Raw genomic sequence first — 56175 nt, 5'->3', positions numbered from 1 at the left:
GCACAGAGACTGCTCTCGTCTGTAAGCTCCGAGCGCTCGAAAAGGCCCTGAGAAACCTGCAATCACCGCAGCGATTTCTCATCCTTCGAGCCTTCGACCGACCGAATGTCGATACCTCCACCGATCCGACGGCCCGATAGGATCCAGCAGCAATGTCCGTCGTTCAGCTCATCTATGCCTCACGCCCGTTTGGCTTCGATCAAGCGACGCTCAATGGCATCCTGTCGCAATCGCGCCGATGCAACGCCCGCGATGGGATCACCGGCGCCCTCATCTGCAGGGCAGATGTCTACATGCAGTTGTTGGAGGGCTCGGCGGGCGCGCTAGATGCAACCTATGCCCGGATCTTGAGGGACGACCGGCATTTGGAGATCAGGCGGTTGTCTTATTGCACCGTGGCGGACCGATTGTTCCCCCGCTGGGCCATGCGTGACGATCCGGCCCGATCTTGGATGTGGTCGCAAGCCGAAGTCGCAAAAGGGGCGATCGATCAAGCGACTTCTCTGCAAGCGCTCAGGATATTCGAGCGGCTCGCGGCTGAACCTGAATGCGACGACGCATCGTGCGCCTCATGAACAGCTAGGGGATCGGACAAGGATGAATGGCTGGTCGGCGGATCGGACCGATACCGCTCGGTGGATTCGGACGCCGGCTCTGTTCAAGTCGCATCCTGGTCTGCCCGGAATAGATGAAGCGAGATCACCCATGTTCGACGAATACGGCATCCCGCGCGGCGTCAATTTTGACGAAGATGCGCTCGTTCCACTCTATCATTTCGTCTACTGTAGCCGTGCCGCCGAAGGCGTTGACGATGCCGAAGTCTCCCGCATCGTCGAGGCGGCCCAGCGCAACAACCTTGCACACGGAATCACCGGCGTGCTGGTTTTCGGCAGCGGCGTCTTCTTCCAGTGGATCGAAGGACCAGCCGGCCAGATACAGAAACTGATCGCGATCCTGCATCGTGACAAGCGGCATTATGACATCGTTTCGCTGAGCCAGAGCGAGGAAGAGCGAGAACGTCTTTATCCGAACTGGGACATGGAGAAGGTCGAAGCCGAAGATATCCGCCTGGTGCTACGGGATGCGCTCGAAAGCGCAGACGATCAAAACAATCGCGTGGCGCTGACGTGTATTCTCGAACACCTGGATTCGGGCGCGCTCGACCCGCTTGGTCGGGGCTGACCGGGACCCACGTCCGCTTTCCAGCAGACCCGAGGCCAATTCGTACGACCAAGTCGGGTCGACATCCGCCGGTCCGCTCTTCGCCTGGGTGGCGTGGGGTATGGCCGAGCTGCGTTCGGACGGCCGTGCGGAGAAGCGGGCGTTTCCCGGGCATCCAGCCGTCGGACCCGCCGGTGGGGACGCCCTCCTCCTCGCCTGAGCGCGGGACCCCGACGGATCGCACCGACGGAGGGGACGGCGCTCCTGCGCCGAGCCGCCCTCGCGGTGCCCCCGTCCCACCGGACGGTGGGACGGGCTGTCTACCGGCCGTTCGTCGGTCAGGCGGCCTTCACTCAGGCGGCCCTCCCTCAGGCAGCCATGAGCCCGTAACGCCGGTGGCCCTTCACGTCGTACCGGTCGAGCATCATCACCTTGTCCCAGACCGCCACGAAATCCGCCACGAACCGGCTCTGGCCGTCGCTGCCCGCATAGGCATCGGCGATGTTGCGCAGCTGCGCGTTCGATCCGAACACAAGATCGTTGCGCGTGGCCTCGAACTTCGCCTGGCGGGTTTCGCGGTCCTTGAGCGTGAAGGCCGTCCCGGCCGCGTCCGTCTTCTCCCAGACCAGGTTCGTGTCGGTCAGGGTCCGGAAGAAGTCCGTCGTCAGCACGCCGACCCGGTCCGTGAAGATGCCCCGGTTCGACCCGTCGTGATTGGCGTTGAGAGCACGCAGGCCGCCCGTCAGCACCACCCATTCGGGGGCGGTCAGCGTCAGCAGGTTGGCCTTGTCGAGGAACATCTCCTCCGGCGCCAAACGCTGCGCCATCGCGTCGAACCCGTCGTCGACGTAGTTGCGGAAGCCGTCCACGACGGGCTTCAGCCACGTGAACATCTCGATGTCGGTCAGCGCCTGCGTGGTGTCGACCCGGCCGGGCGTGAACGGCACCCGCGTCGCGACCCCGGCCTCCCCGGCCGCCTTCTCCACGGCGACGCAGCCGGCGAGCACGATGAGGTCGGCGAGCGAAACCTGCTTGCCGTCGCTGCGGCCGCCGTTGAACGTGGTCATGACGCCGCGGAGCGCCTCGACCACCGGCGCGGCCCGGCGGTTCACCGCCCAATCCTTCTGGGGGCTCAGGGCGAGGCGGCCACCGTTGGCGCCCCCGCGCTTGTCGCTGTCGCGGTAGGTCGAGGCCGCCGAGAAGGCCGTGAAGGCGAGGTCCGAGACCGAGAGGTTCGTGGTCAGGATCGCCTGCTTCAGGGCGGCGATCTCGGGCTCGCCGATGGGGCTGTAGGCGGCCTCCGGAATCGGGTCCTGCCACAGCAGGCCGTCCTCGAGGGTCGCCTCCGGGCCGAGGTAGCGGTGCCTGGGCCCCATGTCGCGGTGGGTGAGTTTGTACCACGCCTTGGAGAAGGCCTGCGTGAAGGCGTCGAAGTCGCCCAGGAACTTCTCGCAGACCTTGCGGTACGCCGGGTCGACCTTCAGGGCGATGTCGGAGGTCATCATCATCAGGGAATGCATCTGTCCGGCGACATGGGCGTCGGGGGTCTTCGGCGCGTTCGGATCCTTCGGGGTCCATTGCAGGGCGCCGGCCGGGCTCTTGGTCTGCTCCCAGTCGAACTTGAAGAGGTTCTCCAGGTAGGCGTTGTCCCACCGGGTCGGATCGGGGGTCCAGCTGCCCTCGATGCCGTTGGTCATGGTGTCCTTGCCCGAGCCGGTGCCCTTCGGGTTGTTCCAGCCCAGCCCCATCGCCTCCATGGGCGCCATCTCCGGCGGCGGCCCGATCTCCTTGGCGGGGGTCATGCCGTGGCTCTTGCCGAAGGCATGGCCGCCGGCGATGAGCGCCACGGTCTCCTCGTCGTTCATGGCCATGCGGGTGAACGTCGTCCGGATGTCGTTGGCGGAGCCCTGCGGGTCGCCGTTCGCGTAGGGCCCTTCCGGGTTCACGTAGATCAGCGCCTGGTGGGAGGCGGCGAGGGGGTTCTCCAGGTCGTAATCGGCGTCGCCGTTCCGGCCCCGCCAGCGCTGGTCGCGGTTGACCATCTCGTCGAAGCTCGAGACCGTACCCATCTCGACGACCTCCGGCCCCCAGTAGGTGGCGTTGTCCGCCTCCCAGGCGTCGAGGCGCCCGCCGGCGAACCCGTAGGTCGGCAGGCCCATGATCTCCAGGGCGCAATTGCCGGTGAGCACCATCAGGTCGGCCCAGGACAGCGCGTTGCCGTACTTGTGCTTGATCGGCTGCAGCAGGCGACGCGACTTGTCGGTGTTGCCGTTGTCCCACCAGCTCGAGATCGGCGCGAACCGCTGCATCCCGGTGCCGGCACCGCCGCGCCCGTCCGCGATGCGGTAGGTGCCGGCCGAGTGCCAGGCCATGCGGACCATCTGCGGGCCGTAATTGCCGTAATCGGACGGCCACCACGCCACCGACGAGGTCAGGAACTGCTTGATGTCGCCCTTGAGGGCGTCGAGGTCGATGCTCCCGAAGGCGGCGGCATAATCGAAATCCGGCCCGAGCGGATCGGCCGCGAGCCCGTTCTGATGCAGGAGTTCGACCCTCAGGCGGTGCGGATACCAGTTCTCCAGGGCCGGACGGGTGCCGAGCGCCCCGCCGATGCGGTCACCTCCGAACGGGCACTTGCCCTCCATCGGGTACGAGTCGGTGTTGGTCTTGTCCGTCGTCATCTCGTTCATCAACGTTTCCCTCGGCGCAGGGCCGGCGCCACCGGACGGATCGGGCCGTCGCCGGCGCCGTGAGGCGTGCGATCCCCCATGCGAAAGCAACTCTTGCGCGACCCGACACTGCCAGCGAAATCAGGCGTCTTTAACAAAAATCAAGGCGTCTCCGGTTCCCATCCGTGTCGGACGTCCGCCGAACGCCTCCGACCAAGCCGCACGTTCGCGTGAGCCAGAGGTGCTCATGCGCGACGCTGATCGGGGGCGATCGGCACGGCGATGTCCGGGCGGACTTCGCCATCGACCTGGTCGGCGTCCGGAACCGCCCCGCCATCGACTTCGTGTTCTGAGGGCCCGCCCGGGGTTCCTCGGCGGCCATACCCGGAGCCGACCTCGTTGGCCGGCTTCAGGGAACGGACGCAGCGGCCTCCGCCTCCACCCGCGCGGCGATCCACAGCACGTGGCGGCGGCCGCCCGGATGGGCGGGGAAGCGGATCTCTTCCACGCAAAAGCCGCAGCGCTTCAGCCGCGCCTTGAAGCGGCGGTCCGGGCTGCCCGACCACACCGCCAGGAGGCCGCCGGGCCGCAGGGCATAATGCGCCCGCCTCAACCCCCAGACATCGTAGAGCCGGTCGTTGGAGCGCCGGGTCATGCCCTTCGGGCCGTTGTCGACGTCGAGGAGGATCGCGTCGTACCGGGCCGGGCCCGACTGGATCAGGCGGTTCACGTCCGCTTCGACGAGTCTGACCCGGGGGTCGTCGAGGCTGGCCCCGTGCAGGTGCGCGAGGACGCCCCGCGCCCAGGCGACGACGCCGGGCACGAGTTCGGCGACCACCACTTCGGCCCGGGGGCCCAGCACGTCGAGGGCGGCCCGCAGGGTGAAACCCATGCCGAGGCCGCCGATGAGGATGCGTGGGGCCGGCCTCTCCGCCAGCCGCCCGCACGGGAGGGTGGCGAGCGCCTGCTCCGATCCGCGATCCTGGTCGGTCATCAGTTCGGCCGTGCCGACCTGGATCGAGTAGGCCTCGCCCCAGCGGCGCAGGTGCAGGGTCTCCCGCCCACCGGGAATCGGGGTGCTGTCGAGATCGACCCAGGCCGTCGCGGTCGTGTCTCCGCCAAAGCCCCTAAGCCGGTTTTGCACGCATGGTCTCCGGTTCTGCGTCGATACTGTGCGTCATCGACGAGGCCTGGATCAGTTCGCGTCGGCGTGCAAGCGCGAACGAATTCAGGATCAGAACCCAACCTGGCCGATTGTCCCAAGGGCTGCTCGCGACCCAAATCGGTCTTGCAGATGACTATCGCAGCTATTCGAAAGCAGACATGCCCTCGGGAATTATAGATTGTTCCTTAAGTATTTGCTTATCAAAACAAAATGGTAAATCTGAGCCAATAACGCAAAGCCCGTCGCCAGAGCTATGCCTCTTAATACTTCGTCGGCTTCGCTCGATTGATGTTTGGCAAGGATGATAAATATTACTGCGGCTACTGAAATTAACGGAATAGAGCTAACTCCAATCCAGGTCGGCGCAGTCCAACTTGGATTGCCGCTTGCGTCCCATTGCATCGGCAGACGAGGAACATCGCGAAATTTAAAATACACAAACAATGATACTGCGCATTGCACTGCGATCACACTGAAGCCGATAGCGCAGGCGAACCACATGGCAAAAACTCGAAATCTGTTTGCGGGCATCCTAGCGTGATTGCACTACAACAGGTAGCGTAAAACCGCGTAGCAAATCGCTTCTCAGACGGCTGCTTGATATCTTCTGCATCCGATAGCAGACAGCCCGCTTTCCACCCGACTCAGCTGTTCCATACGGTGAAGCTGGTCGGGTTTCGACCCTACACGACCGCCCCGAATGCCTCGCAGCGAAAGGCCCCGTAATCGCGGCGGGCGAGGCGCTCGGCGAGCGCCGGCAGGAACAGCATCGCCTCCTCGGCGAGGGTCCAGGGCGGGTTGATCACGATGAGGCCGTTCCCGTTGAGTCGCGTCGGGTCGGGCTCGCTGACCAGCAGGTCGAGGCGCAGGGCCGGGCGGTTCAGGGCGCCGTGGAGGTCGGCCACCATGGCGTCCACCAGGGCCACGTCCTTGATCGGGTACCAGCCGAGGTAGGTGCCCGTCGGCCACTTCGCCACGGCCCTGGTCAGGGCCGCCCCAAGGCGGTCGATCTCGCCGAGTTCCTCGTAGGGCGGGTCGATGAGCACGACGCCGCGCCGCTCGGGCGGCGGGATCAGAGAGCCCAAAGCCGTCCAGCCGTCGAGATGCATCACCTTGGTGCGCGAATCCTGGTTGTAGCGGTCACGCAGGATTTCGGCGTCGGCGGGGTGCAGCTCGACGAACACCCCCTTGTCGGTGGGGCGCAGGAACTCGCGGATGAGGGCGGGCGAGCCCGGATAGGTGGTGGCGCCGTGGCGGGCCTGAACCGCCGCCACCGCTGCCCGGTAGGGGCCGAGCAGGCTCTCGACGGCCTCCGGGAACGGCGTGTCGAGGCGGCCCCAGCCCTCGGCCGCCTCGCCCGTGCGCCCGGCCTCGTCGCCCGTCAGGTCGTAGAAGCCGAGGCCCGCATGGGTGTCGATGGCCCGGAACGGCGTCGCCTTGGCCTGGAGATGCGTCAGCACCCGCGTCAGGACGAGGTGCTTGAGGACGTCGGCGAAGTTCCCGGCGTGGAAGGCGTGGCGGTAGTTCACGGGAGCACCTTCAGCGCGCGGCGTCGATGGCGACCTCGCCGGCCCGGCAATTCTGGCGCGCCACCTCGGGGCAGGGGGTGAAGCCGCGCAGATCCTTGGAGAAGCAGATCCGCACCTCCTGCAGCCGGCCGCGCACGCAAGCCACCGACATCATGTCGGGGCGCAGACCCCGGTTGGCCATCACGAACTGCCGGGCGATCTCGATGGGCGCGGCGCGGGTGTCGGCGCCGGGCTTCTGGAACGCGTCGGGGATCGTCACCGCCTCGCGGGCCGTGCGGGCCGCGCGAAAATAGGCCGCCGGATCGAGGCCCGAGCAGGTGCCGTGGCGGCGCCACTCGTGGCGGGCGAGGCCCTCGCTCGGATAGACCTCGCCGGCCGCCTCCATGGCCTGCCGGGTCGGGGACCGCTCGACGCTGGAGCAGTTCGAGGGGTAGCCCCTTGTGTATTGCGGCCACAGGCCGTGGACGACGAAGCCGAGGCCCCGGCCCGGACGGCACTGCCCGTCGGCCTCGCGCCGCGCGCCGTCCCCGTCGCAATAGGTCGGCGACCACGACAGGGCGAGGACGTAGAAGTCGAACGCCCCCGGCGTGCCGCGCTGGTCGTAGCCCTGGGCCTGGGCCGCCGTGGCGCTGCCCGCGAGCAGGGCCAGGGCCAGAACGGCCTTGCGAAAGAAGGTCACGGGCGGGCTTCGCGGCAGGCCGTGGCGTAGGCGTAGGCGAGGTTGCGGTCGAGGCCGTGGACGCAGAACTCGATGCCCCAGTCGGCGCCGATGATCCCGAGCCCGTCGCGGACGGAATAGTCGACCTTGCGCCGGACACCGTCCGAGGTGGTGGCCACCGCGCTGCAGTAGCGCCGGGGTACGAAGTCGAGGCCCCAGGGGCGCCAGGCCGTGCGCTCGATGCGCTCGTAGCTCACGATGGTGAGCGACGAGTTCCAGAACTTCGCCTCCTTCTCGGCGAAGTTCGTCGAGAGCCGCTCCAGCACCTCGGAGGCCTGGCAGCCGGGGATGTTGGCGTCGTAGTTGAACTCGCGCTCCTCGGCGGGGGTGATCTCCTCGCGGCCCGAGCGGGCCAACGCCGGCTGCAGGGTCGCGGCCAAGACGAGGCCGAGGGCGAAGGTCGTGAAGGATCGATTCGGGCGCATGCCGGCAATCTTTTGCTGGAGTCCGTACGGTTGCGCGGAACGATGGCCGCTGCCCCGTCGGAGTCAAGCTTGCCCGCCGCGCCGGCCGTCGGTTTCACGCCCCCTGGGGTACGGGGGGCACAGTCGCGGACCCGCCGGGTCGGGCTTCGGAGTGCCTCATGAAACTCCCGGTCACCCTCGGTTCTCGCTTTGAGTACGGCGGTGCAGCGGGCGTTTCGTGAGAGGCACTCAGTAGATCGGGCCGGACAGGCCGGGGGCCTGCAGCGACAGGGGCTCGCGCGCAAATCCCGGGGCCGGCTCGTCCAGGGGGCGCGTGGTGGCGAGGCGGGGCCGGGGGGCCGGCGCGGCGACGTAGGCGGACGGCGCGGACCGGGCGTGTGACGGGGCCTCCACCGGCGCACGGGCCAGATGTGACGGCGCGGGGCGCGGCGCATTCCGGTTCTGCGGCGTGGCCTGGGACAGGGGGGTGACGCCGTAGGGATCGTCCTCTTCCACGTCCACCGGAGCCTGGGGCGGCGCCGGCAGGCGCTCGACGGGACGCGGCCGCGCGACCGGCCGGGCCGTGGATTCGCCGCCGAGCTGGGGGGTGAACTTGATCAGCGGCTGGCAGATCCGGCGCAGGCCGCGCGGGTCGTGGCGCGCGAGATCGACGTGGATATGGTCGTAGTGGAACACGTTGGAGCCGGGCGCCAGAACCGTCGAGAACCGCGCGCAGGCGCCCAAAAACACTTCGCGCAGAAAGCCTTGCTCGGCTTCCGTGCCGCGCCAGCCACCCTTGACGGTGATGACGTAGCCGTCGGCGAGCTTGAACGACATGATGTCGAGGGCATTGCCGAAGGAGTGTTCGGATAGCTTGGCGCCGACCTGGTTGTTGCGGCCGCGGCAGGCATAGGTGCCGGCGTTGATCTCGGCCACGGGCTGGCCGAAATACAGGGCGGCCGCCGGCTGGATCGTGTCGGCGAGCCAGGCTTCGGCCTCCGCCAGCGCCGGGCAGGCCAGGGTCATGCGCTGCTTGAGGGCGACGCTGCCCCCGCCCATCCGGGTGACCCGGTAGGGCTGCAGCATGCCGCAGACGCCCGGCCCCTCGATGGCCTTCACCTGGGTGATGAACTCGCCGGTCTCGACCAAGCGCTTGGCGTTGCAGGCCTGTTCGGTCTGGTCGCGCCAGGGCTCGCGCTGCTCAAACTTGTTGAGCGCACAGCCGGTGAGCCCCGCGCCGAACAGCGCAAGGGCGGAGAACGCGAGAACGCTACGCCACATGATGAGGACGATGCGCGACTTTGCGTAAACGCTCCGTCAACGCTGCGGATCGGAAGATCGGGATGTGGATACGTGTTGACAGATCGCGCGGCGGATCGGACTCCAGGGGCATGCAGTCCCTCGTCGACCTTCGCACCCGGCTCGGTGCCGGCACCCTCGATCCGCACGGCGCCATCGCCCGCGCGCGTGAAGCCATCGCGGCGCGCGAGCCGGGCCTCGGCGCCCTCGCGCACATCGCCGCCGATCCGGCGATCGTTCGGGATGGCCCCCTCGCGGGCATCGCGGTCGGCCTGAAGGACATCATCGATACCGCCGACATGCCGACGGAAATGGGCTCGGCCATCTATGCCGGCTGGCGGCCCAAGGCCGACGCCGCCATCGTCTCCCGCCTGCGGGCCCTCGGCGCCGTGCCGCTCGCCAAGACCGTGACCTGCCCCTTCGCCAGCCGCGACCCGTCCGCCACGGTGAACCCGCACGCGTCCGGCCACACCCCGGGCGGCTCCTCGTCGGGGTCGGCGGCGGCGGTGGCCGCCGGTCTCGTCCCCCTGGCATTGGGCACCCAGACGGCGGGGTCGGTGATCCGCCCCGCCGCCTTCTGCGGGGTCGCGGCCATCAAGCCGTCGTTCCGCCTGCTGCCCACGGTGGGCGTGAAGACCTTCTCGTGGGCCCTCGACACCCTCGGGCTGTTCGGCGCCGGCATCCGCGATGTCGCCCACGCCCTCGCGCTCCTGGCCGATCGCCCTGGCATCGATCTGGCGGAGGGCAGCCTCGCGGCACCCCGCATCGGCCTCGTGCGCCAGGATTTCGCCGGGCCCGCCGACCCGGACGCCGTGGCGGCCCTGGATCGTGCGGCCCGCGCGGCGGAGGCCGCCGGGGCTACCGTCACCGATCTCGTCCTGCCAGGAGCCCTCGCCGAAGCCTGGGCGGTCCAGGCGATCATCCAGGCCTTCGAGGCACGCCAGGCCCTCGCCTGGGAATACGCCCATCACCGCGACGCCCTCGGGCCCGGGCTGCGGGCCGAACTCGACGGCGCCCAGGCCCTCACGGCCGACGCTTACGACGGGGCCCGCCGCACGGCGCACCGCGCCCGGCGCGTCCTCAAGGACGTGTTCTCGGAGTTCGACGCGCTGCTGACGTTCTCGGCCCCGGGTCGCGCTCCGGCTGGCCTCGCCAGCACCGGCGACCCGCGCTTCAACCGCCTCTGGACCCTCATGGGCGTGCCCTGCGTCAACCTGCCGGTCCCGGGCGACGGGCTGCCCCTGAGCGTGCAGATCATCGCCCGCTTCGGTGACGATGGACGGGCGCTCGCCGTGGCGCGGATGATCGAGGGTGCGCTGGACGAGTGAGGCCTGGGAAGGCGGCCCGCTGTCGGCGCGTCGCTTGAGCCGGAACCGCCCGACGGCTATCGCCACGACTCACCCGATCCTGGAGTTCAGCCCTCGGCCCCGATGCGTTCCTGGAAGCAGGCTGTGGCCCGGGCCTTCGACGGGGCCGAGGGCTATGATGCCGCCGCCGGCATTCAGGCGCGGGTGGCCGAGGGCTTGGCCGCGCGCATCGCGGCCCTGCCCCTGGCGCCCGCGCCGCGGGTGCTGGAGGTCGGCTGCGGCACGGGTCTCCTCACGGCGGCCCTGCACCGCCGGATCGTGCCGGGCCCGTACCTCGCCACCGACATCGCGCCCGCCATGGCCCTGCGCTGCCGCGCCCGGCTCGGGCCGGGGCCCGGCTTCGTGGTCATGGACGGGGAACGGCCCTGCCTCACGCCCGGCTTCGACCTCGTCTGCTCGAGTCTGGCGGCGCAGTGGTTCGAGGACCTGTCCGGCTCCCTGGCGCGGCTCGCCGGACTGCTCGCGCCCGGAGGGCACCTCGCCGTGGCGACCCTGGCCTCGGGCACCTTCGCCGAGTGGCGCCGGGCGCACGCCGACCTCGACTTCGAGGCCGCAACGCCGGCCTATCCCACCGTGGCGGCCCTCGCCGCCCTGCGCATCCCGGGCTGCACCGTGGCGGTCTCGGACGAGCCCGTGGTCGAGGCCCATGCGGACGGGCGCGCCTTCCTCGCGGCCCTGCGCGCCATCGGCGCCGGCACGCCGGAGGGACGGCCGCCGCTCACACCCGGGGGGTTGCGGCGGGTGCTGCGCCGGTTCGATGCCGGCGGAGCCCGGGTGACCTACGCCGTCGCGACCCTGACGATCCGGCGCATCTGATCCATCATCCGATCCACCATCCCTTGCATCATCCCTTGCCGACGCCCGAGGGCGGCTTCCAGGGCCGCGCGGGTCGGTGCCCGCAGGGGCGCCTCGTCGAGATGGTGGTCGCGCCCCCCTGCGCCGGCGATGAAGCGCGGCGCCACCGTCCCGTCGGGACCGAGCAGGGCATCGAACAGCGCGACGAAGCCGAAGCCCTCGCGCGCGCACAGGGCGGACAGGCGGTCGTTGAAGGCACGGTGCAGGCGGGTGCGCTCGGCGAGGGACGGGACCTCCAGGGCCGCCACGGCCGCAGCCGTGGCGGTGCGGTCGCCCGCCGCGCCTTCCAGGGCGAGGACGTGGGCGTTGCAGTATCCGTCCGCCCAGGATTCGTCCGACAGGGCCGGCGGGAACACCGACAGGACATGGACCGGGCCGAGTTCCGAGAACCAGCGGACGAGGAAGGCGCCGTAAGCCGCCGCCGTGCGGTCGCAGAAGGTTTCGAACCCCGTCTCGTCGAAAGCATGCTCTCCGTTCGCGATGCGCCGGAAGGCCGCGACGAACTCGATGTCGACCTGCCCGAACTGGAACAGGATCGGCAGGCCGCGGGCGGCCGGCACGCGGGCGAGGGCATCGGCCAGGCGTGCGAGGCGCGCGCCGTAGCCCGAGCGCGAGGCCGGGTTGTCCAGTCCCGCCGCCGAGCCCGCCGTGCACAGGACGTGGATCGGCAGGATCGGCCCGGACCGTTGCAGCCCCACCCGCCGGTAGAGCCGCGAGTGACTGTCTCCGACGAGAAGGTACGGCCGGCCGACGCGGGCGAGGGCCGGCAGGATTTCGGCCCAGAAATCCGGGTCCGCGACGACGTCGGGCCGTTGGGCGAGGTGGGCGTTCACGAGGCTCGCCGCGAGGCGGGCCCGCCCGCGCCAATGCCACAGGCGGCTGCGCGTCAGGGTGTCGAACCCGGTCGGATCGAGGCGCAGCGGGTAGGTGACCTGCTCGTCGCCGCAGAAGCTCAGGAGGTGGAGTACGGCCGTGCGCGCATCCGGCACTGCGGCACCGAGGGCCGGCGATTGCGCGCGATACGCGTCGGGCGAGAACCCCGCCCCGGTCACCAGGGCGCAGAGGGCCTCGACCTGCCTCGGGTCGAGGTCGGGCGGCAGGAAGCGCAGGGCGGACGGGGTCAAGGCCGCCAGGGCGGCGGCCCGGCCCCCGAACCACCGCCTCACGGGCATGGCGTGGGGGTCACGAGACCCGCGGGCGGGAGAACCATCGGCCGACCCGCTGCACGGCGTCGCTGCGCAGGGGCGCGGTGATCCGCCAGGACAGGGAGGCGCGCAGGCGCTCCACCCGGTCCTTGTGGTAGGCGAGTTCCGCCTGGGCCTCGGCGAGTTGCGAGCGGTGGGCCTCATGGCCGCCGGCCACGCGCTTGGCCCGGTCCGTCGCCTCGGAAACGAAGTCCGGATCGATCGGGGCTCCGCCGACGACGTTGCGCATGGGCTCCCGCGTGCGGATGTCGATGGGTTCACGGAACAGGATGTTGCCGTGGAACGGGTCCGAGAAGAACGGCGTGTAGTAGGCGCACCCGTCGAAGAAGTAGTGCGTCACCTGTGACCACCGGGTCCGGTCCGGATTGGTCTGGCGCGCGCCGCCGTGGAGGATGTTGGCGACCCAGATGAGCGCCTGCCCCTTTCGGGCGAGGAAGGTCTTGGGCTCGCGCTTGTGGGCGGCAAGGAGGGCGTTCCAGGTCGCATCGTAGGCGTTGCCGGGCTTCCAGGCGTTGCCGTTCTGGAAGTGCAGGGCCGTGACGCCGAGGTGCTCGTTGTTGATCACCGGCCACTTGTGCGTGCCGGGATAGTAGATCAGCGGCCCGGCATCGGCCTCGATGTCCTCCAGGGCGACCCAGACGCCGCACATGAACTTCTCCGGCACCGAGCTGAAATGCGAGGCGTCCGAATGGGTCTGCTGCTGGGTGCCGACGGGGAAGTTGAGGGTCTGGAACGGCTTGGCCTCGCGCCCGAACACCGCCGTCAGGAGATCGAGGACCGCGGGGTTGGCCGCGAGCGCCATCACGTCGGGCTGGGTCTTCCAGGCGTCCTGAACCCGCAGGCCCTCGTTGGCGGCAAAGCCCGTGGCGCGCCACCGCGCCCAGTCGAAGCCTCCGTCCAGGGCGGCGCGGATCGCGGCGGCGCGGGCGTCGAAATCGGCGTCGGGAAAGTCGATGACCGCATAACCCTGCTCGCGCAGCTGGCGCGCGACGGACAGGTGCTCCGGGCTCATCGCCGGGACGAAGCCGTCGCAATCCAGGAACGGCGACTCGAAGGTGGGAATTCCGGGCAGGAGGGTGGCGGCCCCCGCCGACGTCAAGGCCGCGTCGTATCCCATGGCTCTCCTCCTTGAATCGGGCCGCGCGGACGCGGGGCCACGGCTTTCACGGTTGCGGGGGCGTCTCGCCGGCGTCCAGGCTCAGCAGGAACACGCCTTGTGCGCCGATGAGGTTCCACACCCACCACGGCATGGAAAAACGCATGGGCCGGCCGCGCGCGTCGAGGGCCGTGGCCTTCTCGATCCGCGCGCCCACCGTCCGGCACAGGCCGACGAAGTCCCGGATGGTGCAGTGGTGGATGTTCTGGGTCTCGTACCACTCTTCCGGCATCAGGGCGGTGACAGGCATGCGGCCACGAAAGGCCAACTCCGCACGCACCCGCCAATGTCCGAAATTCGGGAAGGAGATCACCACCTGCCGGCCGATGCGCAAGAGGTGCTCGAGGACGATGCGCGGGTTGCGCGTCGCCTGGATGGTCTGGGACAGGACCACCACGTCGAAGGCGTCGTCGGGGTAGTTCGCCAGATCGGTGTCGGCGTCGCCCTGGATCACCGGCAGCCCGCGCGCCAGGCAGGCGTTGACGCCCTCGCGCGAGAGTTCGATGCCGCGCCCGTCGATGCCGCGCCGGTCGCGCAGGAGCGCCAGCAGGGTGCCGTCGCCGCAACCGATGTCGAGGACCCGGGCACCCGGGGCCACGAGGCTGAGCACCACGAGGTGATCGACCCGCGCGCTTCCGAGGTCGCCGCGCGGCAGGGAGGCTGCGGCATCCCACGGGGCCGGGGCGACGACGCGGTGGGACTTCACAGCGAGGTTCTCATAGACCGCGCGCCCGGGCGGCGGCGTCGATGAAGCCGCGCGCCGCGCCGAACATCACCGGCTCGTCGAGGAGGAATGCGTCGTGCCCCTTGTCGCTCTCGACCTCCACGAAGGCCACCGCCGCCGAAGCCGCGTTGAGGGCATGCACGATGGCGCGGGAATCGGCCGTGGGAAACAGCCAGTCGGAGGTGAAGGACATGACGCAGAAACGGGTCTTCGTACCCCGGAAGGCGTTGGCGAGCACGCCGCCATGGTCGGCGGCGAGATCGAAATAGTCCATGGCGCGCGTGAGATACAGGTACGCATTGGCGTCGAAACGCTCGACGAAGCTCAGGCCCTGGTGGCGCAGATAGCTCTCGATCTGGAAATCGGCGTTGAACGAGAAGGTGGGCGCCGACCCGCCCTGGAAGCGCCGTCCGAACTTCCGGTGCAGGGCCGGTTCCGACAGGTAGGTGATGTGCGCGCCCATGCGGGCGACGCCGAGGCCCTTGGCGGGACGGGTGCCGGCCTCGAGGTAGCGCCCCTCGGCCCAGGCCGGATCGGCCATGATCGCCTGCCGGCCGACCTCGTGGAAGGCGATGTTCTGGGCCGAGTGCCGTGCCCCCGTGGCGATGGGCATCGCGGCGAACACCCGCTCGGGGTAGAGGGCCGCCCATTGCAGCACCTGCATACCGCCCATGGAGCCGCCGATACACAGGAACAGGTTCTCGATGCCGAGGCGGTCGAGGAGCATCGCCTGCGCGCGGACCATGTCGCGGATGGTCACCAGGGGAAAATCGAGGCCGTAGGCCCGGCCCGTCGTCGGTTCGATGGAGGCCGGGCCCGTCGAGCCCATGCACGAGCCGACGACGTTGGAACAGACGACGAAGTACCGATCCGTGTCGACGGGCTTGCCCGGCCCGACGAGGGTCTCCCACCAGCCGCGCTTGCCCGTCACCGGATGGGTGTGGGCGAAATGCTGGTCGCCCGTCAGCGCGTGGCAGATGAGCACGGCGTTGGAGCGGTCGGCGTTGAGGGTACCCGCAGTCTGGTAGGCGATCTGGAACGGTGCGAGGGCCACGCCGGCATCCGTCGCCAGGGGCTCGTCCAGGCCGAATTGCGCCAGATGCCCCTGGGTGGCCTGCGCCTTGGCCTCGATCACCGGGGGGCCGTCCGTATCGGTCGCCTCGGCTCGGGTCTGGGTGGGAGGATCGAGCGACATGGTCATGAGGGGGAGATCTGACGGGGGAGGTCGCGGGACGAAGTGGGCGGTCGCCATGCGGAGGAGGGGAGGCGACATCCCGGCGGCGTGCGGAGCCGTCGCGTCGCAGATGGAGGTAGTGTGCGCCTCGCCGAGCGTCAACGAAACCATGCGTCATCGGGGCGTGCGTCATCGGGGGATGGACGCGCGTCGAACCCGCATACCGCGTCGAAACGGTGTAGACGTGAATCGACATCCTGCCAGGTCGAGGGGGTGTCGTCGTTGCGAAGAGATGTCTCGGCGTCGTCCACCCGACGAAGCGGTGAAGCGTTTTACGGCGGACGTCTTCGCCTCCGCTGCAACGCGCCGCCCTGTCCAAGGAATTCAAACCGTTGCCCGAGCCCGTGAACGCCCTGCCCGACGCTCTGATCGCCCTGGGCTGGTCCCCGTTCTTCGCCGATCAGATCGCCGACAGGCCGGGTATGCCGGCCCGCATCGGCATGGTCCATCGCTCGCGCATGAGCGCCATCGGGCCGGAGGGCTCCGTCAAGCTCGCCCTGGACCACAACACCAACACCGGCGCCTACGCCGTGGGCGACTGGGTGCTCATCGATCCCGCCGCCCGCACCCTCCTGAGCCGACTGGAGCGGCGAACGTTGCTGGCGCGCCGCGTCGAAGGCTCGAAGGTCCCGCAGCTCGCAGCGGCCAACGTCGACACCCTGTTCATCGTCACCTCGTGCAACGCCGACTTCAATCCGGCCCGGCTGGAGCGCTACCTGGCGCTGGCCAACCAGGCCGGGACCGAACCGGTGATCCTCCTGACGAAGGCCGACACGGCCGCCGACGCCGAGACCTACCGCCGCGCGGCCGAGGCCCTCCAGCGCGACCTGCCCGTGGTGATGATCAACCCCCGCGAGCCGGACGCCATCGCGGCCCTGGCGCCGTGGTGCGGGCCCGGCCGGACCGTGGCGCTCGTCGGCTCCTCCGGGGTAGGCAAGTCGACCCTGGTCAACACCCTGGCGGGCGACGGCGTGGAGGAGCCCCAGCTCACCGGGGGCATCCGCGAGCACGACGCCAAAGGCCGCCACACCACCACGGCGCGCTCGCTCCACGCCATCGCGGCCGGCGGCTGGGTCATCGATACGCCGGGAATGCGCACCCTCCACGTCAGCGACGCGGCGGACGGGATCGAGACCCTGTTCGCGGAGATCGTCGAACTGGCGCCACTGTGCCGGTTTCGCGACTGCACCCACGCGCACGAGCCCGGCTGCGCCGTCCAGGCGGCGGTGACCGAAGGCCGTCTCGATCCCGAGCGCCTGTCGCGCTGGCGCAAGCTCCTGGACGAGAACCGGGTGAACACGCCCGTTCTGACCGGCCCGCGCGGCAACAAGAAGCGCTGAGCCGCCCGTGAGCGCGTGGCCTCCCCTCGACCGGGACCGGTTCGCCAAGTGCCGGGCACTGATGGAGCGCGGTGCGACGCCGGGCGAGCGTGCGGCCGGCCGGGCCGCCGCCGCCCGCATCGCCGCCGCCGCCGGTCTGACCCTGGCGCAGGCGGAGGCGTTCGACGCACCGAGGACGCGGCCGGCGCCCTCCTATGCCTGGCGCGCATCCAAGACCGCCTCCACGACTGCGCCTGAGCCGAAGGCTCCGCCCGCCCCGATCACCGTGGAGGAGTTGCAGGCCCAGAAGCGTGCCGCCGAGGCGCGTCGGCGCAAGCTGGCGGCGCGGGAGGCCCGGCGCCTGCGGGCGCTTCATGCCGAGCAGGAACGGCAGAGCGCCGCAATCCGGACCGCGCAGGGCGAGCGCGACCGGGCCTGGGCGGAGGCACGAGCCGGCGGACCGACAAACGAACCCCATCCTGTAACCGGATCGCATCTTGGCTAGCCGCTACGGCCTCGAGATCCGTGCCGCGAGCGCCGCCGATGCGCCCGGCCTCGCCGTGCTGCTCGCCGAGATCGGGCTTGCGATGCCGGCCGAAGCCCTGGCCGAGCGCCTGGAAGCGATACGGACCGGGCCGAGTGTCGCGCTCGTCGCACAGGAATGGGGGCCGCCGAGCGGCCTCGTGGTGCTGCACTGGTACCGGAGCGTCGCCGAGGCCCGTCCCGTCGCCCAGATCACCACCCTGTTCGTGGGAGCCGAGCAGCGCCGGCGCGGCATCGGACGGCTCCTGCTCAAGGCCGCTTCGCAGGCAGCCCGCATGGCCGAGTGCGACACCCTTCAGGTCGTAGCGTCGGCCGACTCCGCCGACCTTGCCGATTTCTGCCGCGCCACGGGCTTCACCCCGGGCGGCCCCGGCTTCGTCCGACCCCTGCGCAAGGGCCGCTGAACCGCGGCCTCGCCTCGTCAAGCCCGGCAAGCTTTGTTAGACGGTGCCCCTCGCGATCACCCCGGCCCGTTCCATGTCCTCCGCCCTGTCCCCCGAGACCCCCATCTCCACCCGCCCGGTGCCCCGCCCGGGCGTCCTCGCCATCGAGGCCTATGTGCCTGGCAAGAGCGGCGTGCCGGGGGCGCACAAGATCCACAAGCTCTCGTCCAACGAAACGCCCCTGGGGCCGAGCCCGCTGGCCCTGGCCGCCCTGCGGGAAGCGTCGGGCAAGCTCGAACTCTATCCGGACGGCACCTCGGCGCGCCTGCGCGATGCCATCGGCCGGCGCTACGGCCTCGATCCCGCCCGCATCGTCTGCGGCGCCGGGTCGGACGAACTCCTGTCCTTCCTCGCCTACGCCTATCTGGGGCCGGGCGACGAGGGGATCTTCTGCGCCCACGGCTTCCTCGTCTACCGCATCGCCATCCTGGCCGCCGGCGCCACGCCCGTCGTGGTGCCGGAGCGCGACCTCACGGCCGATGTCGACGCGATGCTGGCCGCCGTCACCTCGCGCACGAAGATCGTCTACCTTGCCAACCCCAACAACCCGACCGGCACCTACCTGCCGTTCGACGAGGTCCGTCGCCTGCACGCGGGCCTGCCGCCGCACGTGCTTCTCGTCCTCGACGGGGCCTATGCCGAGTATGTCCGCGCCAACGATTACAGTGCCGGCCTCGACCTCGTGCTCGAATCCCAGAATGTGGTGATGACCCGGACCTTCTCGAAGATCCACGGTCTGGCCGCCTTGCGCATCGGCTGGATGGTCGCCCCGGGCGAGGTCGCCGACGCGGTCAACCGCATCCGCGGGCCGTTCAACCTGTCCGGCCCCGGCATCGCCGCGGGGGCGGCGGCCATCGCCGACGAGGTGCACGTGGCGGGGGCGATCGCCCACAACGACACGTGGCTCGCCCGGCTCGTCGAGGGTGTGACAACCCTGGGACTCACCGTGACGCCGAGCGTCGCCAACTTCGTGCTGGTGCACTTCCCCGATGAAGCCGGCCGCTCGGCGGCGGAGGCCGACGCGTTCCTGACCGCCCGGGGGATCATCACCCGGCGGGTCTCGTCCTACGGCCTGCCCCATGCCCTGCGCGTGACCGTCGGCAGCGCCGAGGCCAACGCGGCCTTCCTCGCCGCGCTCACCGACTTCCTCGGGGCCGCCCCACGTGCCTGAGCTCGCCACACCCGTCGTCGACACCCTCGCCATCGTGGGGCTCGGGCTGATCGGCTCGTCCATCGCCCGGGGCGCACGCCAGTACGGCCTCGCCCGGACCATCGTGGCCATCGACGGCAATCCGGGCGTGCTGGAGCGCGTTCGGGCCCTCGGCCTCGCCGATACGGCCACGGACGACGTCGCGGCCGGCGTGACGGGGGCGGACCTCGTGATCCTGTGCGTGCCGGTGGGCGCCGTCGGGGCCGTGGCCGAGGCCATGGGCGGCGCTCTGAAGCCCGGCGCCATCGTGTCCGATGTCGGGTCCGTGAAGGCCTCGGTGGTCGCGGCCGTGGCGCCGCACATTCCCGAGGGCGTCGCCTTCGTGCCGGCCCATCCGGTGGCGGGCACCGAGTATTCCGGCCCCGATGCCGGGTTCTCGACCCTGTTCTCGGGGCGCTGGTGCATCCTCACCCCGCCCGAAGACACGGACCCTGCGGCCACCGCGCGGGTTCAGGCCTTCTGGGAAGGGCTCGGCGCCATCGTCGAGTCCATGACGCCCGAGCACCACGACCTCGTGCTCGCCATCACCAGCCACGTGCCGCACCTCATCGCCTACAACATCGTCGGCACGGCCGCCGACCTCGAGGCCGTGACGCAATCCGAGGTGATCAAGTTCTCGGCCGGCGGGTTCCGCGATTTCACCCGCATCGCCGCCTCCGATCCGACCATGTGGCGGGATGTGTTCCTGACCAACAAGGACGCGGTGCTGGAGATGCTTGGGCGGTTCAACGAGGATCTCGCCGCGCTCGCCCGCGCCATCCGCTGGGGCGACGGCGACGCCCTGCACGAGCTGTTCACCCGCACCCGCACCATCCGAAAAGGCATCGTCGCCATGGGCCAGGAGACGGCCGAAGCCGATTTCGGCCGTGCCCGGCCGGGGCCGGCACCCGAGAAGGTGCCGCCCGCCGCCTGAGGCTTCAGCCCGGGAAGGGCGGGCTCACACGAGCCCGAGCTTCTGCGCCAGGCCGATGCGCTGGAGCTTGCCGGTCGCACCCTTGGGGATCTCGTCCAGGATGAGGATCTTGGCCGGCACCTTGAAGGCCGCGAGACGTTCGAGGGCGAAGCCCCGCAGATCCTTCTCCGCCAGGGTCTGGCCTTCGCGCAGGACGATGGCGGCTGCGACATCCTCGCCGAGCTTGTCGTGCGGCATGGCGAAGGTCACGCATTGCGACACGGCCGGATGGTCCATGAGGATCTCGTCGACCTCGCGCGGCGAGATCTTCTCGCCGCCCCGGTTGATGATCTCCTTGAGGCGTCCGGTGAGCGAGAGGTAGCCTTCCGGGGTGAGCGAGCCCTGGTCGCCCGTGCGGAACCAGCCCTGCTTCGTGAAGGCCTCGGCGTTGGCCTTGTCGTTGTTCTCGTAGCCCGCCATCACGTTGTCGCCCCGGATGACGATCTCGCCGATTTCGCCGGCGGGAAGCGGCTCGCCGTCCTCGTCCACGATGGCGATCTCGGGGCCGGCGGCGAGGCCGACCGAGCCGGCGTAATGCGGCTTCGGGGGCAGGGGGTTCGAGGCCATCTGGTGGGCGGCCTCGGTCATGCCGTAGGCCTCGATCAGGGGGGCGCCGAAGGTGTCCTCGATCTCTTTCATCACCTGCGGCGGCATGGAGGACGAGGACGAGCGGATGAACCGCAGCGGGTTCGCCTCGATGACCTCCCGGTTGCGGGAGGCACGGCCGAGGATCGCCTGATGCATGGTCGGCACCGCCGTGTACCAGGTCGGGCGGACCTCACCCATCCAGCCGAAGAACTTCAGGGCGTTGAAGCCCGGGGTGCAGGAAACCTGACCGCCGGCCGAGAGCGGCGCCAGGATACCCGCGATGAGGCCGTGGATGTGGAACAGCGGCATGATGTTGAGGCCACGATCCCCCGCCGTGAAGGCCACCGCCTGCCGGATGTTGCGGGCCGAGGCGCAGACGTTGGACTGCTTCAACGGCACGATCTTGGGGCGCGACGTGGTGCCGGAGGTGTGGAGCACCAGGGCGATGTCGTCGGGCTGCGCCGGACCACCGTTGGCGGCGGGCGCGACGGCTTCACCCGAGAACGCCAGGGTGAAGGAGCCGGCCCCTGCTTCCGGGGTCGGGCGCAGGCGCACCACCGGCACGCCGAGCTTCTCGGCGACGGCCACGGCCGGCGTCTCGGAGCCTTCGGCCACCACCAGCAGCCGGGCGTCGAGGTCGGAGAGGTAGAACGTGAACTCGTCCGCCTTGTAGCTCGGGTTGAGCGGTGCCGAGGTGGCGCCCGCCGCGATGGCGATGAAGGCGGCGGCCATCTCGGGACCGTTGTCGAGGACGATGCCGACGCGGTCGCCCCGGCCGATGCCCTGGGCGTTCAGGGCCGCGATGGTGCGCGTGGTCAAGGCGCGCAGGGCACCGAAGGTCAGGGGCACGCCGCCGGGGCTCGACAGGGCGGTGGCCTCGTCGGCGCCGGCCTGGATCAAGGCGTGGAGGGTGGTGGCGTTCTCGGCCATGGAAGATGTGTCCTTGAAATCGCTCGAAAAATTCAGGCGGCCGTGATGGACAGGCGTCCCTGCGCCCGGTCCAAACTCTGCGCGAGCAGGCGCATCAGGGCGTAGACGGTGCCGATATGCGGGGTCGGGGTGTCGGTCAGGCGCCCGAGCTCGATGATCGATCCGACCAGCGCCTCGAGTTCGATGGGTCGGCCCGCCTCGACGTCCTGCAGCATCGAGGTCTTGTGGGCGCCGACCTTCTCGGCTCCGGCGATGCGCTTCTCGATGCCGAGCTTGAACGTGATGCCGAGCTTGCCCGCGATCGCTTCCGCTTCGCGCATCATGTCGGTGGCGAGTGCCCGGGTCTCGGGGAACTGGCAGATGTCCACGAGGGTGGCGTGGCTGAGCGCCGAGATCGGGTTGAAGCTGAGGTTGCCCCAAAGCTTGAGCCAGATCTCCGCCCGGATGTCCGAAGTCACGGGCGCGCGGAACCCCGCCTTGATGAGGCGCTGGGCGAGCGACTGGACGCGGGGGCTCATGGTGCCGTCGAGTTCGCCCAGACCAAAGCGGTGGCCCTCGATCACCTGCACCACGCCGGGCTCCGTGAGCACAGCGGCCGGATAGACCACGGAGCCGATGACGTGCTTCGGATCGAGGTGCTGGGCGATGAGGCCGCCCGGATCGGCCGTCTCCAGGTGGGTGCCGGTCAGGTCCCCGCCGTGACCACCGGAAAAGTACCACCACGGGATTCCGTTCTGCATGGTCACCACCATGGTCTCGGGTCCGATGAGGTGGTGCAGATCGGCGGCGATGGGGCCGACCTGATGCGCCTTGACGGTCAGCAGCACGATGTCGTGCACGCCGGCCTCGTCCATGGATTTCGTGGCCGATAGGTTCTTCACGTGGATCTCGGAGCCGTTCTCCTCGATCAGGCGCATCCCGTTGGTCTTGATGGCGTCGAGGTTGGCGCCGCGCGCGATGAAGGTGACGTTCTCCCCCGCGTTGGCGAGGCGTACGCCCAGGAATCCGCCGATGGCGCCGGCGCCGACAATGGCGATGCTCATGTGGGTGTCCTCAGATTCGTGTTCGTCAAATCCGTCACGCGAATGCGTTCGACAGTACGCCGATGCCCTCGATGTCAACTTCGACGGTGGCGCCCTTCGGGATCGGACCCGCACCGTTGGAGGTTCCGCAGGCGATGAGGTCGCCGGGCTCCAGGGTCATGCCCCGCGAGACCAGGGCGACGATCTCCTGCGGCTTGAAGATCATGTCGGCGAGCGGGTAGCGCTGGCGCTCGCGCCCATTGACCCGCACGGCGACGGAGAGGGCGTCCGGGTCGAGGCCGGTGGCGATGACCGGGCCGAACGGACCGAATCCGTCGAAACCCTTCGAGCGGGTCCATTGCACGAAGCTCGGATCGGCTTTCAGCACCTCCAGCGCCGTGACGTCGTTCACGCAGGTGTAGCCGAAGATGTGCTCGGCCGCCGCCTCGGGGCTGAGATCGCGTCCGCGCCGGCCGATGACGATGCCGAGTTCGCCCTCGAACAGGATGCGGCCGAGGCCGTCCGGGATCGTCACGGCCTGCCCGCTCGCCCGGTAGGTGTTGGGCGGCTTGACGAAGAACAGGGGAGCCTCCGGCCGCTCCAGCCCCTGCTTCTCGGCCGCCGCGTGAAAATTGTTCCACAGGGCGATGAGCTTCGACGGCCGGCAGGGAAGGTCGAGGGTGACGTCGGCGAGCGGCAGAGTCTCGCCCGTGGGAGTCGGAGTGGAGAAGAGATCGCCCTCGTAGACGGTGATGCTCTCCCCGTCGAGGCGGCCGAAGCCGTCTCGACCGCCATGGGTGTAGCGAAGCCAGCGCGCCATGGTTTCAGGCGTTCCGGGCGATATAGCGCGCACGCCAGGGCTTCAGCACGGCGATGGCCAGCAGCGAGGCGAGGATGTTGGCGCCGGCGGCGACGAGGAACACCCCGTCCCAGCTCGCCGAACTCTGCTGGAGATAGTTGGCGGCGGGGACCAGCAGGGCCGCCGTGCCCTTGGCGGTGTAGAGCAGGCCGGCATTGGTGGCGGCGAACTTGGTGCCGAAGGTGTCGGTGCAGGTCGAGGGGAACAGCGAGTAGATCTCACCCCAGGCGNAGGGCCGCCGTGCCCTTGGCGGTGTAGAGCAGGCCGGCATTGGTGGCGGCGAACTTGGTGCCGAAGGTGTCGGTGCAGGTCGAGGGGAACAGCGAGTAGATCTCACCCCAGGCGAAGAACACGAACCCCGAGAGCAGCACGAACCACAGGGGRTCGTGACCCCAGAGGTAGAGCATGTAGATGCCGAAGCCTTCCATGGCGAAGGCGATGAACATGGTGTTCTCGCGGCCGATCTTGTCCGACACCCAGCCGAAGAACGGGCGGGTCAGTCCGTTGAGCACCCGGTCGATGGTGGCCGCGAAGGTGATGGCCACCATGGTGATGCCCATGATCGTGACGGGCACCTTGTCGACGCCGATGAACATGAAGTACATCAGCCAGAAGATCGGCTGGCGTGCGACCTCGCCGGGGGTGAAGTTGCGCCGGGTCTGGGCGACGCTGGCATTGCTCGCCGCCTCTGCGACCTGCCCCTTCTTCGGGGAGACCAGGAACACCGACAGCACCATGACGATGAGGCCCTGGCCGATGCCGAAGCTGAAGAACGCGGATTGGAAGCCGTTCTCGGCGATCATCCACTGGATCGGCGCGACGGTGAGGGCCGAGCCGGCGCCGAAGCCGGCGGCGGTGATGCCGGCGGCCAGACCCCGCTTGTCCGGGAACCACTTCAGGGCCGAGCCGACGCAGGTGCCGTAGACGGCGCCCGCACCGATGCCGGCCACCACTTGGCCGAGGTAGAACATGTTCAGGGTCTCGGCGTAGGAGTTGATCACCCAGCCGATGCCGCAGAGCAGGCCGCCGAACAAGACCACGACGCGCGGGCCGTACTTGTCGACGAACCAGCCCTCGACGGGGACGAGCCAGGTCTCGAACAGCACGAACAGGGTGAAGGCCCACTGGATCGCNGACCACGACGCGCGGGCCGTACTTGTCGACGAACCAGCCCTCGACGGGGACGAGCCAGGTCTCGAACAGCACGAACAGGGTGAAGGCCCACTGGATCGCGGCGCGGTCGAAGCCGAACTTCTTCTGGATGTCGGGGACGAAGAACGTCCAGCCGTACTGGAGGTTGGCGATCATCACCATGCAGATGACGCCGATCACGAGCTGGCCCCAGCGGCCGAACGGGGGGGCGGCGATCGTCGGAGAGGCGGCAGACCCTCCTGTTGCGCTATAATCTTNGAACTTCTTCTGGATGTCGGGGACGAAGAACGTCCAGCCGTACTGGAGGTTGGCGATCATCACCATGCAGATGACGCCGATCACGAGCTGGCCCCAGCGGCCGAACGGGGGGGCGGCGATCGTCGGAGAGGCGGCGTAGGCGGTCCCACCTGGGACGGGCGCAGCGGTGCGCGCGGTCATGGCGTTGTCCTTGGATCAACTTTTGGTAATGCCGCACGGTTCTAACCGCAATTATTTTGAATTCAAGCAGCTTCGCCGTGACGCCATCTTGCACTCTTCTGTAAATTTTTTTCGATACCCATGTAAAAAATTTGAGATAGCCATGACTGAATAGCGATACCGGACGGTGATCTTGCGATGCAAAGGACTAAGCGTGCGCTGCAGCAATCGACGGGGAGCTGAGCCGCCGGGGTGGGCCGGACCGGAACATTCTTGGGTGCTGCACGGTTGCGCTTGGCCTGTGGCAGACGGTCGCCTCCCTGGTCGTCGGCCCAGATCCTGGCCCATTCACGGAGAGTTCGATGAGCAGCACGACGGACAAGATCAAGGGTCTGGCCAACGAGGCCGTCGGCAACATCAAGCAGGGCGTCGGTTCCGTCACCGGCAACGAGAAGCTTCAGGCCGAGGGCAAGGCCCAGGAACTGAAGGGCGAAGCGCAGAAGACCGTCGGCGATGCCAAGGACGGCATCAAGAACGCGGCCCAGAGCGCGGCCGATGCCGTGAAGAAGATCTGACCGGAGCCCCATCGGCGGGCCGTGCTTGGCTCGGGGCATTCAGCGCCGCGGACATCGGGTCCGCTGCGGCAGAGAGGAACCGGAATGAACAGAGATCAATTCGAGGGCGGCCTGCGCAACCTGCGTGGGCGCGGCCGGACGGCCCTGGGCGCCGTGACCGGGCGTCCGCGTCAGCAGATCGACGGCGCTGTGGATCAGGTCGCCGGGACGCTCCAGCACGGGTATGGCCGGGCTCGCGAGACCGCGGACGGCCTGCATCGCGACGGCACGCAGTTCATCGACGAGGCCCGCAGCCGGGGTCGGGCCGTGGCGAGCGAGGTCCAGGATCGTGCCGAGGATCTGCGGGAGCGCGGACGCGGCTACCGTGACGAAGCGGTGCGGCGGGGCCGGGATATCGCAGCCCGAGCCGACGACAACCGGAACACCACGCTGCTGGTGGTCGCCGCCGCTGCTTTCGCCACCGGGTGGCTCATGCGCCGGACACGCTGAGGCGAGCCGCACCAGTCTCGCTGGCGCTGTCTACGCCCCGGTGAAGTGGTGCTCAGCCTCGGGTGCCGGGCGCCGGGCCTTCGCTTCGTACAGGGCCGTATCGGCCCGGGCCAGAACCTCCTCCGGGCTTTCTGCGTTCGGTAGACAGGTGGCGATGCCGAAACTGGCCGCGATCCGCACCGAGGCTCCGTACACCTCGAACGGCTGTGCGAGGCCCGCGTGGGCGCGCTCGACGATGGCGGTGGCCAGTGCCCCGTCCGGCGCGACGATGACGAACTCGTCCCCGCCGAGGCGGAACATCCGCGCCGGTGCCGCCAAGCAGGCGATTCGGCCGGCGAGCAGGGTCAGCAGCAGGTCGCCCGCGGCGTGACCGAGGGTGTCGTTGATCGGCTTGAAATGGTCGAGGTCGAACAGGATCACGGCAAAGTCCGTCGCCGGCTCTGTCATGGCCTCGCTCAACCGCTCGCGCAGGGCCAACCGGTTGCCGAGCCCCGTCAGGTCGTCCCGGCGGGCGAGGTGATGCAATCGCGTCCGCTCCGTTTCCTGGGTGGTGACGTCCCGGTCGATCCCCCGATACCCCTGCAGCACGCCGTCGGCGTCAAAGAGCGGCACGCCGCTCGTCTCGAGGACGACGATGCGGCCGTCCCGGTGGCGGTTATGGTTGATCAGTCCGGCGAAGGAGCGCTTCTCGCGCACGATCTCGGCGAAGGCACTCCCCACCCGCTCGGCCTCGTCCGGCGGCATGAAGTCGAACGGCGTCCGGCCAATGATCTCGTGCGGCTCGTAGCCGAGAAGCACCAGGGAATGACGCGAGGCGTAGGTGTAGCGCCCCTGGGCATCCACCTCCCAGATCCAGTCCGAATTGGTGTCGAGCATCGCACGCAGGCGAGCGATCTCCTGCAGCAGCCGTTCCGTATCGGCAGGTGCATCGATAAGTGCGCCGAATCTCTGGCGTCGGGCGTTTCGCTCCGGACTCGACCGATCTTTGGCCGGTCCGGGATTGCGCGTGCGAGATGTCGGGCTCATGCAGGACCGGTCGTGGCGTCGTTTCCATTAACCTTAGGTCACGCGACCATAAGGGTTCGTTACTGTACTGAGGATCTTGCCGGTTCAGCCCGCTTTTCGGCGGAGGAATGAGACCGAGGAGACCAGCCAGATGTCCATTCGTCCATGGTCCGCTTTGACGACCGATGAGTTTCGGCATCGAGATATGTGCCGCACCATCGCCGTGCTGCCCGTGGCCGCCATAGAGCAGCATGGCCCGCACCTCCCCCTCTCCACCGATCTCGACATCGCCGAGGGCTACCTCGCCCGGCTCATGGCTCTGCCGGCCGACGATCTCGACGTCCTCGTCCTGCCCGTGCAGGCCATCGGGAAGTCCGACGAGCACGACGCGTTTCCGGGGACCCTGAGCCTCACGAGCGCGACGGCGCTCGGTGCATGGGGCGAGATCGGCACCGGGATTCACCGGGCCGGCTGCACCAAGCTCGTCCTCGTCACCGCGCATGGCGGCAACAGCGGCCTCATCGATCTCGTGGCCGCCGACCTGCGCGCCCGCCTCGACATGGTCGCCGTCACCACCGCCTGGAGCCGATTCGGCTATCCCGAGGGCCTGTTTCCCGAAGCCGAGATCCGGCACGGCATCCATGGCGGGGGCATCGAGACCGCCCTGATGCTGGCGCTCTGCCCCGACCGCGTGCGGATCGACCGCATCGCCGACTTCACACCGCGCACCCTCGAGATGGAGCAGGCGTTCACGCACCTCCGAGCCGGGCGCCCGGCGGCCTTTGCCTGGAAGGCGGGGGATCTCAACCCGGCCGGGGCCATCGGCGATGCGCGCCTCGGGACGGCCGAGGCGGGACACGCCGCCCTCGATCACGGCGCCCGCGCGGTCCTCGAACTCCTGCGCGACGTCGATCGCTTCACCCTGGCGCCCTGAAGCTTGGCGAAGCCGAGAAACCGCGAAAAACTCAGTCTTCGGGGTCTTCGGTCTCGGGCGTGCGGGTCGGCCAGGTCACGATGCGGTCCAGGAGTTCGTCGGCGGTGAACTCCTCCTCGTTGCCCGACACGCGACCGCGGATGGAGATGCCGGCCTCGTGGACGCTGGCTGCCCGGCCGCTCACCAGGGGATGCCAGTCGGGCAGGTCCTCGCCGTCGCGCACGAGGCGGTACCCACAGGTCGGCGGCAGCCACGGGATCGTCCGTACGGCCTCCGGCGTCAGGCGCACGCAATCCGGCACCCGCTTCTGCCGGCGGGGATAATCACGGCAATGGCAACCGTGCCCGTCGAGCAAGGTGCAGCCCACATCCGTATGGTAGACCTCGCCCGTGTCCTCGTCCTCGAGCTTCAGGAGGCAGCAACGGCCGCAACCGTCGCACAAGCTCTCCCACTCGGCGGGCGTCATCATATCCAGCGTCTTGGTGCGCCAGAACGGTTCGGTGGAAGCCGGCGGCCCGGACGGGCGTGCGGGCGTGCGATCCCGCATTCGGGAACCCCAAGGTCAGGATGTGCGGTGGGACGGGCGAAGGGTTCCCTTGCCGCAACGCGTCTCAATGAGCAAGCGCCACCGGCGCGCCCCATTCCCGCGTCAAGGTTAATCCGATCTTGAGCCGGTGCACGCGGCGACGTGCCATGCCGCCGGCGCGTTGCGCATGGTATCGGGTGTCTCGCGAACCGATGCGCGGCTTGATAGATTGAATGCCGCGGTGCGGACCGGATCGGGCTGCCCTCCAGGGACGTGAAGAACAGATCGTGCGCTTGCCCAACGCCACTTCCCTGACGACGCGGTTCAAGCGTGCGGCCCTGGCCTTCGACGCCTGGGTGAACGCGGGTCTCTACGACAGCGGCCGCTCGGCCGGCGAGACCTACGAGCGTTTCCAGGAGCGTATGAACGTCTTCGCCGTGCGGGGCTGGAAGCGCGGTGTCCTCGACCTGACCAGCGAGGCGATGACGCTCGGCACCGGCGGCGCGGTGTTGATGCTGGCGCTGGCGCAATCCGCTTTCAACCAGACCAGCGACAACTGGCTCAAGACCCAGGATCTCGCCGTCACCTTCCTCGACCGCTATGGCGCCGAGGTGGGACGGCGCGGGATCAAGCACGACGATTCGCTGAAGCTCGACGACTTCCCCGATATCATGATCAAAGCCCTGGTCTCGACGGAGGACCGGCGCTTCTACGAGCATTGGGGCATCGACCCCATCGGCACGGCGCGCGCGCTGGTTTCGAATTCGCGCGGCGGCGGCAACACGCAGGGCGGCTCGTCCATCACGCAGCAGCTCGCCAAGAACCTGTTCCTGACGAACGAGCGCTCCCTCGAGCGCAAGATCAACGAGGCCTTCCTCGCCCTGTGGCTGGAAAGCCACCTCACCAAGAACGAAATCCTGAAGCTCTATCTCGACCGCGCCTATATGGGTGGCGGCACCTTCGGCGCCGTGGCGGCCGCCGACTACTATTTCGGCAAGCCGCTCAAGGACATCTCCCTCGCCGAAGCCGCCATGCTGGCCGGTCTGTTCAAGGCGCCGACGAAGTATGCGCCCCACGTCAACCTGCCCGCCGCCCGCGCCCGCGCCGTCGACGTGCTGCACAACATGGTCGAGGCCGGCTTCGTCACGGAGGGCCAGATCCAGACGGCCCTGCGCAACCCGGCCACTCCGGTGACCCGCACCCGCGACATCACGGCGGACTACTACCTCGACTGGGCGTTCGGCGAGATCAAGGGCATGGCCGATGCGGGCCGCTTCCGCAGCGACCGCGTGCTCACGGTCAAGACGCCGCTGGACCTCACGATCCAGAAGCGCGCCGACGAGGTGGTGCAGAACACCCTGCGCCGCTACGGCGACCAGTACGACGTCGACGAGGCCGCCATGGTGATCCTCGACCCGGATGGCGCGCTGCGTGCCATGGTGGGCGGGGCCGATTACGGCGAGAGCCAGTTCAACCGCGCCACCGACGCCCTGCGCCAGCCGGGCTCCTCGTTCAAGCCCTACGTCTACGCCGCAGGCCTCGCGTCCGGCCTGTACCGGCCCGACACCCGGGTCGTCGACCGCCCGGTCTGCCTCGGCGACTGGTGCCCGCAGAATTACGGCCGCTCGTTCTCCGGCCCGACCAACCTCACGGTGGCGGTGGCCAAATCCATCAACACCATCCCGATCCAGATCTCCATCGCCATCGGCAAGGGCATGGGCATCAAGGGGGATTTCGCGGCCGCCACCGCCGGCCGGGTCAAGATCGTCGAGACCGCCCACCGCATGGGCATCACGACGCCGCTGCCGACGAACTCGGTGTCCCTGCCCATCGGCTCGGCCGAGGTCAACGTGATCGATCAGGCCGCCGCCTACGCGGTGTTCGCCAACGGCGGGCGCAAGGCCAAGCCCTACGCCGCCATGGAGGTGAAGAACTCGTCCGGCGAGGTGATCTACCGCCATGCCGACGAGGCGGTCGAGCAGGTGCTATCGACCCAGGTGGTCGCCGACATGAACTACATGCTCACCAAGGTGGTGGAGGAGGGCACCGGCAAGCGCGCCCAACTCGAGGGCATTAAAGTCGCGGGCAAGTCCGGTACCACGAACGCGTATCGCGATGCCTGGTTCGTCGCCTACACGGGCAACTATGTCGGCTCGGTCTGGTTCGGAAACGACGACCACACCTCCACCAACAAGATGACCGGCGGCTCGCTCCCCGCCATGGCCTGGCACGATGTGATGGAGATCGCCCACCAGGGTATCGAACTGAAGCCGATGCCGGGCCTCAAGGAGGTCGGGCGCGCCGTGGCCCAGACACCGACTGCCGCCCCGATCAATCCGGCGGCCAGCGCCGCCGGCAAGCTGTCGCGGCGTTCCTTCGAGGTCATCGGCGGCGTCAACGGCCTGTTCCGCACCGTCGAGGCCAGCGGCGCGTCCCCGCGCGCGGCCGGCAACGTGGCCGACGGGACACGCCCGGCATTCGGCCGCATCGCCACTCCGTAAGCGTGAGAGCTCAGGTTCGATGAAAGCCGCCGACATGGTCGCGCCCGCCCGCCCGGAGGCCGGAAACGCCGGTGTGCGGACCGTCGGCGCGCGTATCGCCGCCGTGGCGCGTGACGGCGTACGCCGAGCCTCCACCGTCAGCCTCGTCCTCTACGCCCTCGCCCTCGGGGCAGGGATCGGGCTCGCCACCGCCGATTACGCCACCCGGGGCGGGTACCCGTTCGGGGGCGTCGCCGTCGGCGCATGGACGGCGTGGCCCCGCACCGGTTCCGTGGGGGCCGATCCCTATGCCCGGGCCGTGAACGCCCGCCGGGGCGAGATTCCCCTGGCGGTCGGCGAAGGGATGCTGCTCACCGCCGCCCAGGACGACGAGGGGCAGACCCTGGACGCCACCTGTACCTACAGCATCGCGGGCATCACACCGCCCGCCCGGGCCTGGACCGTGACGGTCGCCGGGCGCGGCCCACGCGATCCCGCCCGCACCATCGTACGCGAGGGCTACACCTCGACGGAGATCCTACGCGACCGCGACGGGCGCTTCGTCATCACCCTCTCGCCCGAGGTCCAAGCGGGCAACTGGCTGGCGATGCCGCGTGCCAGCGGGCCGGTGCGTCTCGCACTGCGCCTCTACGACACGCCCGTGGCCGCGAGCGCCGGGACCCTCGATCGCACGTCCCTGCCGGCCATCACCCGCACGGGATGCGCCGCATGACGCCCCGCGGCCGCTTCCTCCTCGCCACCGCCACGGGTCTCGTGCTGGCGGGGCTCGTCCATATCGGTGCCGTCCTCCTGATCCCCCGCCTGTCGGAAGCCGATGCCCTATCGCGGGCACGCACGGGCGAGACACTCGATCACGCCATGCCGGTCTACACGCTGGCCACCGGCGACACCCCCTCGCCCCCCGAGGCGTGGCTGCCCATTCCCGATCCGGCCGTGGCGGTCGGGATCTGCGCCTACGATCTCGCCGATGGCCCCATGCGGGTCTCTGCCCGCACGGGGCCGCTGATGCTGTCCCTCGCCGTCCACGGCCGGCGCGGCGCCTTCTACGCGGTCACCGACCAGGCGGCCGTGCGCGGTGCCCTCGATCTCGTGGTGCTCACCCGTGCCCAGTACGACGAGGCGCTCGCCAACGCCGACGAGAACGACGTCACCCGTGACGTCCGCATCGTGGCGCCGGACGCCAAGGGTTATGTGGTGGTGCGGGTGATCGCCGCCCTGCCGAGCCAGAGGCCGGCGGCCAACACGGCGGTGCAGGCCGTGTCCTGCACGGTGGACGTGCCCGCCGAGGACAAGGCCGGAGGCTGAGTGTCTCTCACAAAACTCCCGCTGCGCTGTCGGACTCAGGGTGAGAACCGGCGGTGATCGGGCGTTTTGTGAGGCAGTCTGAAAGCTCGTCAGGGGGGCGCCGTCGGCAGCACTCCGAGGCGGAAGACGGTGTAGGCTCCGCCTTGCCCGAGGGGTTCCATCGACTGACCGACGCGTGCGAGGTCGGTGGCGAGGGTCGTCCAGAACGGATCACCTGTCAGGCAGACGAAATACTCGGCTCCGGAGGATGCGAGGATTTCCGCGAGGGCGGGTCCCCGATCCTCGTTCCGGACAGGATGACGCACGAACGCGAGCGCACTGGACGGCGTTTTCAGGCCGACGACATCGGTCAGGCGGAGTTCGGGCAGGCGCCAGGCCACGTAACCCGCGTCATGCACCGCCACGCGCGCGTTCGCCGGGACCGTCGCGCGCAGGGTGGCCACCATCGCTTCGCGAGCCTGCGCCATCCGCTGCGTTTCCTAAGCTGCCTGAAGGGTCCTCGCCTGCAGGCCCACGAGGCACAGCACCGCGACGCAGGCCACCCGTCGCCGCTCGGCTGTGAGCAAGCCGGCCGCACCGAAGAGCAGGACCGGCACCGCTTCCGCGAGATACCGGCAGTAATTGTGCGACAGGCCGCCGGGGAAAACCCAGGTCGCGGACCCGAGCCAGGCGAGAAGGAATATGGCTCCACACCATCCCGCCCGCCTGCGCCACAACCCGATGCCGCCGATGGCGACGATCAGGAGCGCGGAGTGCAGGATCGCCGAGGACGCGATCATGAGCTTGTCGGCGAGGGGGAGGGGCGCCTCCGCGAAGAACGCGATCTTCGCGCCGCCCGTCGCCGGGACGAGACTGCCGGTCATCATCCATGAGAACGCCACCCAGGGGATCGCCGCTGCGGCCGCGAGGGCCGTGATCCGCAGCACCTGCGAGGGTGCCCCACGCACCAGCCAGCACTGCCGGACGAGGAGGGGCAGGGCCAGCAACGCGAGTTCCGGCCGGAGGAAGGGCAGAGTTCCGCACAGCACGGGCAGCCACCGCGCGTCGCGTAGAACGAGGCTCCAGGCGATGGCTGCCGCCGCAAGCCCGGTTTCAAGGCCGTTGACAAGGTGCAGCGTCTGGTATCCGGCCAGGAGTCCGAGGCAGATCAGCACCACACGGCTGCATCCCGCCTGCACGGCCATACGGTCGAGGCCGGCCACGTAGAGCAGAATGGCAAGGAGACCGACGAGATCGTTCGCGGTCTCCAGCGGAAGAAGAAGCACGAGACCCGCGATCGCCAAGAGATGGACGGCGCTCGTCGCCCCCGTCAGCGCCGTGGAACCGGCATAGGCCGGGTCCGCGCCGCCGGCGAGCAGCGTTCGGGCGTTGTGGAGCGTGATGTACGCATCGTCGATCCTGAGATCGGGGCGGCCGACCACGACAAGGGCTGCGATCACCGTAAACATCAGCTACGCGAGCGCACGCCACCATCTCCCTGCGTCCGGCGCTCCGGCGTGCGTCGACCCTCGCCCGAGACCGTCAATGCCGCCCAACGGTTCGGCAGGTTGCAAACGCCCCATACTGTCCTCCCCGCTCAGGGATCGTGGAGAATCCGACTTGGACGCGTGTTCGGATCCGGATCGGTCTGGCCGAGGCGTCGCACGGGACGACGCACCTTCGACTCGGTCCTCAGTTCTTGACGACGAGGGGCCTCGGGGCGGGGGCAGCGTCTACCGCACGCTCCTCCCAGCCGCCGCAGCTTTCCTCCGTCGCCGGTTGGACCAGGGGCACGAGGAGGGGACGACGCTCCTCCAGGGCCCGCAGGGTCCGCTCGACGAGGGCCGCCTCCGGCGAGGGAACGGCGACGAGGAGGTGTTCGAGGGCGTAGCGGTAGCGCGCGATCCGCAGGTCCGTCTCCGTCCGGACCCAGGCGACGAGGCAGCGGTTCTCGGCCACCCGCATGGCAGCCTGGCGCACGTCGCGGTCGTCCAGGGATTTGGCGAAGGGCAGGCTACGCAGACGGAGGGCGTCGGCCTGGTTCACCCGCGCGGCGATGGCGGCGAAGACCGGCAGCAGGCGCGCATCGATGCCGATATCCTCCGACAGACGGTGATAGCGCGATACGGGCGAGCGGAACGGACCATCCATGAGGGTGGCGTAGTACGCCGCCGGGTCGTCCGGGCGCCAGGATCGCGGCAGCACGCGACTGCGGGTCAGGTTGGCGAGGACGTCCGTGAAGGCATCGTGCCCCGCCGCCGGCATCAGGAAGCGCCAGGCCCGGTCGCGCAGGGTGATCTCGTCATCCGTGAAGGGAAAGGCCGAGGCCGGCTCCCCGCGCTCGCGCGCGGCCAGGGTGCCGGTGGTCTCGATCAGGCTGTTCCAGGCTCCCGGCTTCGGGCGACCGAAATCGCCTTGTTGGGTGCAGCCGGTGACGATCACGAGGATCGCCGTGATCGTCGCGATGCGACGGGAGAGAGGATCGGCCGCCATCGCCATCGCCATCGTCGGGTCCTGTCGCCGGGGACTCGCGAGGCCGCGCCTCAGGAGCGCCGACGCAGGCGGGGGGCCGGAGTCTCGGGTCCGATCGGGGTGCTGGCCTCGGTCATGCGCTCGTAGCGGATACCGGTGAACAGCAGAATCGCCCCGCGCGGGTCCTGCGCCGCGTCGGCGCTGCGCCGGAAGCGGCGGCGTCCGTCACGCGGGAAGGTCACGACGGTGGCCGTCGGACGCTCGGGACCCCCCGTATAAGATGACCTGTCGAAGTTCATCGGCTGCGATCCCGTCCCGTTGCTCTTGCGCGCCACGGGCTCCCCGTGCCGTCTCGACCGAAGGAGGAGACACCCTGCGGGGTCGTCCGATCGGCGTTCTCGTGGGCCGAGATCATCACGGGGTGGTTAACGGATTGTTGCCAAGGCGGGGGCGAGAGCGGTCGAACGGCTCGACCGACGCCGCCTTTCCATCACGGGCGTCCGGTGTGGCTCGGATGCCGCATGGCTTGGAAATTGGGTGGCGCATGGCTTGCATGAGCCTTGCCGCCCATGGCGGGCAATCCCTCCCTTGAACTCGGCCCCGCTCGCTCGCGCGAGCGGGGTTTTTTGTCCGGGCCATCAACTGCGGCCGTCCGACCATGTCGCGAGGCACGGGAACAAGCGTGGGCTTTCGCGCGCTTGCTAAGCGCCGGGGCGGCCCGATATGCCCCTTTCAATCTTTCCCCGAACGAAGGACACCGCAGGATGCGTGTGGTTACGTCACGACCCTTGAGCCTCTCGACGGCCCTGAAGATCGCGCCGCTCGCCCTGATGGTACTGGCGGCCGGTCCGGCCCAGGCCCAGCGCGAGGATCAGGGATTGCAGCTCGGCTGCGCGAACGACTATTTCCGCCTCTGCGCCGGTGTCGATCCCAACAGCAAGGACGCAGAGACCTGCATGGATCGCAACCGCGCCCGCCTGTCGCCCGAGTGCAAGGCCGCCATCGGCGACTACGACAAGCGCACCGGCGGCAAGAAGTAGCGTCCGGGGGCGGCTCTCCACCCTTTTCGAGATCCGGAGTTCGAGAGCCATGGCCCTGACCGTCGCGGTCCAGATGGATTCCATCCGGGCAATTCGTATCGCTGGTGACACCACCTTCGCCCTGCTGCTCGAAGCGCAGGCGCGAGGGCACCGGCTCCTGCACTACACACCCGACCGGCTGTCCCTCCAGGGCGGTCGGGTGACCGCACGGGTGGAAACCCTGACGGTGCAGGACGTCGAGGGTGCGCACGCCACCCTTGGTGTCCCCGAGCGCATGGACCTGTCGGAGGTGGACGTGGTGCTCATGCGCCAGGACCCGCCCTTCGACATGGCCTACATTACCGCGACCCACATGCTGGAGCGGCTGCCGGCCTCGACCCTGGTGGTGAACAACCCGGCCGAAGTGCGCAACGCGCCCGAAAAGCTGTTCGTCCTCGATTTTCCCGCCCTGATGCCGCCGACCCTCATCACCCGCGACAAGGCGGAGATCGAGGCGTTCCGGGCCGAGCACGGCGCCATCGTGATGAAGCCGCTCCATGGCCACGGCGGCGCGGCGGTGTTCCGGGTGCTGCCGGAGGACGCGAATTTCGGCTCGATGTTCGATCTGTTCTCGGTGACGTTCCGCGAACAATGGGTGGTGCAGCGCTTCCTGCCGCGCATCACCGAGGGGGACAAGCGCATCATCCTCGTCGACGGCGAACCCCTGGGCGCCATCAACCGGGTGCCGGCCCTCAACGACATCCGCTCCAACATGGTGCGGGGCGGGGCAGCGGCGGCCTCCGACCTGACACCGCGTGAACTGGAGATCTGCGCCGCCATCGGTCCCGAGTTGCGGCGGCGCGGCCTGATCCTCGTCGGCATCGACGTGATCGACGGCAACCTCACCGAGATCAACGTCACGTCTCCCACCGGCATCCGGGCGATCAAGCGCCTGGGCGGCCCCGATCTGGCGGTGTCCGTGTGGGACGCCATCGAAGCCCGCGTGAGCACGGTGCTCTCCGCCTGAACCTCACCGCTCGGCGCGCGGCGTCGCGTTGAGCTCGGCCCAGTCGAACTCCTCCTCCAGGACGTAATAGGCGTCGTCGCCGATCTCGCCCGAGCGGCGCAGGGCGAGCACCCGGTCGCGGGCGGCCTCGATGGTACTGCGCCGTGCGGCGTCGGCCGGCAGGGTCTCGGAGGCGAACCCGTCCTCTTGCCTGCCGGCCTGGTCGAGGGCCGCGCGGAACTCCTCCCGCAGGGCGTCCACATGGGCGCCGGTCTCGCCCTCGAGGCTGTGGAGCGCCGCGCCGTAGGCCTGGGTGCGGCCGTACCCGATCTCGCGGCCCACCGGATCGTCGTCCTTGAGGCCGAGGCGTCCCAGCAGCGGGCGCAGGGTCAGGCCCTGGACCGTGAGGGTGCCGATGATGACGCAGAAGGCCGTGAGCACGATGAGGTCGCGGTAGGGAAACCCCGGATCACCCTCGGGAAGCGCCAGCGCCGTCGCGATGGTGACGATACCGCGCATGCCGGCCCAGGCCACCGCCGTCGCGGCGCCCGGGCCGCGGTCATCACTGGTTTCGCCCTCGGCCCCCAATCGTGAAAAGTGGTTGGCCGACAGCACCCAGACGATGCGGACCACCACCACGGTGAGGAACACCGCCCCGCCCACGAGCGCGTAGGAGATCTGCTGCTCCCGGGGCAGGCGCTCGAGGATCGGGCCGATCTGCAGGCCGATGAGCACGAAGGCGAGCACGTTGAGGACGAACACCGCCGTGTCCCACACGGCGTAGGAGACGATGCGGGTGCGCGGCGGCGTGCGCCCGGCCGTGAGGCGCGCCGCCGTGATGGCGAAGGTGACTACGGTCAGCACCCCCGACAGGTGGATGTGCTCGGCCCCGATCCAGATGCCGAAGGCGGCGACGAATTGCAGGACGATGACGCTCGGCGCGTCGGTGACCGGCCGCATGGCCCGGGTGTAGGCGTAGGCCAGGATCGGGCCGACGACGACGCTGCCGAGGATGCCGATGAGGAAGGCCGGGCCGATCTCGGCGATGGAGAATGTCCCGGTGACGGCCGCGGTGACGCCGAGGCGGTAGATCAGCAGGGAGCCGGCGTCGTTGAGCAGGCTCTCGCCGCGCAGGATCGTGGTGAGGCGGTGCGGCAGTTCGACGTGGCGCAGCACCGACAGCGCCGCCACGGCATCGGGCGGGGCGACGATGGCGCCGAGCACGATGGCGGCCGCGATGGGCATGTCGGGAAGGAGGAGCTTCGCCACGAACGCCACGGCCAGCGTCGAGGCCACCACGGCGCCGAGCGCCAGGCCGGCGATGGGGCGCCAATGGGTGCGCAGGTCCCGGAGCGAGGTGGCGTAGCCGGCGTCCAGCAGGACGGGGGCGAGGAACAGGGCGAGCGCCAGTTCCGGGTCGAGGACGAGGTTCGGTACCGCCGGGATGAAGGCCAGGGCGATGCCGCCGAGCGCCAGGAACACCGGATACGGCGCGCCCACGCGCCGGGCGAGGGCGGCCAACAGGACGGCGCCGAACAGGACGCCGACGATCCACTCGAAAATCATCATGTGAAGGGGAGATAGGGCCGGCGCGCCCGAAACGCAGATCTCCCCTTCGCAGATCTCCCCTTCGGGACTCAGCCTCGCGTGTTCGAGACGGACAGGTCCGGCTTGTGGTTCAGGGTCTGGAACACGACGCAGTAGCGCTCCGTCAGCTTCAGGAGCTGGTCGAGTTTGTCCTGGGGCGCGTCGGTGTCGAGGGCGAAGCTCAGGCGGATCGCCCGGAAGCCCACGGGGGCTCCCTTGTCGACGCCGAGTGTCCCGCGGAAGTCGAGATCGCCCTCGGCGCTCACGGTGCCGGCGCGCAGCTCGATCTCCAGGGCGGTCGCCACCGCCTTGAGGGTGACGCCCGCGCAGGCGACGAGGGCCTCCAGTAGCATGTCGCCCGAGCAGAGTTCGGCGCCGGACCCCCCCGTGGCCGGGTGCAGGCCGGCCACCGCCAGCGCGCGTCCGGTCTCGACCTTGCAGGCGATGGATGTGTCGTCGAGGCTGCCCCGGGCGCGCAGGGTCACCAAAGCGGAGTCGGCGTCGGTGCGGTACTGATCCTTCAGCGGAGCCTGGAGCGAGCGCAGGGCCGACGAGTCCATGGGCGTTTCCTCGTGTGTTTTATGAGTGTTGGTCCCGAACCTAACGCCTTCGTGCGATGGCGGCCAGATCGAGGGAACGCGCGGTTCCGCACGCGGCGATCGGCGCGGTTTGGCCGCGCATTCGCCCGATGGGACCCGGTTTCCGGCTCGGAACAGCCCCGCGCCCGATGCTGGGCGATCCCGCGCCCCACGCCCGGCCTCCGCGAGGCCCCTGGCGCCGATCGGCCAACGTGCTAACGGGATTGACTATGTTCGACGCCGTTGCCGCCCTCGCCGATGTTCTCGAGACGCTCGACCGCGACGCCCGGGAGGCGACGCGGCTGCGGGCCGTCCTCGTGCCCGAATTGCGGCGCGTGATGGACCTCGGGCGCGCCGATGCCGAGGCCCGCCTCATCGAGGAGCGCGACGGCCTCGCCTGTGCCCAGCGCCTGAGCAACCTCACGGACGCGGTGATCCGCGCAATCCACGACGCCGTGGTCTGGCGGCTTTATCCGAACGACAACCCCTCGACGGGCGAGCAGCTCGCGGTGGTGGCCACGGGCGGCTACGGCCGGGGCACCATGGCGCCGGGCTCCGACATCGATCTCCTGTTCCTGCTGCCCTACAAGCAGACGGCCTGGTCCGAGAGCGTTGTCGAGGCGATGCTCTACGTGTTGTGGGACCTCAAATTGAAGGTCGGCCATGCCACGCGCTCGGTGGAGGAGTGCCTGCGCGAGGGCCGCGCCGACATGACCATCCGCACTTCGTTGCTGGAGGCGCGGTTCCTGTTCGGCACCCGGGGGCTCTACGAGGAACTCGTGACCCGGTTCGATACCGAACTCGTGATGTGGACGGCGCCCGAATTCGTCGAGGCGAAGCTGCGCGAGCGCGACGCGCGGGTCACCAAGGCGGGCGCCTCGCGCTACCTCGTCGAGCCCAACGTCAAGGACGGCAAGGGCGGCCTACGCGACCTCAACACCCTGTTCTGGATCGCGAAATACACCTACCGGGTTCGCGATCAGAGCGAGCTCGTGCCCGCCGGCCTGTTCACCCCGGAGGAGTACCGGGTGTTCGAGCGCTGCGAGGAATTGCTGTGGCGCGTGCGCTGCCACATGCACTTCATCACCGGCCGCTCGGAGGAACGCCTGTCGTTCGGATTGCAGCCGAAGGTCGCCGAGCGCTTCGGCTACGAGCCACGCGGCGGCCTGTCCGGCGTCGAGCGCTTCATGAAGGCCTATTTCCTGATCGCCAAGGATGTGGGCGACCTCACCGCCATCGTGTGCGCCGCTCTCGAGGCGCGCCACGCCAAGCGGACGCCGGTCCTCGACCGCTGGATCGGACGTTTCCGCGACCGCTTCCGTGCCACCGCCATCGAGGCGGAGGATTTCGTGGACGACAACGGCCGCATCAACCTGCGCGACGCCGATGCCTTCGTGAAGGATCCGGTGAACCTGATCCGGCTGTTCTGGCTCGCCGACCGCCACAACCTGCCGATCCACCCGGATGCGACCCGTGCGGCCAACCGGAGCTTGCGCCTCATCGGCCATTCCCTGCGGGCCGACGAGGAGGCCAACCGGCTGTTCCTCGACATCCTGACTTCGAAGAATTCGCCCGAGACCATCCTGCGGTTGATGAACGAGGCCGGCGTGCTCGGCCGCTTCATCCCGGATTTCGGCCGCATCGTCGCGATGATGCAGTTCAACATGTACCACCACTTCACCGTGGACGAGCACCTGCTGCGCGCCCTCGGCGTCCTCACCGCCATCGAATCCGGCCGCACGGAAGAGGACCATCCGCTGGCCTCGCGCCTGATCGACTCGATCTCCAACCGGCGGGCCTTGTTCGTGGCCGTCCTCCTGCACGACATCGCCAAGGGCCGCCCAGAGGACCATTCCATTGCGGGTGCGGCCATCGCCGAGAAACTCGGGCCGCGCTTCGGGTTGAAGCCCGCCGAGACCGAGACGGTGGCTTGGCTGGTGGAGCATCACCTGCTCATGTCCATGACGGCCCAGAGCCGCGACCTCTCGGACCCGAAGACCATCGAGAAGTTCGCCGGGATCGTGCAGACCCTGGAGCGGCTGAAGCTCCTGATGATCCTGACCGTGGCCGACATCCGTGCCGTGGGGCCGGGCGTGTGGACCGCGTGGAAGGGCACCCTGCTGCGTACCCTCTACGACGAGACCGAGGTGGTGCTTTCCGGCGGCCATTCCGAGATCGCCCGCACGGACCGGGTCCGCATGATCCAGATGGGTCTGCGCGAGCAGCTCGCCGACTGGGGGTCCGAGGCCTTCGATGCCTATGCGGGCCGCCACAACCAGGCCTACTGGCTCAAGGTCGATGCGACGCGCCAGTTCAAGCATGCGGGTTTCCTCGAGACCCTGATGGAGGAAGGCCGAACCGTCGCCACCGCGGACGAGACCGACCCCGTGCGCGGCATCACCGAGCTGACGATCTACTCGCCCGACCATCCGCGGCTGCTGGCCATCGTCACCGGGGCCTGCGCGGCGCTGGGCGGCAACATCGTCGATGCACAGATCTTCACCACCACGGACGGCTTCGCCCTCGATTCGATCCTGCTGTCGCGGGCGTTCGAGCGGGATGAGGACGAGTTGCGCCGGGCCAAGCGCATCACGACGGCCATCGAGCGGGCGCTGCGTGGCGAGATCCGCATCGCCGACCTCGTCGCCGACCGGCATCCCCCGGACAAGCGTACGCCGACGTTCCTGGTGCCACCGGACATGTCCATCGACAATGCCCTGTCGAGCCGCGAGACGGTCATCGAGATCACCGGCCTCGATCGGCCGGGCCTGCTCTACGAACTGACGGCGGCGCTGGGGCGGCTGAGCCTCAACATCACCTCGGCCCATGTGGCGACCTTCGGCGAGCGCGCCGTGGACGTGTTCTACGTCACCGACCTCACCGGCACGCGGGTGACCCAGCCCGATCGGCAGGTGGCGATCCGCTCCGCCGTGATGGAGGTGTTCGCCAGCGACGTCGCCGCCATGCGGGCCGAGGGTCTCGACGCCCTCCTCGAATCCCCGCCGCCGCGCGAAGCGTAAGGCCTGGGCCCGGGAACGGGATCCCCCGCACGCTGCACGGTTGATTTCGTGGCGCGCGCGCCTGATATCAGCGCCAATCCCCGGCAACCCCGATCCGACGAAAAGTGACGATGGCGAACGACATGGAGAACGACCCCACGGTCGAGACCACGCAGACCGAAGCGACGCCGGAGGGCGCCCCTGAGGCGGCGGCGCTGGCCACCCTCGTGGCCGAGCGCGACGAGTTCAAGGACCGCGTCCTTCGGACGCTCGCCGAGATGGAGAATCTGCGCCGGCGGACCGAGCGCGAGGTCGCCGATGCACGGACCTACGCCGTCACCAATTTCGCGCGCGACATGCTCAACGCCGCCGACAACATCCGGCGTGCCCTGGAGAGCGTGCCCGAGGCCGAGCGCACCGGGGCCACCGGTGCGTTCAAGGCGCTCCTCGACGGGATCGAGCTGACCGAGCGCGACCTCGGCAAGACCCTGGAGCGTCACGGCGTGAAGAGCATCGATCCGAAGGGACAGCGCTTCGACCCGAACCGCCATCAGGCCATGTTCGAGGTTCCCGACGCCGAGGTGCCGAGCGGCACCGTGGTTCAGGTGATGCAGTCCGGCTACGTGATCGGCGACCGCACCCTGCGCCCGGCCCTTGTCGGCGTCGCCAAGGGCGGTCCGAAGCCCGTTGCCGCCAACCCGGCCGACGCGGCCTGACACGCGCCTCACGACGGGGCTCGACCGACAGGGCGACGGTGCCGAGGGCGCCGTCGCCTTTTTTACGACCCTCGAACGCCTACTTGATCTGCACGCTGTCGACGACTTCGCGGAAGCGGGCGAGGACGCCCTCGCGGTGGTCGGCCCGCACCACGCCGACGGCCCGGAGATACCCGTCCGGGGCGAAGCGGATGGTCTGCGAGACCACCACGGGGATGCCGGACGGCGTATCCGTGGCCCGCGCCACGATCTCGTGCCAATCGACGCCCTTCTGACGGTAGCTCTGCGACCGCTCGACGATGAAGTCCTTCATGGTCTGGTTGGAGGCCAGGGCCGTGCGGGCGAAGGCCTCGCGCTGCTCGGCCTGGGGCGGGGGCTGCACGGCCTGGGCGAGGACCAGGATCGGCTGTTCGAGGGCGGCCATCTGGTCCTTGGGGCCCTGGGTCATCAGCACGGAATTGCCGGCGAGCACCCGCACGGGCCGAAATCCCGCCGGGTCGCCGATCCGGAACGGCAGGGCTGCGACCTGCTGGTCCAGGGTGAGTTCGGGGCGGATTCGGACGCCCGTGAGCATCGACACCATGCTCTCGTCGGTCTCGGCGTCCGGTGTGGTCTGGGCGATGATGATGCCCGTCACCGTGGGATCGCCGACGAGCAGCATCCACTTCTTGATCGCCGGTCCGGTGCTCGGGTCGGCCGCCGGCTGCTCGCCGGTGAACAGCACCGCATCGACGTCGCCCGCGACCTTGATCGCCTGGCGGTTGGACACGATGAAGCCCTGCTGCTTCAGGTTCGCGTCGGTGAAGCTCTGTTCCAGTTCCGCGAAGGCGTTGGGCGGCAACTCGACCACCGAAACCGTGGCACCGCCCTCCACCCGCTCGAAGCCGGAGAACCGCTTCGAGGACACCATGTCCGGCGGTGGCTCGAAGCCGAAACGTGAACTCGCGGGGAAGATCGGATCGGCTGCCAGGCCCGCCTGCGTCAGGCCGAGGAGGAGGGCCAGGATCGTGGCCGGACGGGCGAGGCTACGCAGACGCATCGAGCTGTTTCTCCGCGGGGTGCCCGGTCTCGTCGCGCCGGGCATTCTGTCGTCCGTAAACCGGACCGATCAATCCCGATGGGTCGGCCCCAGTCCTGTCCGTGTCAAGCCGTCGGCGCATCTCCGGGCCGCGTCACGCGGCGCAAGGTGAGATTGCATCGCCCGTCCTGAGGGAGGAAGCCCGGGCCGGGTTCGGCGGAGTCCAGGAGATCCGGCGCGGGTGGCAGGATGCGGTCGATGCCGTGGTGGATGAGACGCGCGGCCCCGCCCATGATCAGGGCGTCGCCCGCGTGCAGGCGGACCGAGCGCGTCGGGTCGCTCCGGTTCGGGCCGCCGTAGCGGAACAGGGCGGAGGCACCGAGCGACAGGGACAGGACCGGCGCGTCGAGGGCCGCCTCGTCGCGGTCCTGATGCAGGCCCATGCGCGCGTCGGCGTCGTAGAGGTTGACGAGGCACGCCTCGGGCAGGGCCGGATAACCCGACAGGTCGTCCCAGGCGCGCAAAGCGAGGTCCGGGATCGCCGGCCACGGTTTGCCCGTTTCGGGATGGTGGGCCTGATAGCGGTATCCGGACCGGTCCGAGACCCAGCCGAGGGCGCCGCAATTGCTCATGGTCACGGAGAAGGGCCGGCCGGTGCGCGGCATCCGGGGCCGGTAGGGGGGAGCGTCCGCGAGGCGGGCGGCGAGGTCAGCCGCCAGCCGGCTCCGCGCCGGTCCGTCGAGGTAGCCGGGGTAGTGGATCAGTCCCGGCAGGAGTTCGACGGGCCGGAGCTCCGCCGGCAGCCCCATCACTCGTCGTGGTCGATGTCGCGTTCCAGCACCGACTTGCTCTCCACCGTGGTGTCGGCCTTGAGCTGGTAGACCAGCGGAATGCCCGTGGCGATCTCGAGGCTGGCGATGGTCTTGGTGGTCAGGCCGTCGAGCACCATCACGAGGGCGCGCAGGGAGTTGCCGTGGGCCGCCACCAGAACGCGTTCACCGGCCATGACGCGGGGTAGGATGGTCTGGATGTAGTACGGCAGCACGCGGGCTGCGGTGTCCTTCAGGCTCTCGCCGCCGGGCGGCGGGATGTCGTAGGAGCGGCGCCACTGGTGCACCTGGGCGTCGCCCCAGCGCTCGCGGGCGTCGTCCTTGTTCAAGCCCGACAGGTCGCCGTAATCCCGTTCGTTGAGGGCCTCGGCGCGGATCGTCTCCACGTCGGGCTGGCCCATCTCCTCCAGCATCAGTGCGCAGGTGCGCTGGGCGCGGCGCAGGTTGGAGGTGAAGGCGACATCGAACCGGTGGCCCTGCTGCCCGAGCCAGCGCCCGGCCGTGCGCGCTTCGGAGATGCCGAGCTCCGTCAGCTCCGGATCGCGCCAGCCCGTGAACAGCTTCTTGAGGTTCCATTCGCTCTGGCCGTGGCGAGCGAGGACAAGCAGGCGCTCCATCGCGGATCGATCCCCTGAATCTGATTCTCTTGCAGCGCAGCATCGGGCTGGGCCGGGCGGTGTGTGCGCGCCGCAAGCTGAACGCGCAATGACGACGGGGCCTTATCAGAGCCCGAGGACGTCGGCCATGCCATAGAGGCCCGGCGGCCGGTCGAAGGCCCATTGCGCTGCACGCACTGCGCCGCGGGCGAAGATCGCCCGATCCTCGGCGTGGTGGCTCAGGGTCAGGCGCTCGCCCGCGCCAGCGAAGACGACGCTGTGGTCGCCCACGACCGTGCCGCCGCGCAGGGTCGCGAAGCCGATGTCGCCCGGCCGGCGGGCCCCCGTATGCCCGTCTCGGGTCGAGACACGCGCGTCGGCCAGCGCCACCCCGCGTCCCTCCGCCGCCGCCTCGCCCAGCAACAGGGCGGTGCCGGAGGGCGCGTCGACCTTCATGCGATGATGCATCTCGACGATCTCGATGTCGAATTCCTCGCCCAAGGCCGCGGCGACCTTGCGCACGAGGCCGGCGAGGAGGTTGACGCCGAGGGACATGTTGCCCGACCTCACGATGCGGGCATGGTGGGCCGCCGCCGCGAGCTTGGCGAGATCCGCCTCCTCCATGCCGGTGGTGCCGACCACGTGGACGATTCGGGCCTGCGCGGCGAGTTCGGCGAAAAAGGTGGTGGCGGTGGGCGTCGTGAAGTCGAGAACACCCTCGGCGGCGGCGAAGACCGGCAGGGGATCGTCGGTGACGGCGACGCCGAGGGGCGCCAGACCGGCGAGCACCCCGGCATCCTGGCCGAGCACAGGGGCACCCTCGCGTTCGATGGCCCCCGAGAGGGTGCAGTCCTCGGCTTCCGCCACCGCGCGGATCAGCATCCGCCCCATGCGCCCACCGGCGCCGACCACCACGAGCCGCATCCCCGTGTCCTTCCCGAACGATTGGAGCCCTGCGGTACAGCCTCGGGCCAGACCTGCCAAGGCGCCCAGACCTGCCAAGGCGAAGGCCGCCGGGGCGGGCCGGCCTCGGCCTCAGCGGGGCGGCAACAGAGGCCCCAGCACGTCCGTGACGCCGTTCACGGTGATCTGCGTGCCCACGCAGAGAAGCAGGAAGGCGAAGAGCCGCCCGAGTACCCGAGCGCCGACGGGGCCGATCAGCGTCACCACCCGGTCGGCCGAGCCGTAGACGAACCGTACGATCACCGCGATGGCGAGGGCGGCGAGCGACATGCCGAGATAGAAGCCGATGCGGTCCGGCCCCGCCTCCGGACGATTGGAACCCAATGCGATGGCCACCGCGATGGTGCCGGGGCCGGTGGTGAACGGCAGGGTGAGGGGAAAGAACGCGAGTTCGGCGAGGTTGTCGGGCGTGCTGCCCTTCGCCTCGGCGTGCTTGCGGGCTTCGCGCGCCTCCGGAGCCGTCAGCAGGGTCCAGGCCGAAGCCGCCACCACGAGGCCGCCGGCAATGCGGAGCGCTGCCAGGGAGACTCCGAAGAAGTTGAGGATCGGCGCGCCTGCCCAGAGCGCCGAGAGCATGATCAGCGCCGCGTAGAACCCGATGCGCTTCGAGAGTTCCACCCGGTCGGCATGGGAGTTCTGTGCGGTGACCTGGGCGAAGATCAGCGCCGACCCAATGGGGTTCACGATGGAGAACAGGCTCGACAGGGCCAGCACGAAGCTCTGCAGCGTCGCCTCGGGAGCGAAGATGGACAGCATGGATCAACCGGGGGAGGGGGCCGGCACCAGGGCGCGGGCCGGGGCGAGGCGGGTCGCCCGCCGGACCCGCCGGACGGCGACGGGTCGATACAGCTGCTTGGTCGCGTCCACCACGTGCAGGCCGGCAAAGGGCAGCGACAGGCCAGTGCCGAGGCGCTCCCAGGCCCCGGCCGTGCGCAGCCAGACGCGGCTCTGCACCGGCGGCATGTACAGGGCCTCCGCCCAACCTTCGGGGGAGAACTGCGTCGTTCGCATCAGCCGCGCGAGCTGCGAGCGGCTGTAGGGTTGGCCGTGGCCGAAGGGCGTCGCGTCGCGCCGGGCCCAGACACCGCGGCGGTTGGGGACCACCAGGATCATCCGCCCCCCCGGCGTCAGCACCCGCCAGACGTCCTGGAGCAACTCGGTGGGACTCTCGACGGATTCGAGGGCGTGAACCAGGATCACCCGGTCGACGGCGGCTTCGGGCAGGGGCATCATCGTCGGGTCGGCCAGTGCCGAGCACGAGCGCCCGCTGCCGGGCCAGTTCACCACGCCTTGGGTCGCCGGCATGAAGGCGAGCGTCCGCTCGGCGATGACGTGGACGGGCCCGAGATAGGGCGTGGCGTAGCCGAGCCCGAGCACCCGCAGGCCCGAGACCGAGCCGAGAAAGCCATGGATCGCGCGGGCGACGATGCGGTGCGTCACCCCGCCCAAGGGGCTGGCGTAGAAGGCGCGCAGGTCGGTGACGTCGAGGCGCATGGGCGAGGGTCCGGCGCGGCCGGTGTGCTTGATTTGAGGGAACGGCAGCGCGCACCCGCATCAATGGGGTCCTGAGGCGACTCCGGCAACCCCGCCAAGCTCAATCCGCCAAGCTGAATGCGCCGAGCCCGATCCGCGAAGGCCGGCCGGGCATCCCGGCCGGAACCGGACCGCACCCGGCCCGGTTCCCCGCCGACATCGGACACCTCAGCCGAGGACAATGCCATGCCCGCTCCCCGACCGGACATCCGGACCTTCCTGTGCCGCAGCGACAACATCGGCGTGCTCCTGCATGACCCCGAGACGGGCGCCTGTGCAGCCATCGACGTGCCGGAAGCGGGCCCCGTGCTCGCCGCCCTCGATGAGGCGGGCTGGACCCTGACCGACATCCTCGTGACCCACCGGCACGCGGATCACATCGAGGGGATCGCCGAGGTGAAGCGGCGCACGGGCGCCCGGGTGACGGCTCCGGCCAAGGCAGGCGCAGCCGTGCCGGAGGTGGACGTCGCCGTATCCGAGGGCGATGTGGTGCGGGTCGGGGCGCTGTCGGCCGAGGTCTGGGAGACGCCCGGGCATTGCGCCGACCACGTCACGTACTGGTTCGAGGCGGCCGGCCTGGTGTTCGCCGGCGATACCCTGTTCACCCTGGGCTGCGGCCGGGTGATGGAGGCGGAGCCCAGCGTCCTGTGGCGCTCGCTCGCTCGCTTCGCCCGCCTGCCCGATGACACGCAGGTCTACAGCGGGCACGATTATGTCCTGTCCAACGCCGGATTCGCGCGGGCCGCCGATCCCGACAACGCGAAGCTGACGGCGCGGATGGTGGAGGCCGAACGTGCCAAAGCCGAAGGCCGCTTCCTGATTCCCACAACCCTGGGAGAGGAGCGGGCGACCAACCCGTTCCTGCGGGCAGGAGAGCCCGCCTTGGCCCATGCGGTCGATCTTGCACCCGGAACCGAGTCCGTACACGTCTTTACTGCATTGAGGGCCTGGAAGAATAAGTTCTGACCCGTTAAAGGGCTTGGCCAGTGTCTCGCACCTGCGAGACATCGGGGCTCGCGAATGTGCACGTCGTGGTGAGCGACGCTGGCGATTTGGTGAGGGGCCCCCGCTCCCTCTCGAACCGTGGTCGGTGTTCCCGAACGATGCAGCCTCCCGGCCCGCCCTTCGTGTTTGGGAAAGGTCTTGCCGCAGGTGACGCTCTCGAGGACGGCCTCCTCGACGACGTGCCCCGGAAGCCATCCTCCGATCGCTCCTCGGCCAGCCGAGCCGGTCGCTCCGTGCCGCGTACGGCACCGATCGCCGTCGATGCGCGCCTCCTGGCTGTCGCCACCGAGCATCTGCGTCGCCTCGGCCCGAAGCGGGTGACGGTGGTGGCCGTGGCGGCGGAGGCCGGGATGACCCATGCCAACGTCTACCGCTACTTCCCCTCGAAGGACGCGCTGCTCGACGCCGTCGCGGGCCGCTGGCTGCGCGACGTCGAGGCGGAACTCGCCCGCATCGCCGACGCGCCCGATCCCGCCGACGACAAGATCGAGCGGCTGCTCTCCGCGCTGGCCTCGGCCCAGCGCCTGACCCTGGCCAACGAGCCGAACCTGTTCTCCGTCCATCTCGATGCGGCTGTCGGCGCGCGCCCCATCGCCCGGCGCCATCGGGTTCGTCTGCGCGGGCTCGTGGAGCGGGTGGTGGAGGAAGGCATGGCCACGGGTGCCTTCGTGGCACGGGATCGGGAGCGGGCCATCGCCTACATCTTCGACGCGAGCTACCGCTTCACCCATCCCCTGGCGATCCAACACGATGCGGATCTGCCGGCCGACCTGATCGAGGCGCGTCTCGGCGCCGTGATTCTCGCCATTCAGCGGGTCCTTCGAACGGGTGCGCTCTGAGCCTCCGTGACAGAACGTTTTTCCTGTCACCGAAGGAATCTTCCCGCACGGTGCGGGACTTCGAACTCCTAACGCCTTCGAACATCTGTGTTTTCGCCGATGCTCCCGAACTGCATTGTCGGGAACGTGTGGCCCGAACCCTGCAATGCCGATCCAGCATCGGTTGAAGCTCTGGGCCTTTTCCGCCACACACCGCCGCAGCGCACAGAACCCACACGAAGGCTTGGCGGTGCGATCCTGCCGCCGCAGGTCGGACCCCGTCACACAAGCGGAACACCGCCCACTTATCCCGATCACCGGAGGCTCGTTTTACCTATGGCACGCAGCAAGATCGCGCTCATCGGCGCCGGACAGATCGGTGGCACCCTCGCGCATCTGGCCGGGTTGAAGGAACTCGGCGACGTCGTCCTGTTCGACATCGTCGACGGCGTGCCTCAGGGCAAGGCCCTCGACATCGCCGAATCCGCCCCCGTCGACGGCTTCGATGCGGCCTACTCGGGCGCCAGCGATTATGCCGGCATCGCCGGGGCCGACGTGGTGATCGTCACCGCCGGCGTACCGCGTAAGCCCGGCATGAGCCGCGACGACCTCATCGGCATCAATCTCAAGGTGATGGAAGCCGTCGGCAACGGCATCAAGCAGCACGCGCCCGACGCCTTCGTGATCTGCATCACCAATCCCCTGGATGCCATGGTGTGGGCGCTCCAGAAGTTCTCGGGCCTTCCGACCCACAAGGTCGTGGGCATGGCCGGCGTTCTCGACTCCGCCCGCTTCCGCCACTTCCTCGCCGACGAATTCAAGGTCTCCGTCGAAGACGTCACCGCCTTCGTGCTCGGCGGGCATGGCGACGACATGGTGCCGCTGGTGCGCTACTCCACCGTCGCCGGCGTGCCGCTGACCGACCTGGTCAAGCTCGGCTGGACGACCCAGGAGAAGCTCGACGCCATGGTCGAGCGCACCCGCAAGGGCGGCGGCGAGATCGTCAACCTGCTGAAGACCGGCTCGGCTTTCTACGCGCCCGCCGCGTCCGCCATCGCCATGGCCGAGAGCTACCTGCGCGACAAGCGCCGTGTCTTGCCCTGCGCCGCCTATCTCAACGGCGAGTACGGCATCAACGGCATGTATGTCGGCGTCCCCATCGTCATCGGCGCGAACGGCGTCGAGCGCATCCTCGAAGTTACGTTCAACGACGACGAGAAGGCGATGTTCGATAAGTCGGTCGGGGCCGTGAAGGGCCTCATCGAGGCGTGCAAGGGCATCAATCCGGCGCTCGCCTAACAACGCATAAGATTCGGCGGCGGGTCGTGCGAGCGGCCCGCTCAAGCCGAGCTATAAGGAAACCGGGAGGCCCGGTCCGGCCGGGACGAGGGAGGAGTTTGGCATGAACATCCACGAATACCAGGCCAAAGCGGTTCTCAAGGAGTTCGGCCTGCCCGTCTCGCGCGGCGTGCCGATCTTCAAGGCCGAAGAGGCCGAGGCGGCGGCACGCGAACTCGGCGGCCCGGTCTGGGTGGTGAAATCGCAGATCCACGCGGGCGGCCGCGGCAAAGGCTCGTTCAAGGGCGCGCCCGCCGGCGCCAAGGGTGGCGTGCGCGTCACCAAGTCCCTCGACGAGGTGAAGCAGTTCGCGGGCGAGATGCTCGGCCAGACCCTGGTCACGATCCAGACCGGAGAGGCCGGCAAGCAGGTCAACCGCCTCTACATCGAGGAGGGTGCCCAGATCGAGGCGGAATTCTACCTCTCGATGCTGGTGGACCGCGAGACCGGCAAGGTCGCGTTCGTCGTCTCCACCGAGGGCGGCATGGACATCGAGACGGTGGCGCACGACACCCCGGAGAAGATCGTCACCTTCTCGGTCGATCCGGCCACCGGCGTGATGCCCCACCACGGCCGCCTCGTCGCCAAGACGCTCGGCCTGTCCGGGACCCAGGCCAAGGAAGCGGGCGACCTCACCACCAAGCTCTACGAGGCGTTCACCGCCAAGGACATGAGCATGCTGGAGATCAACCCCCTGGTGCTCACCGGCGACGGCCATCTCAAGTGCCTCGACGCCAAGATCTCCTTCGATTCGAACGCCCTCTACCGCCACCCCGACATCGTTGCGCTGCGCGATGAGACCGAGGAGGACGCCAAGGAGATCGAAGCCTCCAAGTACGATCTCGCCTACATCGCCCTCGACGGCACCATCGGCTGCATGGTCAACGGCGCCGGCCTCGCCATGGCGACCCTCGACATCATCAAGCTCTACGGCGAGGAGCCGGCGAACTTCCTCGATGTCGGCGGCGGCGCGAGTGAAGAAAAGGTCACGGCGGCGTTCAAGATCATCACCGCCGATCCGCAGGTGAAGGGCATCCTCGTCAACATCTTCGGCGGGATCATGAAGTGCGACGTGATCGCCAACGGCGTGATCGCGGCGGTGAAGGCGGTCGGCCTCGAAGTGCCCCTGGTGGTGCGCCTGGAAGGGACCAACGTCGAGAAGGGCAAGGAGATCATCCGGAATTCCGGCCTCAACGTGATCCCGGCGGACGATCTCGACGACGCTGCACAAAAAATCGTCGCCGCCGTGAAGAAGGGCTGAGAGTACCCATGTCCATCCTGATCGACGCGAACACCAAGGTCATCTGCCAGGGCTTCACCGGCAAGAACGGGACCTTCCATTCCGAGCAGGCCATCGCCTACGGCACCAAGATGGTCGGCGGCACCAGCCCCGGTAAGGGCGGCTCGAAGCACCTCAACCTGCCGGTCTTCGACACGGTGGCGGAGGCGCGCGAGGCCACCGGCGCCGACGCTTCGGTCGTCTACGTGCCGCCGCCTGGCGCGGCCGACGCGATCTGCGAGGCGATCCAGGCCGAGATCCCGCTCATCGTCTGCATCACGGAAGGAATTCCCGTGCTCGACATGGTGCGCGTCAAGCGCGCCCTGGAAGGCTCGAAGTCCCGCCTCGTCGGCCCGAATTGCCCCGGTATCGTCACCGCCGGCGAATGCAAGATCGGCATCATGCCGGCCAACATCTTCAAGCCGGGTTCGGTGGGGATCGTCTCCCGCTCGGGCACGCTGACTTACGAGGCGGTGTTCCAGACCACCAACGCGGGGCTGGGCCAGACCACGGCCGTGGGCATCGGCGGCGACCCGGTGAAGGGCACGGAGTTCATCTCCATGCTCGAACTGTTCCTCGCCGACGACAGGACCGAGTCCATCGTGATGATCGGCGAGATCGGCGGCTCGGCGGAGGAGGAAGCGGCGCAATTCATCGCCGACGAGGCCAAGCGCGGCCGCAGGAAGCCCATGGTCGGCTTCATCGCCGGCCGCACGGCGCCCCCGGGCCGCCGCATGGGCCATGCGGGCGCGATCATCTCGGGTGGCAAGGGCGGCGCCGAGGACAAGATCGCCGCCATGGAGGCGGCCGGCATCCGGGTTTCGCCCTCGCCGGCCCGCCTTGGCAGCACCCTCGTCGAAGTCCTCAAGGGCTGACGCTTGCGGTGCGCGGGCCTGTGTTGCGCCGCATTCAGGCTCGGGCACCCATATGAGATCCGACGGGCGCGGCTCACCCTGCGTCCGACTTTCCAAATCCGATCCCCGGCGCCCGGCGCCGGATCGGGCGGCGGTCGCCCCGGATGGGGTGGCCTTGAGCCAAGCGGTAGGATGACCTGAACGATGGCACGCCAGGACGCGCTCGAAACCTCGTTCCTCTACGGCGGTAACGCCGCCTACATCGAGGAACTGCAGGCCGCTCATGCCCGCGATCCGAATTCGGTGGATCCCGCGTGGCAGGACTTCTTCCGCTCCCTCAACGAGGACAAGGGCGCCGCCGAGAAGAATGCCGCCGGCGCCTCGTGGCAAAAGCCGAACTGGCCGGTCCACGCCAACGGCGAGATCGTCTCGGCCCTCGACGGCAACTGGTCCACCGTCGAGAAGGCGATGGGCGATAAGATTCGCGCCAAGAGCGACACCGCCAAGGAGCCCGTCAAGGGCGTCGTCGTCGCCTCCGCTCCCGGCATCTCGGTCGAGCAGGCGACCAAGGATTCGGTCCGCGCGATCATGCTGATCCGCGCCTACCGCATGCGCGGCCACCTGCATGCGAAGCTCGACCCCCTCGGTCTCGCCCCGCGCGGGGACCACGAGGAACTGCACCCGCAGCATTACGGCTTCGAGGAGAAGGACTGGGACCGTCCGATCTTCCTCGACAACGTGCTCGGCCTCGAATTCTCGACGGTTCGCGAGATCGTCGAGATCCTCGAGCGCACCTACTGCCAGACGCTTGGCGTCGAGTTCATGCACATCTCCAATCCGGAGGAGAAGGCCTGGATTCAGGAGCGCATCGAGGGCAAGGGCAAGGAGATCACCTTCACCCCCGAGGGCAAGCGCGCGATCCTCAACAAGCTCATCGAGGCCGAAGGCTTCGAGAAGTTCCTCGACTTGAAGTACACCGGTACCAAGCGCTTCGGCCTCGACGGCTCCGAGGCCATGATCCCTGCGCTGGAGCAGATCATCAAGCGCGGCGGGGCGCTCGGCGCCCACGAGATCGTGCTGGGCATGGCCCATCGCGGCCGCCTCAACGTGCTCTCCAACGTGATGGCCAAGCCCTTCCGGGCGATCTTCAACGAGTTCAAGGGCGGCTCCGCCAATCCGGCCGAGGTCGAGGGCTCAGGCGATGTGAAGTACCATCTCGGTGCATCCTCGGACCGCGCCTTCGACGGCAACAACGTCCACCTGTCGCTCACCGCCAACCCGTCCCACCTCGAGATCGTTGATCCGGTGGTGCTCGGGAAGGTCCGCGCCAAGCAGGACCAGCGCGCCAACCCGCATGTCCACCGCACCAGCGTCGTTCCGCTGCTCATCCACGGCGACGCCGCCTTCGCCGGACAGGGTGTGGTCGCCGAGTGCCTGGGCCTGTCGGGCCTGAAGGGGCACCGTACGGGTGGGTCGATCCACTTCATCATCAACAACCAGATCGGCTTCACCACCGATCCGCGCTTCTCGCGGTCTTCGCCCTATCCGTCGGATGTCGCGAAGATGGTCGAGGCCCCGATCTTCCATTGCAACGGCGACGACCCCGAAGCCGTGACGTTCGCGGCCAAGATCGCCATCGAGTACCGGCAGAAGTTCGGCAAGCCCGTCGTCATCGACATGCTGTGCTATCGGCGCTTCGGCCACAACGAGGGCGACGAGCCGGCCTTCACCCAGCCGAAGATGTACCAGCGCATCCGCAAGCACCCGACGGCGCTGGAGACCTACGGCAAGAAGCTCGTCACCGAGGGCGTCCTCTCCCAGGAGCAGCTCGACGGTCGCAAGGCGGAGTTCCGCGCGATCCTCGATGGTGAGCTCGAAGTCGCCAGCAACTACAAGGCCAACAAGGCCGATTGGCTCGATGGACGCTGGTCCGGCTTCAAGGCCGTGCGTGAGGATGTCGACGATCCGCGCCGGGGCAAGACCGGCGTACCGACGGAGATCCTGCGCGAGATCGCCCAGCGCATCACCACGCCGCCACCCGGCTTCCACCTCCACCGCACCATCCAGCGTTTCTTCGACAACCGCGCAAAGGCGGTGGAGACCGGCCAAGGCATCGATTGGGCGACCGCGGAGGCACTCGCCTTCGGATCGCTGCTTCTGGAGGGGCACCGGGTCCGCCTCTCGGGCCAGGATGTCGAGCGCGGCACCTTCTCCCAGCGCCACGCCGTGGTGATCGATCAGGAGAACGAGCAGCGCTACACCTCGCTCAACTCCATCCGCGAGGGGCAGGCCAGCCTTGAGGTTATCAACTCGATGCTGTCCGAAGAGGCGGTGCTCGGCTTCGAGTACGGCTACTCGGCGGCCGAGCCCAATGCCCTGGTGCTGTGGGAAGCGCAGTTCGGCGACTTCGCCAACGGTGCGCAGGTGGTCATCGACCAGTTCATTTCGAGCGGCGAGCGCAAGTGGCTGCGCATGTCCGGCCTGACCCTGCTGCTGCCGCACGGCTACGAGGGCCAGGGGCCGGAGCATTCCTCGGCGCGTCTGGAACGCTTCCTGCAGATGTGCGCCGAGGACAACATGCAGGTGGCCAACTGCACCACGCCGTCGAACTACTTCCACATCCTGCGGCGCCAGCTCAATCGCGAGTTCCGCAAGCCGCTGATCCTGATGACGCCGAAATCGCTCCTGCGTCACAAGCGGGCCGTGTCCGGCATCGACATGATGGCGGAGGGATCGAGCTTCCACCGCGTGCTGTGGGACGATGCCGAGCGCGAGGACGACGCCACCAAGCTCGTCAAGGACGACAAGATCCGTCGTGTCGTTCTGTGCTCGGGCAAGGTCTATTACGACCTCTACGACGAGCGCGAGAAGCGCGGCTTGAACGACGTCTACATCCTGCGGGTCGAGCAACTCTATCCGTTCCCCCTCAAGGCGTTGGCCGGCGAGATGTCCCGGTTCCGCAATGCCGAGGTGGTGTGGTGCCAGGAGGAGCCCAAGAACATGGGCCCCTGGGCCTTCGTCGAGCCCTACCTCGAATGGGTGCTCGGCCAGGCCCAGTCCTCGGTGAAGCGCGCGCGCTACGTCGGTCGGCCTGCTTCGGCCTCCACGGCGGTGGGCCTGCTTTCGAAGCATCAGGCGCAGCTCCAAGCCTTCCTCAACGAGGCGCTGGCGGTCTGACGCCGGTCCCTCGCAGCCCTTCCTGATCTGAGGGCGCCCGCCAACGGCGCCGTGACACCACCCGGACGGACAAACACCATGGCAACCGACATCCTCGTCCCGACGCTCGGCGAATCCGTCAGCGAGGCCACCATCGGCCGCTGGTTCAAGAA

56 protein-coding genes and 3 pseudogenes (2 of these 59 only partly in view) are annotated in these 56175 nt (G+C 69.0%); 27 read left to right on the top strand and 32 right to left on the bottom strand.

Annotation, left to right across the window (positions count from 1 at the left end; all coding sequences use genetic code 11):
* The 3 genes from ASG60_RS15625 to ASG60_RS15615 form a co-directional block, all read left to right on the top strand.
* Positions 1-51, top strand: the 3' portion of a protein-coding gene (locus ASG60_RS15625; RefSeq protein WP_056386510.1) for a cobalamin B12-binding domain-containing protein. The gene continues 843 nt to the left of window position 1, outside the view; 51 of the gene's 894 nt are visible here — the last part of the coding sequence; its start codon lies off the left edge, out of view; its stop codon occupies positions 49-51.
* Positions 52-152: 101 nt separating this feature from the next.
* Complete coding sequence (locus ASG60_RS15620; protein ID WP_056306368.1) at positions 153-575, top strand: BLUF domain-containing protein; 423 nt, start codon at positions 153-155, stop codon at positions 573-575.
* 130 nt (positions 576-705) lie between these two features.
* Positions 706-1182: a BLUF domain-containing protein gene (locus tag ASG60_RS15615; RefSeq protein ID WP_056386509.1), complete on the top strand. Its 477-nt coding sequence runs from the start codon at positions 706-708 to the stop codon at positions 1180-1182.
* A gap of 347 nt (positions 1183-1529) precedes the next feature.
* Here the strand turns inward: ASG60_RS15615 and katG are convergent, their stop codons facing one another.
* The 7 genes from katG to ASG60_RS15585 form a co-directional block, all read right to left on the bottom strand.
* A complete protein-coding gene (gene katG, locus ASG60_RS15610; protein WP_056386507.1) occupies positions 1530-3851 on the bottom strand; it encodes a catalase/peroxidase HPI in 2322 nt (773 codons plus the stop codon).
* 388 nt (positions 3852-4239) lie between these two features.
* Positions 4240-4902: a hypothetical protein gene (locus ASG60_RS15605; protein WP_056386733.1), complete on the bottom strand. Its 663-nt coding sequence runs from the start codon at positions 4900-4902 to the stop codon at positions 4240-4242.
* A gap of 264 nt (positions 4903-5166) precedes the next feature.
* Positions 5167-5496 (bottom strand): hypothetical protein, encoded by a 330-nt coding sequence (locus ASG60_RS22910; RefSeq protein WP_156398927.1) that lies wholly within the window; start codon positions 5494-5496, stop codon positions 5167-5169.
* A gap of 182 nt (positions 5497-5678) precedes the next feature.
* Complete coding sequence (gene rlmJ / locus ASG60_RS15600; RefSeq protein ID WP_056386505.1) at positions 5679-6524, bottom strand: 23S rRNA (adenine(2030)-N(6))-methyltransferase RlmJ; 846 nt, start codon at positions 6522-6524, stop codon at positions 5679-5681.
* A gap of 10 nt (positions 6525-6534) precedes the next feature.
* Complete coding sequence (locus ASG60_RS15595) at positions 6535-7179, bottom strand: ribonuclease T2 (protein WP_056267078.1); 645 nt, start codon at positions 7177-7179, stop codon at positions 6535-6537.
* 20 nt (positions 7180-7199) lie between these two features.
* Positions 7200-7667, bottom strand: a complete 468-nt coding sequence (locus ASG60_RS15590; RefSeq protein ID WP_056176244.1) for a hypothetical protein — start codon at positions 7665-7667, stop codon at positions 7200-7202.
* 228 nt (positions 7668-7895) lie between these two features.
* The gene (locus ASG60_RS15585; protein ID WP_056176247.1) at positions 7896-8927 is read right to left on the bottom strand and encodes an extensin family protein; all 1032 of its coding nucleotides are present in this window, start codon (positions 8925-8927) and stop codon (positions 7896-7898) included.
* Between the two features lie 110 nt (positions 8928-9037).
* Here ASG60_RS15585 and ASG60_RS15580 point away from each other — a divergent pair, with 110 nt between their 5' ends.
* Positions 9038-10273, top strand: coding sequence for an amidase (locus ASG60_RS15580; protein ID WP_056386503.1), 1236 nt, complete (start codon positions 9038-9040; stop codon positions 10271-10273).
* Positions 10274-10375: 102 nt separating this feature from the next.
* On the top strand, positions 10376-11128 hold the full coding sequence (locus tag ASG60_RS15575; protein WP_056176253.1) for a methyltransferase domain-containing protein: 753 nt from the start codon (positions 10376-10378) through the stop codon (positions 11126-11128).
* Here ASG60_RS15575 and ASG60_RS15570 read toward each other — a convergent pair.
* From ASG60_RS15570 to ASG60_RS15555, 4 genes are read right to left on the bottom strand one after another with little or no spacing between them, the layout of a single operon-like run.
* Positions 11092-12339, bottom strand: coding sequence for a hypothetical protein (locus ASG60_RS15570; RefSeq protein WP_056386501.1), 1248 nt, complete (start codon positions 12337-12339; stop codon positions 11092-11094). The two genes, ASG60_RS15575 and ASG60_RS15570, sit on opposite strands and share 37 nt — an antisense overlap.
* A 10-nt stretch (positions 12340-12349) precedes the next feature.
* Positions 12350-13489: a phytanoyl-CoA dioxygenase family protein gene (locus ASG60_RS15565; protein ID WP_200947680.1), complete on the bottom strand. Its 1140-nt coding sequence runs from the start codon at positions 13487-13489 to the stop codon at positions 12350-12352.
* Positions 13490-13535: 46 nt separating this feature from the next.
* Entirely contained in the window at positions 13536-14234 is a 699-nt protein-coding gene (gene metW / locus ASG60_RS15560; RefSeq protein ID WP_056176260.1) for a methionine biosynthesis protein MetW, read from the bottom strand.
* A 10-nt stretch (positions 14235-14244) separates the two neighbouring features.
* The gene (locus ASG60_RS15555) at positions 14245-15453 is read right to left on the bottom strand and encodes a homoserine O-acetyltransferase (protein WP_156368867.1); all 1209 of its coding nucleotides are present in this window, start codon (positions 15451-15453) and stop codon (positions 14245-14247) included.
* Positions 15454-15818: 365 nt separating this feature from the next.
* On the opposite strand from ASG60_RS15555, the gene rsgA reads away from it, so the two are divergent.
* From rsgA to ASG60_RS15530, 5 genes are all read left to right on the top strand, one after another.
* Entirely contained in the window at positions 15819-16826 is a 1008-nt protein-coding gene (gene rsgA, locus ASG60_RS15550) for a ribosome small subunit-dependent GTPase A (protein WP_244472904.1), read from the top strand.
* A 7-nt stretch (positions 16827-16833) separates the two neighbouring features.
* Positions 16834-17310 (top strand): hypothetical protein, encoded by a 477-nt coding sequence (locus tag ASG60_RS15545; protein ID WP_244476689.1) that lies wholly within the window; start codon positions 16834-16836, stop codon positions 17308-17310.
* Positions 17303-17752 carry a GNAT family N-acetyltransferase gene (locus ASG60_RS15540; RefSeq protein ID WP_056176269.1) on the top strand — a complete coding sequence of 150 codons (450 nt, stop codon included), beginning with the start codon at positions 17303-17305 and terminating at the stop codon, positions 17750-17752. The genes ASG60_RS15545 and ASG60_RS15540 overlap by 8 nt, the downstream gene beginning before the upstream one ends.
* Positions 17753-17825: 73 nt before the next feature.
* Positions 17826-18962 (top strand): histidinol-phosphate transaminase, encoded by a 1137-nt coding sequence (locus ASG60_RS15535; RefSeq protein ID WP_056266584.1) that lies wholly within the window; start codon positions 17826-17828, stop codon positions 18960-18962.
* Positions 18955-19914, top strand: a complete 960-nt coding sequence (locus ASG60_RS15530; RefSeq protein ID WP_056266581.1) for a prephenate/arogenate dehydrogenase family protein — start codon at positions 18955-18957, stop codon at positions 19912-19914. The genes ASG60_RS15535 and ASG60_RS15530 overlap by 8 nt, the downstream gene beginning before the upstream one ends.
* A gap of 24 nt (positions 19915-19938) precedes the next feature.
* Here ASG60_RS15530 and ASG60_RS15525 read toward each other — a convergent pair whose 3' ends face one another.
* From ASG60_RS15525 to ASG60_RS23280, 7 genes and pseudogenes are all read right to left on the bottom strand, one after another.
* Positions 19939-21471 (bottom strand): acyl--CoA ligase, encoded by a 1533-nt coding sequence (locus ASG60_RS15525; RefSeq protein WP_056303734.1) that lies wholly within the window; start codon positions 21469-21471, stop codon positions 19939-19941.
* Positions 21472-21503: 32 nt separating this feature from the next.
* Entirely contained in the window at positions 21504-22514 is a 1011-nt protein-coding gene (locus ASG60_RS15520) for a 2-dehydropantoate 2-reductase (protein ID WP_056386499.1), read from the bottom strand.
* A 34-nt stretch (positions 22515-22548) separates the two neighbouring features.
* Positions 22549-23313, bottom strand: a complete 765-nt coding sequence (locus ASG60_RS15515) for a fumarylacetoacetate hydrolase family protein (protein ID WP_056386497.1) — start codon at positions 23311-23313, stop codon at positions 22549-22551.
* Positions 23314-23317: 4 nt separating this feature from the next.
* A pseudogene (locus ASG60_RS23590) lies at positions 23318-23582 on the bottom strand (oxalate/formate MFS antiporter); the annotation flags it as partial.
* A gap of 1 nt (position 23583) precedes the next feature.
* On the bottom strand, positions 23584-24458 hold an 875-nt coding region (oxlT, locus tag ASG60_RS15505; protein ID WP_244476700.1), incomplete at its 3' end, for an oxalate/formate MFS antiporter.
* Positions 24459-24486: 28 nt separating this feature from the next.
* Positions 24487-24666 (bottom strand): annotated as a pseudogene (locus tag ASG60_RS23585) (oxalate/formate MFS antiporter); the annotation flags it as partial.
* 96 nt (positions 24667-24762) lie between these two features.
* Positions 24763-24942, bottom strand: a pseudogene (locus ASG60_RS23280) (oxalate/formate MFS antiporter); the annotation flags it as partial.
* A gap of 341 nt (positions 24943-25283) precedes the next feature.
* Between ASG60_RS23280 and ASG60_RS15500 the strand changes: the two are divergent.
* Entirely contained in the window at positions 25284-25496 is a 213-nt protein-coding gene (locus ASG60_RS15500) for a CsbD family protein (protein ID WP_056266563.1), read from the top strand.
* A gap of 84 nt (positions 25497-25580) precedes the next feature.
* A complete protein-coding gene (locus ASG60_RS15495) occupies positions 25581-25985 on the top strand; it encodes a general stress protein CsbD (RefSeq protein ID WP_056360633.1) in 405 nt (134 codons plus the stop codon).
* A gap of 30 nt (positions 25986-26015) precedes the next feature.
* Here ASG60_RS15495 and ASG60_RS15490 read toward each other — a convergent pair whose 3' ends face one another.
* Positions 26016-26879, bottom strand: a complete 864-nt coding sequence (locus tag ASG60_RS15490) for a sensor domain-containing diguanylate cyclase (protein WP_277996244.1) — start codon at positions 26877-26879, stop codon at positions 26016-26018.
* Between the two features lie 262 nt (positions 26880-27141).
* On the opposite strand from ASG60_RS15490, the gene ASG60_RS15485 reads away from it, so the two are divergent.
* Positions 27142-27924 (top strand): creatininase family protein, encoded by a 783-nt coding sequence (locus tag ASG60_RS15485; protein ID WP_056176294.1) that lies wholly within the window; start codon positions 27142-27144, stop codon positions 27922-27924.
* A gap of 31 nt (positions 27925-27955) precedes the next feature.
* Here the strand turns inward: ASG60_RS15485 and ASG60_RS15480 are convergent, their stop codons facing one another.
* The gene (locus ASG60_RS15480; RefSeq protein ID WP_056386494.1) at positions 27956-28471 is read right to left on the bottom strand and encodes a YcgN family cysteine cluster protein; all 516 of its coding nucleotides are present in this window, start codon (positions 28469-28471) and stop codon (positions 27956-27958) included.
* Positions 28472-28737: 266 nt separating this feature from the next.
* On the opposite strand from ASG60_RS15480, the gene ASG60_RS15475 reads away from it, so the two are divergent.
* From ASG60_RS15475 to ASG60_RS15465, 3 genes are read left to right on the top strand one after another with little or no spacing between them, the layout of a single operon-like run.
* On the top strand, positions 28738-30951 hold the full coding sequence (locus ASG60_RS15475) for a PBP1A family penicillin-binding protein (protein WP_056176913.1): 2214 nt from the start codon (positions 28738-28740) through the stop codon (positions 30949-30951).
* Between the two features lie 19 nt (positions 30952-30970).
* Positions 30971-31663, top strand: a complete 693-nt coding sequence (locus ASG60_RS15470; RefSeq protein ID WP_244472907.1) for a DUF1214 domain-containing protein — start codon at positions 30971-30973, stop codon at positions 31661-31663.
* On the top strand, positions 31660-32256 hold the full coding sequence (locus ASG60_RS15465; RefSeq protein WP_056267069.1) for a hypothetical protein: 597 nt from the start codon (positions 31660-31662) through the stop codon (positions 32254-32256). The genes ASG60_RS15470 and ASG60_RS15465 overlap by 4 nt, the downstream gene beginning before the upstream one ends.
* An 89-nt stretch (positions 32257-32345) precedes the next feature.
* Here ASG60_RS15465 and ASG60_RS15460 read toward each other — a convergent pair whose 3' ends face one another.
* From ASG60_RS15460 to ASG60_RS23190, 4 genes are all read right to left on the bottom strand, one after another.
* Positions 32346-32723, bottom strand: coding sequence for a hypothetical protein (locus ASG60_RS15460; protein ID WP_056386492.1), 378 nt, complete (start codon positions 32721-32723; stop codon positions 32346-32348).
* Positions 32724-32735: 12 nt separating this feature from the next.
* On the bottom strand, positions 32736-33695 hold the full coding sequence (locus ASG60_RS15455; protein ID WP_156398926.1) for a hypothetical protein: 960 nt from the start codon (positions 33693-33695) through the stop codon (positions 32736-32738).
* A gap of 232 nt (positions 33696-33927) precedes the next feature.
* Positions 33928-34740 (bottom strand): hypothetical protein, encoded by an 813-nt coding sequence (locus ASG60_RS15450; RefSeq protein ID WP_156398925.1) that lies wholly within the window; start codon positions 34738-34740, stop codon positions 33928-33930.
* Positions 34741-34778: 38 nt separating this feature from the next.
* The gene (locus ASG60_RS23190) at positions 34779-34949 is read right to left on the bottom strand and encodes a hypothetical protein (RefSeq protein WP_200927154.1); all 171 of its coding nucleotides are present in this window, start codon (positions 34947-34949) and stop codon (positions 34779-34781) included.
* A 522-nt stretch (positions 34950-35471) separates the two neighbouring features.
* Between ASG60_RS23190 and ASG60_RS15440 the strand changes: the two genes are divergently transcribed.
* Both ASG60_RS15440 and gshB read left to right on the top strand, forming a co-directional pair.
* Positions 35472-35747, top strand: coding sequence for a hypothetical protein (locus ASG60_RS15440; protein WP_056176304.1), 276 nt, complete (start codon positions 35472-35474; stop codon positions 35745-35747).
* A 49-nt stretch (positions 35748-35796) separates the two neighbouring features.
* Positions 35797-36753 carry a glutathione synthase gene (gshB, locus tag ASG60_RS15435; protein WP_056303744.1) on the top strand — a complete coding sequence of 319 codons (957 nt, stop codon included), beginning with the start codon at positions 35797-35799 and terminating at the stop codon, positions 36751-36753.
* A gap of 3 nt (positions 36754-36756) precedes the next feature.
* Here gshB and ASG60_RS15430 read toward each other — a convergent pair whose 3' ends face one another.
* Positions 36757-38301 carry a sodium:proton antiporter gene (locus ASG60_RS15430; protein ID WP_056266549.1) on the bottom strand — a complete coding sequence of 515 codons (1545 nt, stop codon included), beginning with the start codon at positions 38299-38301 and terminating at the stop codon, positions 36757-36759.
* Positions 38302-38369: 68 nt separating this feature from the next.
* Positions 38370-38879: an OsmC family protein gene (locus ASG60_RS15425; RefSeq protein WP_056176314.1), complete on the bottom strand. Its 510-nt coding sequence runs from the start codon at positions 38877-38879 to the stop codon at positions 38370-38372.
* Between the two features lie 248 nt (positions 38880-39127).
* Here ASG60_RS15425 and ASG60_RS15420 point away from each other — a divergent pair, with 248 nt between their 5' ends.
* Together ASG60_RS15420 and grpE are read left to right on the top strand one after the other, a co-directional pair.
* Complete coding sequence (locus ASG60_RS15420; RefSeq protein WP_056176316.1) at positions 39128-41917, top strand: [protein-PII] uridylyltransferase; 2790 nt, start codon at positions 39128-39130, stop codon at positions 41915-41917.
* A 110-nt stretch (positions 41918-42027) separates the two neighbouring features.
* Complete coding sequence (gene grpE, locus ASG60_RS15415) at positions 42028-42612, top strand: nucleotide exchange factor GrpE (RefSeq protein WP_056176319.1); 585 nt, start codon at positions 42028-42030, stop codon at positions 42610-42612.
* Positions 42613-42691: 79 nt separating this feature from the next.
* On the opposite strand, the gene ASG60_RS15410 is transcribed toward grpE, so the two are convergent.
* The 6 genes from ASG60_RS15410 to ASG60_RS15385 all read right to left on the bottom strand — a co-directional run bounded on the left by ASG60_RS15410 (position 42692) and on the right by ASG60_RS15385 (position 47513).
* Positions 42692-43651, bottom strand: a complete 960-nt coding sequence (locus ASG60_RS15410; protein WP_056266544.1) for a hypothetical protein — start codon at positions 43649-43651, stop codon at positions 42692-42694.
* A gap of 104 nt (positions 43652-43755) precedes the next feature.
* Positions 43756-44439: an alpha-ketoglutarate-dependent dioxygenase AlkB gene (locus ASG60_RS15405; protein ID WP_056386489.1), complete on the bottom strand. Its 684-nt coding sequence runs from the start codon at positions 44437-44439 to the stop codon at positions 43756-43758.
* The gene (locus ASG60_RS15400; protein WP_056176327.1) at positions 44439-45077 is read right to left on the bottom strand and encodes a 2,3-bisphosphoglycerate-dependent phosphoglycerate mutase; all 639 of its coding nucleotides are present in this window, start codon (positions 45075-45077) and stop codon (positions 44439-44441) included. The genes ASG60_RS15405 and ASG60_RS15400 overlap by 1 nt, the downstream gene beginning before the upstream one ends.
* 105 nt (positions 45078-45182) lie before the next feature.
* Positions 45183-45980 (bottom strand): 4-hydroxy-tetrahydrodipicolinate reductase, encoded by a 798-nt coding sequence (dapB, locus tag ASG60_RS15395; RefSeq protein ID WP_056303750.1) that lies wholly within the window; start codon positions 45978-45980, stop codon positions 45183-45185.
* Between the two features lie 111 nt (positions 45981-46091).
* Positions 46092-46775: a MarC family protein gene (locus tag ASG60_RS15390; RefSeq protein ID WP_056176332.1), complete on the bottom strand. Its 684-nt coding sequence runs from the start codon at positions 46773-46775 to the stop codon at positions 46092-46094.
* Between the two features lie 3 nt (positions 46776-46778).
* Positions 46779-47513, bottom strand: coding sequence for a methyltransferase domain-containing protein (locus ASG60_RS15385; protein WP_056176335.1), 735 nt, complete (start codon positions 47511-47513; stop codon positions 46779-46781).
* A gap of 225 nt (positions 47514-47738) precedes the next feature.
* On the opposite strand from ASG60_RS15385, the gene gloB reads away from it, so the two are divergent.
* The 7 genes from gloB to odhB all read left to right on the top strand — a co-directional run.
* The gene (gene gloB, locus ASG60_RS15380) at positions 47739-48518 is read left to right on the top strand and encodes a hydroxyacylglutathione hydrolase (protein WP_056386487.1); all 780 of its coding nucleotides are present in this window, start codon (positions 47739-47741) and stop codon (positions 48516-48518) included.
* Positions 48519-48790: 272 nt separating this feature from the next.
* Positions 48791-49396, top strand: a complete 606-nt coding sequence (locus tag ASG60_RS15375) for a TetR family transcriptional regulator (RefSeq protein WP_244472908.1) — start codon at positions 48791-48793, stop codon at positions 49394-49396.
* A 315-nt stretch (positions 49397-49711) separates the two neighbouring features.
* Positions 49712-50674 (top strand): malate dehydrogenase, encoded by a 963-nt coding sequence (mdh, locus tag ASG60_RS15370; RefSeq protein WP_056176341.1) that lies wholly within the window; start codon positions 49712-49714, stop codon positions 50672-50674.
* A 103-nt stretch (positions 50675-50777) separates the two neighbouring features.
* Positions 50778-51974, top strand: a complete 1197-nt coding sequence (gene sucC / locus ASG60_RS15365; RefSeq protein WP_056176342.1) for an ADP-forming succinate--CoA ligase subunit beta — start codon at positions 50778-50780, stop codon at positions 51972-51974.
* A gap of 8 nt (positions 51975-51982) precedes the next feature.
* The gene (gene sucD, locus ASG60_RS15360; RefSeq protein ID WP_056176345.1) at positions 51983-52867 is read left to right on the top strand and encodes a succinate--CoA ligase subunit alpha; all 885 of its coding nucleotides are present in this window, start codon (positions 51983-51985) and stop codon (positions 52865-52867) included.
* Between the two features lie 183 nt (positions 52868-53050).
* Entirely contained in the window at positions 53051-56023 is a 2973-nt protein-coding gene (locus ASG60_RS15355) for a 2-oxoglutarate dehydrogenase E1 component (RefSeq protein WP_056386484.1), read from the top strand.
* A gap of 78 nt (positions 56024-56101) precedes the next feature.
* On the top strand, positions 56102-56175 hold the beginning of the coding sequence (gene odhB, locus ASG60_RS15350) for a 2-oxoglutarate dehydrogenase complex dihydrolipoyllysine-residue succinyltransferase (protein WP_056176352.1). It continues 1240 nt past the right edge of the window; only the first 74 of its 1314 coding nucleotides appear in the window; it begins with the start codon at positions 56102-56104; its stop codon lies off the right edge, out of view.

The organism is Methylobacterium sp. Leaf469, assembly GCF_001424745.1.
Taxonomy (GTDB): Bacteria; Pseudomonadota; Alphaproteobacteria; order Rhizobiales; family Beijerinckiaceae; genus Methylobacterium.
Note: the sequence above shows the minus strand (reverse complement) of the source record. Positions and strands in the feature narration are given on the sequence as shown.

Coding starts and splice junctions, on each gene's coding strand:
- ASG60_RS15620 (WP_056306368.1), top strand. CDS start 153: ATGTCCGTCGTTCAGCTCATCTATGCCTCACGCCCGTTTGGCTTCGAT.
- ASG60_RS15615 (WP_056386509.1), top strand. CDS start 706: ATGTTCGACGAATACGGCATCCCGCGCGGCGTCAATTTTGACGAAGAT.
- katG (WP_056386507.1), bottom strand. CDS start 3,851: ATGAACGAGATGACGACGGACAAGACCAACACCGACTCGTACCCGATG.
- ASG60_RS22910 (WP_156398927.1), bottom strand. CDS start 5,496: ATGTGGTTCGCCTGCGCTATCGGCTTCAGTGTGATCGCAGTGCAATGC.
- ASG60_RS15590 (WP_056176244.1), bottom strand. CDS start 7,667: ATGCGCCCGAATCGATCCTTCACGACCTTCGCCCTCGGCCTCGTCTTG.
- ASG60_RS15585 (WP_056176247.1), bottom strand. CDS start 8,927: ATGTGGCGTAGCGTTCTCGCGTTCTCCGCCCTTGCGCTGTTCGGCGCG.
- ASG60_RS15580 (WP_056386503.1), top strand. CDS start 9,038: ATGCAGTCCCTCGTCGACCTTCGCACCCGGCTCGGTGCCGGCACCCTC.
- ASG60_RS15575 (WP_056176253.1), top strand. CDS start 10,376: ATGCGTTCCTGGAAGCAGGCTGTGGCCCGGGCCTTCGACGGGGCCGAG.
- ASG60_RS15570 (WP_056386501.1), bottom strand. CDS start 12,339: ATGCCCGTGAGGCGGTGGTTCGGGGGCCGGGCCGCCGCCCTGGCGGCC.
- ASG60_RS15565 (WP_200947680.1), bottom strand. CDS start 13,489: ATGGGATACGACGCGGCCTTGACGTCGGCGGGGGCCGCCACCCTCCTG.
- ASG60_RS15555 (WP_156368867.1), bottom strand. CDS start 15,453: ATGACCATGTCGCTCGATCCTCCCACCCAGACCCGAGCCGAGGCGACC.
- ASG60_RS15535 (WP_056266584.1), top strand. CDS start 17,826: ATGTCCTCCGCCCTGTCCCCCGAGACCCCCATCTCCACCCGCCCGGTG.
- ASG60_RS15525 (WP_056303734.1), bottom strand. CDS start 21,471: ATGGCCGAGAACGCCACCACCCTCCACGCCTTGATCCAGGCCGGCGCC.
- ASG60_RS15520 (WP_056386499.1), bottom strand. CDS start 22,514: ATGAGCATCGCCATTGTCGGCGCCGGCGCCATCGGCGGATTCCTGGGC.
- ASG60_RS15515 (WP_056386497.1), bottom strand. CDS start 23,313: ATGGCGCGCTGGCTTCGCTACACCCATGGCGGTCGAGACGGCTTCGGC.
- ASG60_RS15500 (WP_056266563.1), top strand. CDS start 25,284: ATGAGCAGCACGACGGACAAGATCAAGGGTCTGGCCAACGAGGCCGTC.
- ASG60_RS15495 (WP_056360633.1), top strand. CDS start 25,581: ATGAACAGAGATCAATTCGAGGGCGGCCTGCGCAACCTGCGTGGGCGC.
- ASG60_RS15485 (WP_056176294.1), top strand. CDS start 27,142: ATGTCCATTCGTCCATGGTCCGCTTTGACGACCGATGAGTTTCGGCAT.
- ASG60_RS15480 (WP_056386494.1), bottom strand. CDS start 28,471: ATGCGGGATCGCACGCCCGCACGCCCGTCCGGGCCGCCGGCTTCCACC.
- ASG60_RS15470 (WP_244472907.1), top strand. CDS start 30,971: ATGAAAGCCGCCGACATGGTCGCGCCCGCCCGCCCGGAGGCCGGAAAC.
- ASG60_RS15465 (WP_056267069.1), top strand. CDS start 31,660: ATGACGCCCCGCGGCCGCTTCCTCCTCGCCACCGCCACGGGTCTCGTG.
- ASG60_RS15460 (WP_056386492.1), bottom strand. CDS start 32,723: ATGGCGCAGGCTCGCGAAGCGATGGTGGCCACCCTGCGCGCGACGGTC.
- ASG60_RS15450 (WP_156398925.1), bottom strand. CDS start 34,740: ATGGCGATGGCGATGGCGGCCGATCCTCTCTCCCGTCGCATCGCGACG.
- ASG60_RS15440 (WP_056176304.1), top strand. CDS start 35,472: ATGCGTGTGGTTACGTCACGACCCTTGAGCCTCTCGACGGCCCTGAAG.
- gshB (WP_056303744.1), top strand. CDS start 35,797: ATGGCCCTGACCGTCGCGGTCCAGATGGATTCCATCCGGGCAATTCGT.
- ASG60_RS15430 (WP_056266549.1), bottom strand. CDS start 38,301: ATGATGATTTTCGAGTGGATCGTCGGCGTCCTGTTCGGCGCCGTCCTG.
- ASG60_RS15425 (WP_056176314.1), bottom strand. CDS start 38,879: ATGGACTCGTCGGCCCTGCGCTCGCTCCAGGCTCCGCTGAAGGATCAG.
- ASG60_RS15420 (WP_056176316.1), top strand. CDS start 39,128: ATGTTCGACGCCGTTGCCGCCCTCGCCGATGTTCTCGAGACGCTCGAC.
- grpE (WP_056176319.1), top strand. CDS start 42,028: ATGGCGAACGACATGGAGAACGACCCCACGGTCGAGACCACGCAGACC.
- ASG60_RS15410 (WP_056266544.1), bottom strand. CDS start 43,651: ATGCGTCTGCGTAGCCTCGCCCGTCCGGCCACGATCCTGGCCCTCCTC.
- ASG60_RS15405 (WP_056386489.1), bottom strand. CDS start 44,439: ATGGGGCTGCCGGCGGAGCTCCGGCCCGTCGAACTCCTGCCGGGACTG.
- ASG60_RS15400 (WP_056176327.1), bottom strand. CDS start 45,077: ATGGAGCGCCTGCTTGTCCTCGCTCGCCACGGCCAGAGCGAATGGAAC.
- dapB (WP_056303750.1), bottom strand. CDS start 45,980: ATGCGGCTCGTGGTGGTCGGCGCCGGTGGGCGCATGGGGCGGATGCTG.
- ASG60_RS15390 (WP_056176332.1), bottom strand. CDS start 46,775: ATGCTGTCCATCTTCGCTCCCGAGGCGACGCTGCAGAGCTTCGTGCTG.
- ASG60_RS15385 (WP_056176335.1), bottom strand. CDS start 47,513: ATGCGCCTCGACGTCACCGACCTGCGCGCCTTCTACGCCAGCCCCTTG.
- gloB (WP_056386487.1), top strand. CDS start 47,739: ATGCCCGCTCCCCGACCGGACATCCGGACCTTCCTGTGCCGCAGCGAC.
- mdh (WP_056176341.1), top strand. CDS start 49,712: ATGGCACGCAGCAAGATCGCGCTCATCGGCGCCGGACAGATCGGTGGC.
- sucC (WP_056176342.1), top strand. CDS start 50,778: ATGAACATCCACGAATACCAGGCCAAAGCGGTTCTCAAGGAGTTCGGC.
- sucD (WP_056176345.1), top strand. CDS start 51,983: ATGTCCATCCTGATCGACGCGAACACCAAGGTCATCTGCCAGGGCTTC.
- ASG60_RS15355 (WP_056386484.1), top strand. CDS start 53,051: ATGGCACGCCAGGACGCGCTCGAAACCTCGTTCCTCTACGGCGGTAAC.